This is a genomic window from Curtobacterium pusillum (assembly GCF_007680845.1).
GTDB lineage: Bacteria > Actinomycetota > Actinomycetes > Actinomycetales > Microbacteriaceae > Curtobacterium > Curtobacterium pusillum_B.
The window spans coordinates 309,569-364,584 of record NZ_VEIY01000001.1 but is presented as its reverse complement, the minus strand read 5'-3'; the positions used below and the strand labels follow the sequence as shown (position 1 = coordinate 364,584).

At 72.0% G+C, this 55,016-nt stretch carries 58 protein-coding genes (2 of these 58 running past the window's edge); 29 read left to right on the top strand and 29 right to left on the bottom strand.

Features of this window, described 5'->3' with window-relative positions; all coding sequences use genetic code 11:
* The 3 genes from FS825_RS01695 to yczR form a co-directional block, all read right to left on the bottom strand.
* Positions 1-325, bottom strand: partial view of an efflux RND transporter permease subunit gene (locus FS825_RS01695; RefSeq protein ID WP_186377021.1) — the beginning only. It extends 3,068 nt beyond the left edge of the window; only the first 325 of its 3,393 coding nucleotides appear in the window; it begins with the start codon at positions 323-325; its stop codon lies beyond the left edge, outside the window.
* 109 nt (positions 326-434) lie between these two features.
* On the bottom strand, positions 435-1,115 hold the full coding sequence (locus FS825_RS01690) for a DUF6518 family protein (RefSeq protein ID WP_144710262.1): 681 nt from the start codon (positions 1,113-1,115) through the stop codon (positions 435-437).
* A gap of 87 nt (positions 1,116-1,202) precedes the next feature.
* The gene (gene yczR, locus FS825_RS01685) at positions 1,203-2,645 is read right to left on the bottom strand and encodes a MocR-like transcription factor YczR (protein ID WP_144710260.1); all 1,443 of its coding nucleotides are present in this window, start codon (positions 2,643-2,645) and stop codon (positions 1,203-1,205) included.
* Between the two features lie 60 nt (positions 2,646-2,705).
* On the opposite strand from yczR, the gene yczE reads away from it, so the two are divergent.
* The 3 genes from yczE to FS825_RS01670 are packed head-to-tail and all read left to right on the top strand — an operon-like array spanning position 2,706 to position 4,804.
* Positions 2,706-3,332, top strand: coding sequence for a membrane protein YczE (gene yczE / locus FS825_RS01680; RefSeq protein WP_144710258.1), 627 nt, complete (start codon positions 2,706-2,708; stop codon positions 3,330-3,332).
* A 45-nt stretch (positions 3,333-3,377) separates the two neighbouring features.
* Entirely contained in the window at positions 3,378-4,226 is an 849-nt protein-coding gene (locus FS825_RS01675) for a DUF4097 family beta strand repeat-containing protein (protein WP_144710256.1), read from the top strand.
* Positions 4,223-4,804 (top strand): PadR family transcriptional regulator, encoded by a 582-nt coding sequence (locus FS825_RS01670; RefSeq protein WP_144710254.1) that lies wholly within the window; start codon positions 4,223-4,225, stop codon positions 4,802-4,804. Before FS825_RS01675 ends, FS825_RS01670 begins: the two co-directional genes overlap by 4 nt.
* 125 nt (positions 4,805-4,929) lie before the next feature.
* Here the strand turns inward: FS825_RS01670 and FS825_RS01665 are convergent, their stop codons facing one another.
* Positions 4,930-5,718 (bottom strand): MerR family transcriptional regulator, encoded by a 789-nt coding sequence (locus FS825_RS01665; RefSeq protein WP_144710252.1) that lies wholly within the window; start codon positions 5,716-5,718, stop codon positions 4,930-4,932.
* A 130-nt stretch (positions 5,719-5,848) separates the two neighbouring features.
* Between FS825_RS01665 and FS825_RS01660 the strand changes: the two genes are divergently transcribed.
* The 3 genes from FS825_RS01660 to FS825_RS01650 all read left to right on the top strand — a co-directional run bounded on the left by FS825_RS01660 (position 5,849) and on the right by FS825_RS01650 (position 9,185).
* Positions 5,849-8,080: an APC family permease gene (locus FS825_RS01660; RefSeq protein ID WP_144710250.1), complete on the top strand. Its 2,232-nt coding sequence runs from the start codon at positions 5,849-5,851 to the stop codon at positions 8,078-8,080.
* 28 nt (positions 8,081-8,108) lie between these two features.
* Positions 8,109-8,846 carry a hypothetical protein gene (locus FS825_RS01655; RefSeq protein ID WP_144710248.1) on the top strand — a complete coding sequence of 246 codons (738 nt, stop codon included), beginning with the start codon at positions 8,109-8,111 and terminating at the stop codon, positions 8,844-8,846.
* Between the two features lie 78 nt (positions 8,847-8,924).
* Positions 8,925-9,185 carry a DUF3072 domain-containing protein gene (locus FS825_RS01650; RefSeq protein WP_144710247.1) on the top strand — a complete coding sequence of 87 codons (261 nt, stop codon included), beginning with the start codon at positions 8,925-8,927 and terminating at the stop codon, positions 9,183-9,185.
* Between the two features lie 13 nt (positions 9,186-9,198).
* Here the strand turns inward: FS825_RS01650 and FS825_RS01645 are convergent, their stop codons facing one another.
* Entirely contained in the window at positions 9,199-10,314 is a 1,116-nt protein-coding gene (locus FS825_RS01645) for an NAD(P)-binding domain-containing protein (protein ID WP_144710245.1), read from the bottom strand.
* Between the two features lie 158 nt (positions 10,315-10,472).
* Here FS825_RS01645 and FS825_RS01640 point away from each other — a divergent pair, with 158 nt between their 5' ends.
* Entirely contained in the window at positions 10,473-10,694 is a 222-nt protein-coding gene (locus tag FS825_RS01640; RefSeq protein ID WP_144710243.1) for a DUF3073 domain-containing protein, read from the top strand.
* 327 nt (positions 10,695-11,021) lie between these two features.
* On the opposite strand, the gene purM is transcribed toward FS825_RS01640, so the two are convergent.
* A complete protein-coding gene (purM, locus tag FS825_RS01635) occupies positions 11,022-12,125 on the bottom strand; it encodes a phosphoribosylformylglycinamidine cyclo-ligase (RefSeq protein ID WP_186377020.1) in 1,104 nt (367 codons plus the stop codon).
* Positions 12,126-12,197: 72 nt separating this feature from the next.
* Between purM and purF the strand changes: the two genes are divergently transcribed.
* Positions 12,198-13,655: an amidophosphoribosyltransferase gene (gene purF, locus FS825_RS01630; protein ID WP_144710239.1), complete on the top strand. Its 1,458-nt coding sequence runs from the start codon at positions 12,198-12,200 to the stop codon at positions 13,653-13,655.
* A gap of 96 nt (positions 13,656-13,751) precedes the next feature.
* Here the strand turns inward: purF and FS825_RS01625 are convergent, their stop codons facing one another.
* Positions 13,752-14,144 (bottom strand): hypothetical protein, encoded by a 393-nt coding sequence (locus FS825_RS01625; RefSeq protein WP_144710237.1) that lies wholly within the window; start codon positions 14,142-14,144, stop codon positions 13,752-13,754.
* A gap of 108 nt (positions 14,145-14,252) precedes the next feature.
* Here FS825_RS01625 and FS825_RS01620 point away from each other — a divergent pair, with 108 nt between their 5' ends.
* Complete coding sequence (locus FS825_RS01620; protein WP_144710235.1) at positions 14,253-16,826, top strand: helix-turn-helix transcriptional regulator; 2,574 nt, start codon at positions 14,253-14,255, stop codon at positions 16,824-16,826.
* 273 nt (positions 16,827-17,099) lie between these two features.
* Here FS825_RS01620 and FS825_RS01615 read toward each other — a convergent pair whose 3' ends face one another.
* A complete protein-coding gene (locus FS825_RS01615) occupies positions 17,100-17,462 on the bottom strand; it encodes a sterol carrier family protein (RefSeq protein WP_144710233.1) in 363 nt (120 codons plus the stop codon).
* Positions 17,463-17,519: 57 nt separating this feature from the next.
* On the opposite strand from FS825_RS01615, the gene purD reads away from it, so the two are divergent.
* Positions 17,520-18,788: a phosphoribosylamine--glycine ligase gene (gene purD / locus FS825_RS01610; RefSeq protein WP_144710231.1), complete on the top strand. Its 1,269-nt coding sequence runs from the start codon at positions 17,520-17,522 to the stop codon at positions 18,786-18,788.
* Entirely contained in the window at positions 18,785-19,645 is an 861-nt protein-coding gene (locus FS825_RS01605) for a phosphoribosylaminoimidazolesuccinocarboxamide synthase (protein ID WP_144710229.1), read from the top strand. Before purD ends, FS825_RS01605 begins: the two co-directional genes overlap by 4 nt.
* 224 nt (positions 19,646-19,869) lie before the next feature.
* Here the strand turns inward: FS825_RS01605 and FS825_RS01600 are convergent, their stop codons facing one another.
* Positions 19,870-21,066, bottom strand: a complete 1,197-nt coding sequence (locus FS825_RS01600; protein ID WP_144710227.1) for a PP2C family protein-serine/threonine phosphatase — start codon at positions 21,064-21,066, stop codon at positions 19,870-19,872.
* 139 nt (positions 21,067-21,205) lie between these two features.
* Here FS825_RS01600 and FS825_RS01595 point away from each other — a divergent pair, with 139 nt between their 5' ends.
* The 6 genes from FS825_RS01595 (at position 21,206) to FS825_RS01570 (ending at position 26,266) form a co-directional block, all read left to right on the top strand.
* Entirely contained in the window at positions 21,206-22,150 is a 945-nt protein-coding gene (locus FS825_RS01595; protein WP_144710225.1) for an ABC transporter ATP-binding protein, read from the top strand.
* Positions 22,147-22,917 carry an ABC transporter permease gene (locus tag FS825_RS01590; RefSeq protein ID WP_186377019.1) on the top strand — a complete coding sequence of 257 codons (771 nt, stop codon included), beginning with the start codon at positions 22,147-22,149 and terminating at the stop codon, positions 22,915-22,917. Before FS825_RS01595 ends, FS825_RS01590 begins: the two co-directional genes overlap by 4 nt.
* Positions 22,918-22,940: 23 nt before the next feature.
* Complete coding sequence (locus tag FS825_RS01585) at positions 22,941-24,182, top strand: sensor histidine kinase (RefSeq protein ID WP_144710223.1); 1,242 nt, start codon at positions 22,941-22,943, stop codon at positions 24,180-24,182.
* Entirely contained in the window at positions 24,179-24,805 is a 627-nt protein-coding gene (locus FS825_RS01580; protein WP_144710221.1) for a response regulator transcription factor, read from the top strand. Before FS825_RS01585 ends, FS825_RS01580 begins: the two co-directional genes overlap by 4 nt.
* A gap of 26 nt (positions 24,806-24,831) precedes the next feature.
* Positions 24,832-25,155 carry a hypothetical protein gene (locus tag FS825_RS01575; protein ID WP_144710219.1) on the top strand — a complete coding sequence of 108 codons (324 nt, stop codon included), beginning with the start codon at positions 24,832-24,834 and terminating at the stop codon, positions 25,153-25,155.
* A 193-nt stretch (positions 25,156-25,348) separates the two neighbouring features.
* Positions 25,349-26,266 (top strand): DUF3800 domain-containing protein, encoded by a 918-nt coding sequence (locus tag FS825_RS01570; RefSeq protein WP_144710217.1) that lies wholly within the window; start codon positions 25,349-25,351, stop codon positions 26,264-26,266.
* Here the strand turns inward: FS825_RS01570 and FS825_RS01565 are convergent.
* From FS825_RS01565 to FS825_RS01555, 3 genes are all read right to left on the bottom strand, one after another.
* A complete protein-coding gene (locus tag FS825_RS01565) occupies positions 26,247-27,860 on the bottom strand; it encodes an MFS transporter (protein WP_144710215.1) in 1,614 nt (537 codons plus the stop codon). The two genes, FS825_RS01570 and FS825_RS01565, sit on opposite strands and share 20 nt — an antisense overlap.
* Before the next feature lie 87 nt (positions 27,861-27,947).
* Entirely contained in the window at positions 27,948-28,913 is a 966-nt protein-coding gene (locus FS825_RS01560) for an alpha/beta hydrolase (RefSeq protein ID WP_144710213.1), read from the bottom strand.
* A 44-nt stretch (positions 28,914-28,957) separates the two neighbouring features.
* Positions 28,958-29,683 carry an alpha/beta fold hydrolase gene (locus tag FS825_RS01555; protein ID WP_144710211.1) on the bottom strand — a complete coding sequence of 242 codons (726 nt, stop codon included), beginning with the start codon at positions 29,681-29,683 and terminating at the stop codon, positions 28,958-28,960.
* A 256-nt stretch (positions 29,684-29,939) separates the two neighbouring features.
* On the opposite strand from FS825_RS01555, the gene FS825_RS01550 reads away from it, so the two are divergent.
* Positions 29,940-30,464 carry an MmyB family transcriptional regulator gene (locus tag FS825_RS01550; RefSeq protein ID WP_144710209.1) on the top strand — a complete coding sequence of 175 codons (525 nt, stop codon included), beginning with the start codon at positions 29,940-29,942 and terminating at the stop codon, positions 30,462-30,464.
* Between the two features lie 56 nt (positions 30,465-30,520).
* Here FS825_RS01550 and FS825_RS01545 read toward each other — a convergent pair whose 3' ends face one another.
* From FS825_RS01545 to FS825_RS18535, 4 genes are all read right to left on the bottom strand, one after another.
* The gene (locus FS825_RS01545; RefSeq protein WP_186377018.1) at positions 30,521-31,378 is read right to left on the bottom strand and encodes a helix-turn-helix domain-containing protein; all 858 of its coding nucleotides are present in this window, start codon (positions 31,376-31,378) and stop codon (positions 30,521-30,523) included.
* Positions 31,379-31,423: 45 nt separating this feature from the next.
* Complete coding sequence (locus tag FS825_RS01540; protein WP_222126871.1) at positions 31,424-32,248, bottom strand: helix-turn-helix transcriptional regulator; 825 nt, start codon at positions 32,246-32,248, stop codon at positions 31,424-31,426.
* A gap of 108 nt (positions 32,249-32,356) precedes the next feature.
* Positions 32,357-32,977 carry a signal peptidase I gene (gene lepB, locus FS825_RS01535; RefSeq protein WP_222126878.1) on the bottom strand — a complete coding sequence of 207 codons (621 nt, stop codon included), beginning with the start codon at positions 32,975-32,977 and terminating at the stop codon, positions 32,357-32,359.
* A gap of 2 nt (positions 32,978-32,979) precedes the next feature.
* Positions 32,980-33,504 carry a hypothetical protein gene (locus FS825_RS18535; protein WP_186377016.1) on the bottom strand — a complete coding sequence of 175 codons (525 nt, stop codon included), beginning with the start codon at positions 33,502-33,504 and terminating at the stop codon, positions 32,980-32,982.
* A 108-nt stretch (positions 33,505-33,612) separates the two neighbouring features.
* On the opposite strand from FS825_RS18535, the gene FS825_RS18530 reads away from it, so the two are divergent.
* Both FS825_RS18530 and FS825_RS01525 read left to right on the top strand, forming a co-directional pair.
* A complete protein-coding gene (locus tag FS825_RS18530; protein WP_186377015.1) occupies positions 33,613-34,392 on the top strand; it encodes an SDR family oxidoreductase in 780 nt (259 codons plus the stop codon).
* 54 nt (positions 34,393-34,446) lie between these two features.
* On the top strand, positions 34,447-35,334 hold the full coding sequence (locus FS825_RS01525; protein ID WP_144710203.1) for a VOC family protein: 888 nt from the start codon (positions 34,447-34,449) through the stop codon (positions 35,332-35,334).
* Positions 35,335-35,405: 71 nt separating this feature from the next.
* On the opposite strand, the gene FS825_RS01520 is transcribed toward FS825_RS01525, so the two are convergent.
* The 5 genes from FS825_RS01520 to FS825_RS01500 form a co-directional block, all read right to left on the bottom strand.
* Positions 35,406-36,482: a hypothetical protein gene (locus FS825_RS01520; protein WP_144710201.1), complete on the bottom strand. Its 1,077-nt coding sequence runs from the start codon at positions 36,480-36,482 to the stop codon at positions 35,406-35,408.
* A gap of 11 nt (positions 36,483-36,493) precedes the next feature.
* Positions 36,494-37,090 carry an ABC transporter ATP-binding protein gene (locus tag FS825_RS01515; RefSeq protein ID WP_222126870.1) on the bottom strand — a complete coding sequence of 199 codons (597 nt, stop codon included), beginning with the start codon at positions 37,088-37,090 and terminating at the stop codon, positions 36,494-36,496.
* A complete protein-coding gene (locus FS825_RS01510; protein ID WP_144710197.1) occupies positions 37,087-38,055 on the bottom strand; it encodes a hypothetical protein in 969 nt (322 codons plus the stop codon). The genes FS825_RS01515 and FS825_RS01510 overlap by 4 nt, the downstream gene beginning before the upstream one ends.
* Before the next feature lie 74 nt (positions 38,056-38,129).
* Positions 38,130-38,681, bottom strand: coding sequence for a hypothetical protein (locus tag FS825_RS01505; RefSeq protein ID WP_144710195.1), 552 nt, complete (start codon positions 38,679-38,681; stop codon positions 38,130-38,132).
* A 74-nt stretch (positions 38,682-38,755) separates the two neighbouring features.
* Positions 38,756-39,037, bottom strand: coding sequence for a hypothetical protein (locus FS825_RS01500; protein ID WP_144710193.1), 282 nt, complete (start codon positions 39,035-39,037; stop codon positions 38,756-38,758).
* 106 nt (positions 39,038-39,143) lie between these two features.
* Here FS825_RS01500 and FS825_RS01495 point away from each other — a divergent pair, with 106 nt between their 5' ends.
* Entirely contained in the window at positions 39,144-39,710 is a 567-nt protein-coding gene (locus FS825_RS01495) for a GNAT family N-acetyltransferase (RefSeq protein ID WP_186377014.1), read from the top strand.
* A gap of 83 nt (positions 39,711-39,793) precedes the next feature.
* Here the strand turns inward: FS825_RS01495 and FS825_RS01490 are convergent, their stop codons facing one another.
* Positions 39,794-41,320: a catalase gene (locus tag FS825_RS01490; RefSeq protein WP_144710189.1), complete on the bottom strand. Its 1,527-nt coding sequence runs from the start codon at positions 41,318-41,320 to the stop codon at positions 39,794-39,796.
* Positions 41,321-41,413: 93 nt separating this feature from the next.
* Complete coding sequence (locus FS825_RS01485) at positions 41,414-41,872, bottom strand: Fur family transcriptional regulator (RefSeq protein WP_144710187.1); 459 nt, start codon at positions 41,870-41,872, stop codon at positions 41,414-41,416.
* Between the two features lie 168 nt (positions 41,873-42,040).
* On the opposite strand from FS825_RS01485, the gene FS825_RS01480 reads away from it, so the two are divergent.
* Positions 42,041-43,348, top strand: coding sequence for an acyltransferase family protein (locus tag FS825_RS01480; RefSeq protein ID WP_144710185.1), 1,308 nt, complete (start codon positions 42,041-42,043; stop codon positions 43,346-43,348).
* 49 nt (positions 43,349-43,397) lie between these two features.
* Positions 43,398-44,309: a cytochrome c oxidase assembly protein gene (locus FS825_RS01475; protein WP_144710183.1), complete on the top strand. Its 912-nt coding sequence runs from the start codon at positions 43,398-43,400 to the stop codon at positions 44,307-44,309.
* A 279-nt stretch (positions 44,310-44,588) separates the two neighbouring features.
* Here the strand turns inward: FS825_RS01475 and FS825_RS01470 are convergent, their stop codons facing one another.
* Positions 44,589-46,235 carry a DHA2 family efflux MFS transporter permease subunit gene (locus FS825_RS01470; RefSeq protein WP_144710181.1) on the bottom strand — a complete coding sequence of 549 codons (1,647 nt, stop codon included), beginning with the start codon at positions 46,233-46,235 and terminating at the stop codon, positions 44,589-44,591.
* Complete coding sequence (locus FS825_RS01465) at positions 46,232-46,840, bottom strand: PadR family transcriptional regulator (RefSeq protein WP_144710179.1); 609 nt, start codon at positions 46,838-46,840, stop codon at positions 46,232-46,234. The genes FS825_RS01470 and FS825_RS01465 overlap by 4 nt, the downstream gene beginning before the upstream one ends.
* A gap of 146 nt (positions 46,841-46,986) precedes the next feature.
* Here FS825_RS01465 and purS point away from each other — a divergent pair, with 146 nt between their 5' ends.
* Genes purS through FS825_RS01445 form a run of 4 tightly spaced genes read left to right on the top strand, consistent with a single transcriptional unit; the run spans position 46,987 to position 51,292 of the window.
* Complete coding sequence (purS, locus tag FS825_RS01460) at positions 46,987-47,238, top strand: phosphoribosylformylglycinamidine synthase subunit PurS (protein WP_144710177.1); 252 nt, start codon at positions 46,987-46,989, stop codon at positions 47,236-47,238.
* 5 nt (positions 47,239-47,243) lie between these two features.
* Positions 47,244-47,939, top strand: coding sequence for a phosphoribosylformylglycinamidine synthase subunit PurQ (gene purQ, locus FS825_RS01455; protein WP_144711209.1), 696 nt, complete (start codon positions 47,244-47,246; stop codon positions 47,937-47,939).
* Between the two features lie 33 nt (positions 47,940-47,972).
* Positions 47,973-50,354, top strand: a complete 2,382-nt coding sequence (gene purL / locus FS825_RS01450) for a phosphoribosylformylglycinamidine synthase subunit PurL (protein ID WP_144710175.1) — start codon at positions 47,973-47,975, stop codon at positions 50,352-50,354.
* A gap of 17 nt (positions 50,355-50,371) precedes the next feature.
* Positions 50,372-51,292, top strand: coding sequence for a 2-hydroxyacid dehydrogenase (locus tag FS825_RS01445; RefSeq protein ID WP_144710173.1), 921 nt, complete (start codon positions 50,372-50,374; stop codon positions 51,290-51,292).
* 21 nt (positions 51,293-51,313) lie between these two features.
* Here the strand turns inward: FS825_RS01445 and FS825_RS01440 are convergent, their stop codons facing one another.
* From FS825_RS01440 to FS825_RS01430, 3 genes are all read right to left on the bottom strand, one after another.
* Complete coding sequence (locus tag FS825_RS01440; protein ID WP_144710171.1) at positions 51,314-51,727, bottom strand: GNAT family N-acetyltransferase; 414 nt, start codon at positions 51,725-51,727, stop codon at positions 51,314-51,316.
* A gap of 115 nt (positions 51,728-51,842) precedes the next feature.
* Positions 51,843-52,856, bottom strand: a complete 1,014-nt coding sequence (locus tag FS825_RS01435; protein WP_144710169.1) for a lactonase family protein — start codon at positions 52,854-52,856, stop codon at positions 51,843-51,845.
* A complete protein-coding gene (locus FS825_RS01430) occupies positions 52,853-53,176 on the bottom strand; it encodes a chorismate mutase (RefSeq protein WP_144710167.1) in 324 nt (107 codons plus the stop codon). The genes FS825_RS01435 and FS825_RS01430 overlap by 4 nt, the downstream gene beginning before the upstream one ends.
* A gap of 135 nt (positions 53,177-53,311) precedes the next feature.
* Between FS825_RS01430 and FS825_RS01425 the strand changes: the two genes are divergently transcribed.
* Positions 53,312-53,716 carry a DUF1304 domain-containing protein gene (locus tag FS825_RS01425; RefSeq protein ID WP_186377013.1) on the top strand — a complete coding sequence of 135 codons (405 nt, stop codon included), beginning with the start codon at positions 53,312-53,314 and terminating at the stop codon, positions 53,714-53,716.
* 132 nt (positions 53,717-53,848) lie between these two features.
* On the opposite strand, the gene FS825_RS01420 is transcribed toward FS825_RS01425, so the two are convergent.
* Positions 53,849-54,856 carry an iron-siderophore ABC transporter substrate-binding protein gene (locus FS825_RS01420; RefSeq protein WP_260980962.1) on the bottom strand — a complete coding sequence of 336 codons (1,008 nt, stop codon included), beginning with the start codon at positions 54,854-54,856 and terminating at the stop codon, positions 53,849-53,851.
* A 58-nt stretch (positions 54,857-54,914) separates the two neighbouring features.
* Between FS825_RS01420 and FS825_RS01415 the strand changes: the two genes are divergently transcribed.
* Positions 54,915-55,016, top strand: the start of a protein-coding gene (locus FS825_RS01415; RefSeq protein WP_144710165.1) for a shikimate dehydrogenase family protein. It continues 765 nt past the right edge of the window; 102 of the gene's 867 nt are visible here — the first part of the coding sequence; its start codon is at positions 54,915-54,917; its stop codon lies beyond the right edge, outside the window.

Genomic DNA, 55,016 nt, shown 5'->3' with positions numbered 1-55,016 from the left:
TCTTGTCCTCGGCGCTCGCGAGGTTCGAGCCGTAGTCGAACGACGCCGACACGACGCTCTGCCCGGTGGACGACGTCGCACTCGTCGACTCGAGGTCCGGCACGACCTGGATGGCCTGCTCGATCTTGGTCGAGACGTCGTTCGAAACGACCTCCGGCGTGGCGCCGGGGTACGCGCTCACGATCGCGACCTGGGGGAACTGGACGCTCGGGATGAGCTCCTGCTTGAGGCTCGTCAGGGAGATGCCGCCGAACACCGCCACGACGACGGCGACGAGCGCGATGAGCGCGCGGTTCCGGAGGCTGAAGACCGAGAGGAGGTGCACGCACCCGATCCTTGCAGGGGCCCACGTCCGACCGTACAGCCGCCGCTCGACCAGCCGCGCCCGCTCAGCCGACGCCCGCTCAGCCGACGCCCGCTCAGCCGCCGCCCGCTCAGCCGCCGAGGGCGAGGTACGCGGCCAGCACCCCCACGGTGCCGAGCACACCCGTCCCGAGCGCGACGACCCGACCCACCGCGGTCCGCGCGGTCAGCACCGCGACGAGGAGCACGGCGACGCCCACCGCGATCTCGACGACCCAGGTCACCGGCCCGGTCGTGTCCGCGACCTGGAGCAGAGCGCGCACCCCCTCGCCGACGAGCACGGCGGCGGTCGCACCGAGCGCGGCACCCCGCCACCGCACGTCGGCCGCGCGGACGGCCACGGCGACGGCACCGGCGAGCGCCCCCGCCGGGAAGCCCAGGAGCACCCAGAAGTTCGTGATCGAGAGCACGTCGGGGAAGCCGCGGAGGTTGCTCGTCGCCCAGTACCCCACGTGCATGAGCTCGAGGAGGACCACGCCGAGGACCATCGCGACCGGGAGCGCCACCCGCCCGGCTCGGACGCCGGCGAGCACGCAGAGCGCCACGGCGACGACGAACCACGGCCCGGCCGAGTTCGCGACCGAGGACAGCCCCGGGGCCGCCTGGCCGAAGGACGTGAGGACACCGGCGAGCAGCGCGCCGGTCAGCGCCATCGTCACCCGGGCCGCGGGCGGCACCACGGGCGTCAACTGCCGGGTGCCCGTCCCCGGCACGACGGAGCGGGCGGTCCGAGCGTTCATGGTCGTCTCCATGCACCGAGCATCCCGTCCCGGAGGTACGGCGCACATCACCCCGTGGAGCCAGATCGCGCTCGGGACGTCACTCCCGAGGATGACCCCTCACACCACGGCGGCCAACGACCCCCGCACCCCGGCCGCGTCCCCGCCGATCCGCGCCCACGACCGCTCGAGCACGTCGACGAGTCGGACCCGGTCGGCGGGCGGCATCGTGAACGGCACCCGCAGGAACCGCTCGAACCCGCCGTCCGGCCCGAACACCCCGCCGGACGCGAGCACGACCCCCTCGGACCGGGCCGCCAGCACCAGCGCGCTCGACACCGGCCGACCGAGCCCGACCCACGTCGTCAAGCCGCCCGCCGGTGACGGGACGTCCCACTCGGGGAGCCGCGCACGCAACGCGCCCACGACGTCGTCGCGACCTCGTCTCAGGTACTCGCGCCGCGCCTCCAGGACGGCCTCGGTCCGCGGCACGAGCTCGCGCGCGACGAGCTGGTCGAGCACGGGCGTGCCGAGGTCGCTCGTCGGGCGAGCGAGCAGCAGCCGCTGCAGCAGCTCCGGAGCGGCGCGGATCCACCCGATGCGCAGGCCGCCCCAGAAGACCTTGTCCGCCGAGCCGATCATCACGACCGATGCGGAGGCCGCAGCCAGCGGGACGGACGGTTCCCCCTCGATCCGCAGCTCCCCCATCGTCTCGTCCGCGATCACGGTGGTACCTGTGGAAGCCGCCACCGACAGCAACAGCTCCCGCGTGGACCGGGACATCGTGGCCCCGGTGGGGTTGTGCAGCTCGGGCATCACGTACGCCACCGCCGGAGCGGTCCGGCGCAGCGTGGTCTCGAGCGCGGTGGCGTCCCACCCGGTCCGGGCGTCGACCGGCACGCCGACGAGGCGGCCGCCCGCCTCGCGGAAGGCTTCGTGCGCGTGCGGGTAGGTCGGCGACTCGACGAGCACCGCGTCGCCCCGGCGGACGAGCACCCGGGCGAGCAGGGCGATCGCGTGCTGCGCGCCGATGGTGACGATGACCTGCGACGCGTCGGTCGGGAGCCCGCGCTCGGTGTAGCGCGTCGCGATGGCGGCGCGGAGCCCGGGGTCGCCGACGGTGTCGTACCCGATCCCGGCGAGCGCCGCGGGCAGGTGGCGTGCCGCGCGCTCGACGGCGTCCGCGATGCCCGGTGCCGCGTGCATGGCGGCCTTCCGCAGGTCGAGCAGGTCGTCGTCCACGACCCCGCCGAGCCGTTCCGGGTCCGGCCGGCCGATGAGCCCGGCGGGGAGGCGGACCACGCTCCCGGAGCCACGGACGGACACCACGAACCCGTCGGACCGGAGCCGCGAGTACGCGTTCGCGACGGTGGTCCGTGAGACGCCGAGCGCGACGGCGAGTCCGCGCTCGGCCGGGAGCCGGACGCCCTGCGGGATCCGACCGTCGATGACGAGCACGCGGAGGGCGTCGGACAGCGCCTCGTACGCGGGGGCATCGGTGCCGGCACGCCAGTCGGTGAGCAGGAGGGCGGCGGACCGAGCGCTGAGGAGGACCGGGGTCATGGAACCACGGTACCCGAATTGGCCCTCGACGGGCAGTCCAATCTTGATGACGATCAGTGCATGTCCCGCTCCACCGCGCTCACGCTCCGCTTCGTCCAGCTCTTCGTCGGCCTGTTCCTCTACGGCGCCTCGACCGCGCTGCAGGTCCGCGCGATCGTCGGGGTGAGCTCGTGGACGGTGCTCACCGAGGGGCTCGAGAACGTGGTGCCGTGGTCGTTCGGGGTCATCACGGTGGTGTCGAGCGGTGTGATCCTGCTGTTCTGGATCCCGCTGCGCCAGAAGCCCGGGATCGGCACGCTGCTCAACGCCCTGGCGATCGGTCCCTCGGCGGACCTCGTGCTCTGGCTCGTCCCCACGCCGCACGGGCTGGTCGGCCGCGTCCTGCTCTTCCTCGCCGGCCTCCTGCTGCTCGCGCTCGCCACGGCCTTCTACATCGGCGCCGGGTTCGGGACCGGCGCGCGCGACGGCCTGATGGTCGGCCTGCACGAGCGGCTCGGCTGGCCGGTGTGGGTCGCGCGGACGGTCATCGAGGTCTCCGTGGTCGTCGTCGGGTGGATCCTCGGCGGGGACGTCGGGGTGGGCACCGTGGTCGCGGCGTTCGTCATCGGCCCGATGGTGCAGCCGCTCATGCCGGTCTTCCGCCGGTTCCCCTGGAGCCCTCTTGCGCGGGTGGAGAACGCGATATAACGTGTCCTCCACAGACGCGATACATCGCGAGTTGGAGGAAGCAACATGGCCCAGGAGAAGTGGCTCGTCGAGGAGCCGAAGGTGATCGACACCGGGATCGTCCGCCGCTTGCGCGTCGGCCTCGCCGGTGGCCAGGTCGACGTCGTCGCGCACGACGAGCCGACCGCCCGCGTCGAGGTGCACAGCGTGTCCGGCAAGCCGATGAAGATCGAGCTCGACGGCGACACGCTCACCATCGACCACCCGCAGGTCCGGTGGGACGACCCGATCGGGTTCCTCAAGTCCTTCCGCGGCAAGGCGCACGCCGACGTCAGCGTCCTCGTCCCCCGCGACGCCATCGTCACGCTCGGCGTCGTCTCCGCCGGTGCGCTGCTCTCGGGCACGAACCGCGGCGCCACGCTCAACACGGTCTCCGGTGACCTCGTCGTCGACGGCGTCGCGGGTGACGTCACCGTCAACGCTGTCTCGGGCACCACGACCATCCGCGAACTCGACGGCGCCCTCACGGTGCACACCGTCTCCGGCGACGTCGTGGCGACCGGCACGGTCCCGCGCTTCTCGGCCGACGGCGTCTCCGCCGACGTCGTCCTCGATCTGCACGGCACCCCGGACTCCGCACGGGTGAACACCGTGTCCGGTTCCGTGAGCGTCCGGCTCGAGGACGGCGTGCCCTACCGCTGCACCGTCAGCACGGCCTCCGGCAAGCTCCAGTTCGACGACTCGGAGATCCGCGGCGTCCGTGGCTCGTACGTCAAGCAGGGCGGAGACCTCTCCGGCCAGTGGCTCGACCTCAAGGTGAACTCGGTGTCCGGTGACATCGCGGTGCTGCACGCGGCCCCGCAGGCCCCCGAGGCTCCAGAGGCCCCCTTCGAGGACACGGAGGTCGTCGAATGAGCCCCGTCTTCGCGCACGGCCACCTGCGCCTGTACCTGCTCGTCCTGCTGGCCGACCACCCGATGCACGGGTACGAGGTCATCCAGGCCCTCGGCGACCGCTTCGGCGGCACATACGTCCCGAGTGCCGGCACCGTGTACCCGCGGCTCGCCAAGCTCGAGGAAGAGGGCCTCGTCACGAAGACCGCGGACGGCCGGAAGACCGTCTACGCGATCACCGACGCGGGCCGCGCCGAGCTCGATGCCCGCGCCGACGAGATCGCCGCTGTCGAGAACGGTGTGAACGACTCGGTGAAGTCCCTCGCCGACGGCGTCCGCGCCTCGGTGGGTGAAGCGATGCGGTCCCTCCGCGCTGACCTCGCCGCGAGCGCCCAGGCACCGCGTGGGCGGACCGCGGACGAGCCGGTCGACGTCCCGTCCGAGGGCGCCCGGGCGATCCGGGAGGTCGAGATGGCCGTCTCGGCGTTCCGGCAGCAGGTCCGTGCGGACCTCCGCCGTCGTGCGACCCGGGGCACGCTGACGTCGGAGACGGTCACGCGCCTACGTGACGGCCTGGAGGCGCTGCGCAAGTCCCTGTGACACCGCGGCCCGCGGGACGGAGGCGAGTCGCGCCTCCCGTCCCGCGCCCGTGCGTGCGTCCCCTCGGCCGGAACCTGGTTCCCGGGCGGCGGGCCGCGCCGCGCCCGCGCCCGCGGCGCGCCGCGCTACAACCCCGCGTCGGCCAGCGCGTGCATCGCGTCCCGCAGCGCACGCAACGCCCCGGCGCCGGCCCACTCGAAGGCGTGCGTGAACCGCTCGTCCTGCACGTACATGTCCGCGAGCGTGCGGAACCGGTCGGCCGTGAGCTCCGCCGGCGGCGTCGCCTGGGCGAGCCACGCGAACTGCCGACGGGCGAGCGCCACTCCCGCGGCCGACGTCGGCCCCTCGCCGGACGCTGCGAGCGCCGCCGCGTCCTCCGCGATCGCCCGCTGTTCGGCCTGGAACGCCTGCTTGCCGTCGGCGTCCTTCGACTCCCACCAGCGTGCCCCGCGCTCCCACGCGTCGGCGCCCCAGCGCTCCGAGACCTCCTGCTTGAACCTCGTCTGGTCGAACCCGTCGAACGTGTCCGTGGTGGTCATGTCAGTTCCTTCCTCGATCCTGGTGATGGTGGTGCGCACGGCGGCGAGCTGCCGGGCGAGCCGGTCCCGCTCGCGTTCGAGCCACGCGACGTGTGCCGTGAGGGCCGCGACGTCGTCCTGCTCCCCGTCGAGGACCCGGCGGATTTCGGGCAGGCCGAGCCCGAGCCCCCGGAGGAGCAAGATCCGCTGCAACCGGACCAGCGCCCGGTCGTCGTAGCGGCGGAGCCCGCCGTCCCCGACCGCGGTCGCGGGGAGCAACCCGATCGCGTCGTAGTGCCGGAGCGTGCGGCTCGACACGCCCGCGGAACGCGCGACGTCGGTGATCGCGTGGGGTGCTTTCGCAGCTGCGTCGCCCGTGTCTGTCCGATTGCTCATGCAGGCCACCGTAGAGGTTGACGCTGCGTCAACCGCAAGGGTCTTTCGGAGTGGAGGCGCACCGATCGTGACCGGAAGCGGAATACCCGCCCGGCGGCCCGTGTTGACTCGCGCCCGGAACTGAGTAGGTTTGCCGCTCGTGACCAACGAGATCCGGTCGTTGAAAGCGCGACTGATCGGGGATCCCCTCCCCTCCGAGAAGCTCGAAGGACAGCTCCTCCCGAAGCACCTGGCCCTGCCGATCTTCGCGAGCGACCCGCTGTCCTCCGTGGCGTACGCGCCGCAGGAACTCCTGATGATCCTGCTGCTCGGCGGGATGTCGTTCCTGACCTTCGCCCCGTGGGTCGCCGCACTCGTCGTGCTGCTGCTCCTCGTCGTCGTCGCGTCCTACCGCCAGCTCATCAAGGCGTACCCGTCCGGCGGGGGCGACTACGAGGTGGCGCACCGGAACCTCGGCGAGAAGGCGGGACTCGTCGTCGCGAGCGCCCTGCTCGTCGACTACGTCATGACCGTCGCCGTGTCGGTGGCGTCCGGCGTGGACAACATCATCTCGGCGATCCCCGAGCTCAACCGGTTCCGCGTCGAGCTCGCGATCCTGTTCGTCGTGCTCCTGGCCGCCGCGAACCTCCGCGGGGTCCGTGAGTCGAGCAAGGCCTTCGCCGTGCCGACCTACCTGTTCGTGGGCTCCGTCTTCGTGATGGTCGTGACCGGGCTGTTCCGCGCCGCGATCGGCCACGCCCCCGTCGCCGAGTCCGCGGCCTACACCGTGCAGAACGTCGAGCACACCACGCAGGCGGCGTTCATCCTGCTGCTCCTCCGCGCGTTCGCGTCGGGCTGTTCGGCCCTGACCGGGGTCGAGGCGATCGCGAACGGCGTGCAGGCCTTCCGCCGCCCGAAGATCAAGAACGCGCAGATGACCCTCGTGCTGATGGGGTCGATCGCGATCGTCCTCTTCGTCGGGCTCATCACGCTCGCGCTCATCTCCCGCGTGCACTACGCCGAGAGCGCGTGCGACCTCCAGGGCTTCGCGCAGTGCGCCACGACGCCGCAGCGGTCCCTCATCGCCCAGATCGCCGCCGCGACCTTCGGCAACGACACCGTCCTGTTCTTCGTGATCCAGGCGACCACGGCGGCCGTCCTGCTCCTCGCGGCGAACACCGCGTTCAACGGCTTCCCGCTGCTCGGCTCGATCCTCGCGCGCGACTCGTACGCCCCGAAGGCGCTCTCGACCCGCGGTGACCGGCTCATCTACTCGAACGGCGTGATCGTCCTGGCACTCGTCGCAGCGGCGCTGCTCATCGTCTACCGGGCGAACGTCACGAGCCTCATCCAGCTCTACATCATCGGGGTGTTCGTGTCGTTCACCCTCGGGCAGACCGGCATGATCGTGCACTGGACGCGGCTGCTGCGCGAGGACCGCGCCGGCACTGCGGAGACCCCGGTGAACCGTGGGCAGGTGTACCGCTCCCGCCTCATCAACGCCACCGGCGCGACCTTCACGTTCGTCGTCCTCGTCATCGTCACGATCACGAAGTTCACGCACGGCGCCTGGCTCGTGTTCCTGATCATGCCGATCCTGTTCGTCCTCATGCTCGGCGTGAACCGGTACTACCGGGACGTCTCGCACGAGATCGAGGCCGACGACGAGACCCGGTTCGGCGCGACCGGCGACCACGCGATCGTCCTCGTCAACAAGCTGCAGAAGCCCGTGCTCAAGGCGCTCGACTACGCGATCGCCGCGAAGCACGCGAGCTTCGAGGCCGTGCACGTCGCGATCGACGACGCCGAGTCCGCCCGGCTGCAGGCGCAGTGGGCCGAGTACGGCATCGAGGTGCCGCTCACCATCGTCCCGAGCCCGTACCGCGACATCTCGATGCCGCTCATCAAGTACATCAAGGCGCACCGGATGGAGCACGGCTCCGAGGTCGTCACCGTCTACACACCTGTGTTCGTCGTCGGGCACTGGTGGGAGACGCTCCTGCACAACCACCGCGGGCGTCGGATCCGCAAGAAGCTGCTGCTCGTGCACGGCGTCACGGTCGCGCTCGTGCCGTGGCTGCTCGACTCCTCCGAGCTGCTGTACGGCCGCCGGTCTCGTCCGCTGCCCGGTCAGGAGCGTCGCGGTGAACCGATCCGGCCCGCGCGTCCGGCCGGTCGGGGGCCCCACCGCCCGACGAACGGCGAGGTCCAGCCCGAGGTGGCCGACGACCGCCTCCTCCGGTCCGACCAGCGCAACAGCCTCCAGCCGCGCCGCGCCACCCGGCCCGCCGGTCCGGCCGAGGGCGTCGACCAGAACCTGTGCACCGGCGAGATGCGGGTGCTCGTGCCGTCGCCGCCGCGCACCGACGTCGACGGGTCGTGATGGGCGCGGCGTCGTACGATCGGTCGTCATGACGATCTCCGACCTGCGCACGTTCGCCACGTTCGACGGGCACGGCGGCAAGGTCTCGAAGCGCGTCGAGGTGCTCGACCACGAGCCGGCCCCCGGCGGCCCGCACGAGGGACTCGTCGCGGTCCGTGGCCGGCACCCCCTCGGCGCACTCGACGAGCGTGCTGCCGACGACTCGACCCACCGCATCGGCTGGGTCGACCCCGCCACCCTCCGCGACTGGTACCGCCCGGACCGTGTCGTCGTGTCCCGCATCGAAGCGCGGCGCTCCGGCCTGACACCGGGCACCTACGCGGACTCCCGGGGTCGCGGTCGCGTCCGGATCGACGGACTGGAGGCGCGACTCGCCCCCGACGGTCGTCCCGCCTTCCGCGCACTGGCCGGTCCCGACGACGCCCCCGTCGTGGACGTGTGGTTGCCCACCGACCAGGCGGTCCGCCTCGTGGTGGTCCGGGCCGTCGATGACGGCCTCGAGGTCGTCACCGCCCCGGTGTCGCCGTTCCTGGCGCCCGGACGGTACCCGACGTACGGCGACGACGTCGTCGGGCTGCCACTGCGGCCGGCCACGGGGCACGTGCTCGTCAGCGCCGCCGTGCTGCTGGACGGGTCGTTGCACGAGGTCGAGCGGATCGACGAGCGGGCGGCGACGGTGTGGATCCGCCGGGACGACCGGTCGGTGCCGATCGCGGCGAGTTCGGTCGGGCCGGACCTCGTGCGGTACACCGCGGTCGCGGACTGACGCTCGGGCCGCGGTCACTCTGTCCGGGGGACGTGCTGGTCCACGTTCCGGTCGGGGGTGCGGCGTACCGTCCACGCCATGACTGATGCCACCCCGACGAACGAGTCGTCCGACCAGCCCGAGACCCTCGGAGGCGCCCGCCCGGACCCGTCGACCGACGCGAGCAAGGACCCCGAGCAGTGGGTCACCGGCGACGAGCCCATGACCGGACCCCAGCGCAGCTACCTCGACACCCTCGCGCGTGAAGCGGGCGAGGAACTCCCCGCCGACCTCACCAAGGCCGAGGCGTCCGAGCACATCGACCGCCTGCAGCAGCAAACCGGTCGCGGCGCTTCCTGAGCACCGACCCCCGTCAGCCGTCGGCGAGCGCGTCCATCACCTGACGCGCGATCCGCCGGCCGGCCCGGTTCGCTCCGATGGTCGACGCCTGCGGCCCGTACCCGGCGAGGAACAGCCGCGGCTCGTCCACGGAGCGGCCGTCCTCGACGACGATCCCTCCGGCGGCGGTCCGCAAGTGCAGCGGTGCCAGGTGTCGGAGGTCCGCGCGGAACCCGGTCGCCCAGATGACCGCATCGGCGTGCACGTGCTCGCCGTCGGCCGTCACGACCCCGGTCTCGTCGAGTTCACGGAACATCGGTTCGTTCCGGAGGACGCCCCGGTCGAGACCGGCCCGGATCCGCCGCGACACCGGGACCCCTGTGCCGGACACGATGCTCGGCAGGGTCTCCCCCGCCCGCGCGGCCCGGTCCTGCTCGTCGACCGCGGCCACCGCTGACTCGAGGTCGAGTGCGGACGACTCCGACCAGACCACCGGGCGACGGGTGAACCACCGCGTCCGCGCAGCGACGCCGTCGAGCTCGAGCAGGAACCCGATCGCACTGGTCCCCCCGCCGACGACCACGACGTCCTGGCCGGCGAACTCGGTCGCGCTCCGGTACTCGGTCGTGTCGAGCTGGCGGCCGCGGAAGACGTCACGGCCCGGGTACCACGGCACGAACGGCGTGCCCCAGGTGCCGGAGGCGTTGACCACGACCTCGGCGGTGATCCGGGTCGTGCTCCCGTCGGCCGCGCGCACGGCCACGCAGAGTTCGCCGTCGGCGGTGCGGGAAACGGACGAGACCGCGACCGGCCGCCGGACCCGCAGGTCGTAGTGCTGCTCGAAGCGCCGGTAGTACTCCCCGACGACGTCGCGCGCCGGGCGGGCCCGGTCGGCGTCGTCGAACCAGAGGCCCATCGCGTTCATCCCGGGGAGGTCGTGCACCCGGTGCGCCGCGCCGAGCCGGAGCGCTTCCCACCGGAACTGCCACGCGCCTCCGGTGCTCGGTGACCGGTCGAGCAGGACCAGATCGCTGCCCGGCGACAGGCCGAGCCGACGGAGGTGGTATCCCACCGACAGGCCAGCCTGCCCCGCACCGATCACCACGACCCGGGCGTGCTGGTCGGCCGGGGCCTGCGCGTCGTCTGTCATCACTTCGATTCTGCTGTGGGCGGGGTCGTCGCGGCGACGTCCAGATCGGGGTACATGGTAGAGTGATCGGCAGATTTCAAACCACGAACCGTTCGGTTCCCCGGGCAGACTCCTCTCCCGCCAGGACCGGACCAGAGCCAATCGCGAGGGGGTCACGCATGGGGCGCGGCCGTCAGAAGGCAAAGCACACCAAGGTCGCCCGGGAGCTGAAGTACTTCAGTCCGGAGACGAACTACGGTGCACTCGAACGCGAGCTCTCCGCCGGGCAACACTCGGATGAGAACTCCTACGTCGATCGTTGGGCAGACCAGTACGGTGATGACCAACTCGAAGACGACGACGAGTTCGAACCACAACAGGACCAGAACAAGTCCGCCTGACCCCGGCGCACCGTCGACGCCGCGCAGCCTCCCGGCCGCGCGGCGTTCTCGTGTGTGCGCGTGCCGGCACGCCGCGCCGCGGGCGCTCCGCCGACGTCTCACGCGTCGATCGACCGGCGCGGTGTCGGAACGTGCACGCGCATCAGATGCTGGCGCATCGTTCGACCCCGCACGCGTCGATCGACTGACGCGGGGTCGGAACATGCGCGCGCAGCGGTCGCACGAGCCCGATCCTCGAGGTCGTCGACCCGTCGCGAGCCGTCCGCCCCGCGCGGCCCCCGCCGCGGCCGGGCGGCACGATCGCGCCGGTCCCGGCCGTCGCCGGGCTCAGCCCGCGTACGCCCCCACGAGCCGCACCGCGCCCCCGTCGACACCCTTCGCGCCCTGCTCGAACCCGGTGAGGTCCCGCGCAGCCGTCGAGATCGTCCCGACCGACCACGACGGCAGCCCGGCGGCCCCGAGCGACGCGATGACGTCGTCGGCAGCAGCGGCCGCCACGACCGCGAACATCCCGATGCCGAGGTTCCACGTGCCCTCGGTCTCCTCGATGGGCGTCCCCGCCATCGATGCGAGCACCTGGAAGACGGGCAGGGGCTCCCACGTGGAGCGGTCGACCTCGACCCAGGACCCGACGGGCAGCACGCGTGCGAGGTTCGCCGCGATGCCCCCACCGGTCACGTGCGACAGGGAGTGCACCGCACCCTCGTGCGAGGCGATCACGGACAGCAGCGGCGACGTGTAGAGCCGCGTCGGCTCGAGCAGGGCCTCACCCACGGAAACCCCGGCGCCGCCGAGCTCCGGCAGCGAGTCCGTGTAGCCCACGCCCCGCGAGGACAGGATGTGCCGGACGAGCGAGTACCCGTTCGAGTGCAGCCCCGAGGACGCGATCGCCACGACGACGTCGCCGTCCTCGACCAGCGGCGCGCCGAGGACCGAGCCGGCCTCCACCGCACCGACCGCGGCACCGGCCACGTCGTAGTCGTCCGGTCCGAGGAGCCCCGGGTGCTCGGCGGTCTCGCCACCGACGAGTGCGGTGCCGGTCTCCGCGCAGCCACGGGCGATGCCGGCGACGATGTCCGCGATGCGGTCCGGCACCACCTTGCCGCAGGCGATGTAGTCCGTCATGAAGAGCGGCTTGGCCCCGACCACCACGATGTCGTCGACGACCATGCCGACGAGGTCCTGCCCGATGGTGTCGTGCTTGTCGATGGCCTGCGCGATCGCGACCTTCGTGCCGACGCCGTCCGTCGAGGTGGCGAGGAGCGGACGTTCGAAGTCCTTCAGGAACGAGACGTCGTACAGTCCGGCGAAGCCGCCGACTCCCCCCAGCACCGAGGCGTTGTGGGTGGCCGACACGGCGGACTTCATGAGTTCGACGGCCAGGTCACCGGCAGCGGTGTCGACACCGGCCTCTGCGTACGGGTTGGGCATGCGTAGTCCTCCGCGGGGCATGGCAGACTTGTTCGGTCCCCCCGATTCTACTGATCTGGAGCACCCCCGCGAATGTGCGGCATCGTCGGCCTCGTTGCACAGGGCCCAGCCAACCAGTCCATCTACGACGCACTGCTCCTCCTGCAGCACCGGGGACAGGACTCGACGGGCATCGCCACCGTCGAGGGTCACATCCACCACATGCACAAGACCCGTGGTCACGTGCGGGAGTCCTTCCGCACCCGCGACATGCGTGCCCTGCTCGGCACCATGGGCCTCGGGCACGTCCGCTACGCCACGAAGGGCGCCGCGAGCAACGAGGAAGAAGCGCAGCCGTTCTACGTGAACGCGCCGTACGGCATCGTCCTCGTGCACAACGGCAACCTGACGAACACGCGCGAGCTCACCCGTGAGCTGTTCGACATCGACCGCCGGCACCTCAACACGTCGAGCGACACCGAGCTGCTGGTGAACGTGCTCGCGCACGAGCTCCAGGGCCAGGTCCGCGGCAAGGACCTCGACCCCGGGCAGGTGTTCGACGCCGTCGAGCGCGTGCACGAGCGCGTCGAGGGCTCCTACGCCGCGATCGCGACCATCGCCGGACACGGTCTGCTCGCGTTCCGCGACCCGTTCGGCATCCGCCCGCTCATCCTCGGCCACAAGTTCGACGACGCCGGCAAGCCCGAGTGGGTCGTCGCCTCCGAGTCGCTCGTGCTCGAGTCCGGCGGCTACGAGATCGTCCGTGACGTCGCCCCGGGTGAAGCGATCTTCATCGAGATGAACGGCCAGATGCACGCCCGCCAGTGCGCGAAGAACCCGCGCCTGGTCCCCTGCTCGTTCGAGTACGTCTACCTCGCCCGGCCCGACTCGGTGATGAACGGCATCTCGGTGTACGACGCCCGGCTCCGGCTCGGCAACCGCCTCGCGGACACGATCGCGCAGTACGCCCCCACCGGCGACATCGACGTGGTCATGCCGATCCCGGACTCCTCCCGCCCGGCCGCGATGCAGGTCGCGCAGAAGCTCGGCATCGAGTACCGCGAGGGCTTCTACAAGAACCGCTACGTCGGCCGGACGTTCATCATGCCGGGCCAGGCGGAGCGCAAGCGGTCCGTGCGGCAGAAGCTCAACGCGATGTCGTCGGAGTTCAAGGGCAAGAACATCCTCATCGTCGACGACTCGATCGTGCGCGGCACGACGAGCAAGGAGATCGTCGAGATGGCCCGCGCCGCCGGGGCGAACGAGGTCACGTTCACCAGCGCCGCGCCGCCTGTCCGGTACCCGCACGTGTACGGCATCAACATGCCGACCCGGGCCGAGCTCATCGCGCACGACCGGAAGATCCCGGAGATCAACAAGGTGCTCGGCAGCGACCACCTGATCTACCAGGAGATCGGTGACATGCGCGACGCGATCATCGAGGGCTCCGACGTGACCGACCTCGAGATGAGCTGCTTCACGGGCGAGTACGTCACGGGCACCGTCAGCCCGGAGTACCTGTCCTGGGTCGAGGCGAACCAGCTCAGCTGAGCCGCGCCTCCCCCGAAGGAACCTGGTTCCGGACACAGCACCGCGGAGATCCCTGGTGCTGTGCCCGGAACCTGGTTCCGAGGGCAGCGCCGAGCGTCAGGGACGGTCGCCGTGGTCCTCGATCTCGCCGTCGATCGTCTCGGGCGGCAGCTCGACCTCCACGCGCTCCGCGGTGAGACGAGCGGCACGGCGTGCGAACACGCGGTCCAGGACCACCGCGACCACGGCGCCGATGAACGCTCCGATCGTGACGCCCCAGAGGCTGAAGTACCCCACCAGGCTGCCGAAGCTCGCGGTCTCCTGCTGGTCGCCGCGGTCGATGTTCATGGTCAGCGACACCACGATGAGCGTCGCGACGAAGCCGAGGACCGCACCGCCCACGATGAACACGCCGAACTTGGGGGCGCGTCGGATCGTCACCTCGTCGGAGGAGGAGACGGCGTTCGGCGCCGGAGCCGGGCGTTCGTCGGGTCGATCGGTGCTGCTCACCCGTCCATTGTCCCCCACTGTGGGACGTGCTCCGGCCTGTCCGGCCAGCACGATCCGGGGGAGGATGGTCGGTACCGATCGGTATCCCACGCGGAGGAGGTGAGTCGGATGCGCGAACGACGCGCTCGTGCTTCCCGCGTCCCGGCTCGTGTGGCGTGGCCGATCCTCCAGCGTCGTGAGGAGGACCGGGCGGTCTCGGTCGTCGCCGAGCACCGGTGGAGCGTCGCCCTCGTCGGAGCACCGGGGCTCGGCAAGAGCTCCGCGGCCGTCCGGATCACCGACCGCGTGGCCGGACGGGACGCCTCCGGCCGGACCCTCGTCGTCCCGATCACGGCGGTGGCGGCGAGCCGGTCGATGCCGTTCGGCGCCGTCGCGGAGCGCTTCGGGGAACTCCCCGGGTCCCTCGCCGAACTCGTCGGTGCCGGTGGTGCCGAGCAGCGCCTCCGCGAGTCGGAGGACCTCGCCGACCGGGACGTCCTGCTCCGCGTCGACGACGCCGACCACCTCGACGCGATCTCCGCCCGCTACGTGGCGTGGCTCGTGCGCGAGCAGGGCGCCCGCCTCGTGCTCACCTGCCGGGACTTCACCGCGCTCCCGGAACCCCTCCGCGCCCTCTGGCAGGACGACCTGCTCGAGCGCATCGACCTCGAGCCGCTCGACCTGCACGAGACCTCGGAGCTCGTCGCCGAGGCCCTCGGGGCGCAGCTCGAGACCGCGTCGGCCGAACGGGTGCACCGCGCGACCGCCGGCAACCCGCTGTACGTCCGGGAGGTCGTCCGGGCCGCGCTGACCTCCGGCGCCCTGGAGCACACCGCCTCCGGCTGGTACTGGCGCGGCCGCGTCACGGCGTCGAGCAGTCTCGCCGACATGTACCGGACGGAGCTCGGCTCGCTGCCCGAGGACCTCCGTGACGTGGTCGACATCGTGGCGCTCGCGGACCCGATCCCGCTCCCCCGGCTCATCGGGCTCGTCAGCGGCGGGGACGTGGACCGCGTCGTGGCGCTCGGCCTCGTCCGCATCGACTCCCTCGAGGACGGCACCGCAGTCGCGCGACCGTCGCACCCGCTCGTCGGCGAGGTCGTCCGCGCCCTCGTCCCGGTGGCCAGGCGCACCGCACTGTTCGCCCGGGCCAACGCCTTCCGCGCCGACCGTCCCGAGGGTGCCCCGCCCGCCGCTCGGCTCCGCGCCGCGCTCTGGTCGCTCGAGTGCGGCGTGCTCCCGCCCGTCGGCGAGATGCTCGACGCCGCCCAGGTCGCCGTCCGCCTGCAGGAGCACGAGAGCGGGATCGCCCTGACCTCGGCGGCGCTGCGGACGACGCTCACCCCGACCGAGCGGGTGGCGGCGCACTGCCTGCGGTCCCTCGCGCACTCGTACAGCACCGGGCGCGAGGCCGGTCGCACCGACGCCGAGGCCGCGTGGGCCGTGGTGTGCTCGGCCCCGGACGAGGTCGACGACGCCGCGGTGATCGAGGCGTGCGAGACCCTCGCGAACATCCGGCAGTTCCACGACGACGACACCCTCGCGGCGGTCGCGCTCACCGACGCCGCCGCCGAGTACGTGTCGGGCGAGGCCACCGAGCGGCTGCGGCTGCTCCGTCTTGCGCACTTCGGGTGGGGCGGGCAGTTCGACGAGGTCCACGCCGAGCTCGAGCGCTCCGGCATCCTGCACGCCGCCACCGTCCCGCTCGCCTTCCTCTGCCTCGCCCCCTGCGCGGTCACCGCGCTCGCGACCGCGGGTCGGCTGGAGGAGGCCATGGCCTTCGGGAAGGCGTGCCTCGCGACCGCGGTCGAACACCTCGAGGACGCTCCGTGGAGCGTGGGCGAGATCGTGTCCGTCATGCACCAGGTGCAGGTCTGGCGGGGCGACATCGCGGACCTCATCACCGAGGTCCCGGTGCGCCGGTCCAGCCCGTACCTGATGTACGACTTCACCCTCGAGCTCATCGGCGACGGCAACCTCGCGCTCGCGCAGCGTCGGTGGGACGACGCGATCGTCGCGTTCTCCGCCGCGTGCGAGCGGTACGACGTCGCCGACCACGGCGGCTTCGCGGCCTACCCGTGGGCGCGCCTGGCCCTGTCGCACGCGTACGCCGGCCGTGCCGAGGAGGCCAGCGCAGCACTCGAGCGCGCCCGGACGACGCCGCTCCGCGCGATGCGGATCCTCGGCGAACAGATCGCGGTGACGATCGCCTGGACCGAGGCGGTCCTCGGCAACCCGGCCGGGCTCCGGCACGCCGACGACATCATCGAACGCGGCACCGCAGCCGATGCCTGGACCCACGTCATGTACGCGCAGACGCTGCACTACACGACCGACATGCTGCACGGTCGGGACACCGCGGCGTCCCTCGAGCGGATGCGCGACGCGGCGGCACGGGTCGACGGTCCGCTCGCCGGAGCGATCGTCGAGTACGCCGACGCCGTCCGGGCCGAGGACCGCACCAGGATCATCGCGGCCCAGGGTGTGCTGGCCACGTGCGGCATGGCGGTGTCCGCCGGCCGGGTGAAACCGGCGCTGACGAACCGGGAGTACGAGGTCGCCACGCTCGCGGCGCAGGGCCTCAGCAACCGCCGGATCGCCGAGACGCTCGGCCTGAGCGTCCGGACGATCGACGCGCACCTGTCGCGGGTCTTCACCAAGTGGGACCTGCACGCGCGGACCGAGCTCAGCGAACTGCTCTGAAGCGTCTTCGATGACGCAAGTTCGTTGCGGATTGCAGCACGACTCGCCGGATCGGTTGACACAGCGCGAGGAATGTCGCGTACCTTGGACCTGTCGCCGGGTTCGGACCCGTTCGGGTCGGGTCCGAATCCCGGCGACTTCTACGGTATTCGGCCGGTCGGCGACGTCGCATCAGTAGGCATTACCTAATTCGGTGAGTCACTCTAAGTACTTGCGTTCGTATCGTTCTGGAGGAACGGGGCGGGCTGGCACCGCGCCTCCCGTCCGCCGTCCTCAGCCGTCGAGCCGGACCGGCAGGACCGCCGTCAGGTCCGCTCGCGACCCGGACGCGCTGACGCGCAACTGCGCGACCGCCTCGTCCCAGCGCAGCGAGCCGGTAGCGAGCGCCAACCACGTCTCCGCGTCCGTCTCGATCACGTTCGGCGGGGTCCCCCGGGTGTGGCGTGGACCGGGCACGGCCTGCACGGCGGCGAAGGGCGGGACGCGGACCTCGACGCTGTTGCCCGGCACGTCGTCGGCGAGGCGCTGCAGCGTCCAGCGGACGGCCGTCGCGAGCGCTGGCCGTGCTGCCGTCCCTTGCTGCACGGCGGCGAGCGCGGCGCGTCCGTCCGCGTCCTCGATCCTCCTCGGTGGCATCTCCACAGGCTAGCCCGCGCGCCGCAACGGACGAGTCCGGATCGGTAGGGTGATCGGGTGCGAATCCTCGTCCTCGGTTCCGGTGCCCGCGAGCACGCGATCATCACGGCCCTCCTCGCTGAACGAGCAGGGCACGTCATCACGGCCGCGCCCGGCAACGCCGGCATCGCCGCCGACGTCGAGACCGTCTCCCTCGACCCGACCAACGGCGCCCTCGTCGCCGAGTACGCGATCGAGAACGACGTCGAACTCGTCGTCGTCGGACCGGAGGCGCCGCTCATCGCCGGCGTCGCCGACCCGGTGCGCACCCGCGGCATCGCGGTGTTCGGACCGAGCAAGGCCGCGGCGCAGCTCGAAGGGTCGAAGGCGTTCGCGAAGCGCATCATGTCCGAGGCCGGCGTCCCGACCGGGCGTCCGGTGTACGCGGGCACGGTCGACGAAGCCGTCGCCGCGATCGACGAACTCGGCGCGCCCTACGTGGTGAAGGCCGACGGACTCGCGGCGGGCAAGGGTGTCCTCGTGACGGAGGACCGCCAGGCCGCGATCGACCACGCCACCTACTGGCTGCAGCACGGTCACGTCGTGGTCGAGGAGTTCCTCGACGGCGAAGAGGTCTCGCTGTTCTTCCTCAGCGACGGGCACGACGTCCGCGCCCTCAGCCCGGCGCAGGACTACAAGCGCCTGGCCGACGGCGACGTCGGGCCGAACACCGGTGGCATGGGTGCGTACTCGCCGCTGCCCTGGCTCGCCGAGCGGTGGGCGTCCGAGCGGGCCTTCGTCGACGAGGTGACCGACCTCGTCGCGCTCCCCACCGTCCGCCGGCTCGAGCACGAGGGCACGCCGTTCGTCGGTCTGCTCTACTGCGGCCTCATCGTGACCGAGCAGGGCGTCCGGGTCATCGAGTTCAACGCCCGCTTCGGCGACCCGGAGACCCAGGTCGTCCTCCCCCGCCTCGCCACCCCGCTCAGCAGCCTCATGCTCGCGGCGGCCACCGGCCAGCTCGCCGCCGCTCCGGAGCCGTCGTTCCGCCCGGACGCCGCGGTCACCGTCGTGCTCGCGAGCGAGGGCTACCCGGAGAACCCGAAGACCGGGCGGGTGATCACCGGCATCGACGCCGCCAACGCCCGCGACGGCGTCTCGGTGGCGCACGCGGCCACCGGGGTCCTCGACGGCGACCTCGTCGCGACCGGGGGGCGCGTGCTGAGCGTCGTCGCCACCGGCTCCACGTTCGCCGAAGCCCGCGACCGCGCCTACGCCGGTGTCGCCGACATCAGCCTCGACGGTGCGCAGTTCCGCACCGACATCGCCGCGAAGGTCGTCCGATGAGCGGGGCGCCCGTGCTCGAAGGGTGGCGCCACGTCTCCTCCGGCAAGGTCCGTGAGCTCTACGTGCCGTCGACCCCGTCCGACGTGGACGAACTGCTCCTCGTCGCGTCGGACCGCGTCAGTGCCTACGACTTCGCGCTCGAACCGCCGATCCCCGGCAAGGGCGAGCTCCTGACCCGGCTGTCGCGCTTCTGGTTCACCCAGCTCGCGGACGTCCCGAACCACCTCATCGCGCCGTCCGCCGGCGGGACCCCTGTGCCCGCGTCCGTCGCCGCACGGTCGATGCACGTCATGCCGCTCGACATGTTCCCCGTCGAGTGCGTCGTGCGGGGGTACCTGGTCGGCAGCGGGTGGGCGGAGTACCAGGAGTCCGGCAGCGTGTGCGGCGTCGAGCTGCCCGCGGGCCTCTCGAACGGCGACCGTCTGCCCGAGCCGATCTACACGCCGGCGTACAAGGCGCCGCAGGGCGAGCACGACGAGAACATCTCGTTCGAGCAGACGGTGTCGCTGGTGGGTGCTGAGGTCGCCGAGCAGCTGCGGGACCTCTCGCTGCGCGTGTACTCCGAGGCGGCGGCGATCGCCCTGTCCCGTGGGGTGATCATCGCGGACACGAAGTTCGAGTTCGGGCGCGATGCGTCGGGTCAGGTCCGGATCGCGGACGAAGTGCTGACGAGTGACTCGAGCCGCTACTGGGACGCCCGGTCGGGGAACCGCACGGAGTCCTTCGACAAGCAGATCGTGCGGGACTGGCTCAGCGCGAACTGGGACCGGACGGGCACGCCCCCGGTGCTCCCCGAGTCGATCGTGTCGCGGACGGCTGAGCGCTACCGCGAGCTGATCGACCGGCTCGGCGCCTAGCGCCCCCGGCGGCGCCCGCGCCGCGCGGGCCGCGGCCCCGGCGCGCCCCCGGCCGCCCGCCGAGCGGGCACAACCCGCCGCTCACGTCCGCCGAGCGGGCACGAAACGTCCCGCTCGCGCCCGCCGAGCGGCAGAACGTGCCCGCTCGGCGCCCGCGCCCGGGCGCGTCCGGCGCGGCGGGCGCGGCGGGCGCGCCCGCGGCGCGCCCGCGCCGCGCTCGCGCCTCAGTCGCGCGCGACCACCACGACCGTCAGGTCGTCGCCCGGGTCGTGCGTCAGCGCCCGCGCCCGCACCCGCCCGAGGAACGTGTCGATCTCCGGCGCGTCCCGCCACATCGCCCCGAGTGCCCCGAGCGACGCGATCGTGGAGTCCCACAGCTCGAGCGCTCCGTCACTGACGACGAGCAGGACGTCCCCGCGCTCCAGCTCGAGCGTGCCCGTGACCCGAGCGGCCCCGACCGGGTGCAGCCCGATCGGCAGGTCGTACGAGCGGAGGACGCTCTCGGTCCCGTCGGCGTGCAGGTGCAGGACGAGCCCGTGCCCGGCGTCGGTGAACTCCATGCGGCCGGTCGAGCTCTCGAGTCGGGCGTGGAACAGCGTCGCGAAGGACTCGGCGCGGCCGAGGTCCGGGCCGACCTGGGTCTCGAGCGCCGCGACCGCACGGTCCGGGGACTCGGTACCGCGGGCGAGCAGCGCCCCGCGGATCGTGGCGGCGAGGAGGCCCGCGGACATCCCCTTGCCCATCACGTCAGCGACGGTGAGGACGAGCGCCGACCCGTCGAGGTGCCAGTCGTGGAAGTCCCCCGACACGACACCGTGCGGCACGGACATCCCGCCCACGCGGTACCCGGGCACGACGACGTCGGCGGGTTCGAGCCCGGCGAGCACGGAGCGGAGCCGGTCCTCGTCGGCACCGGCGGAGAGTTCGCGTTCGGCCCAGACACCGAGCTCCTCGAGCAGTGCGACGTCGTCCGGGTCGAGGGTCCGCGGCTCGGGGTCGATGAGGCAGAGCGTGCCGACCTTGACGTCGTCGTCGCCCACGCGCAGCGGCACCCCGGCGTAGAAGCGCACGTGCGGGTCGCCCGTGACGGCGGGGAGGTCGGCGTACCGGGGGTCGGAGAGCGCGTCCGGGATGACGACGGCGCCGGGCTCCTGCAGGGTCCGTCCGCAGAAGGTGCCCTCCAGCGGGCTGACGGGGGCGAGCGGGACGTCCATCTGCTGCGACTTGATCACCAGGTCGGTGGCCCCGGCTAGGTTGAGGAACGATCCGGAGACCCCGAACGCCTCGCGCGCGATGCGGGTGATGCGCTCGAACCGCTCTTCCGCGCCGCCGTCGACCACGTCGAGCGCCGCGAGGAGCGCTGCCCTCCGGACGGCGTCGGGCGAGGTCCCCAGGGCGACGGTGGCGGGCTCGTGGTGCATGCGTCCACGCTAACGCGCCTTCCGGACAGGGGCCGTCCCCAGAAGGGAGGACGCGGAGCACCACTCGTGACAGATGTCACGGCGCGGTCGTGACGTCCGACAGGTGTCCGTCGGCCCCCTCGACGCGAGAGTGGTGCTCATGAACGACACACCGGTCATCCAGCTCCGCGACCTCCGCAAGCGCTTCGGCGCGGTGGCCGCGGTCGACGGCGTCGACCTGGCGATCCGTCCGGGCGAGGTCGTCGCCCTCCTCGGCCCGAACGGCGCGGGCAAGACCACGACGGTCGACCTCGCGCTCGGGCTCTCCACCCCGACCACGGGCGAGGCGCTCCTCTTCGGTGAGGACCCCCGTGCCGCGGTGGTCGCCGGCCGGGTCGGCGCGATGCTCCAGGGCGGTGCACTCCTGCCGGACATGACGGTCCGTGAGGCGGTCGCGCTGGTCGCCGCCGCACACCGCCGACCGATGCCCGTCGACGAGGCCCTCCGCCGCGCACGCTGCGCCGAGATCGCCGGACGCCGGGTGAACAAGCTGTCCGGCGGCCAACTGCAGCGGGCACGCTTCGCGGTCGCCGTGGTGTCCGACCCGGACCTCCTCGTGCTCGACGAACCCACCGCGGCGATGGACGTCGAGGCGCGGCACACCTTCTGGTCCTCGATGCGCGAGTTCACCGACGCGGGCCGGACGGTCGTGTTCGCGACGCACTACCTCGACGAGGCCGACACCTTCGCCGACCGCATCGTCATCCTGCGCGCCGGTCGAGTCGTCGCCGACGGCACGCCCGCCGAGATCAAGGCGATCACCGCCACGCGGACGGTCCGGTTCTCCGGGGTCGGCCCCGACGCGCACGGCACGTTGCGCAGTCTGCCGGGGGTGGTCGGCCTGGAGGCGCGGCACGACTCCGTCACGCTCCGCTCGGACCGCAGCGACGACACCCTCAGGGCGCTGCTCACGACGTTCCCGCAGGCGTCCGACATCCAGGTGGTCGCCTCGACCATGGACGACGCCTTCCTCGCCCTCACCGCCGAACCCGGCGCCGCCGAACCCGGCGCCGCAGCCGCCGCTCCCGAAGGAGTCCTCGCATGACCACCGTCACCACCTCCGGCCGCCTGCCGATGCGCTACGTGTACCTCGAGACGAGACGGCAGCTCCGCAACGTCCGCGCGATGGTGTTCACCTTCGCCGTCCCGGTGATCATGCTGCTCGTGTTCGGCTCGGCGTTCGGTTCCCAGACCGACCCGACGACGCACCTCCAGTACCTCGTCGTGACGACCCTGCAGATGGCGTCCTACGGCGCGATGATGGCCGCGCTCAGCCAGGCGTTCGCGATCGTCAACGAGCGGTCGATCGGCTGGAACCGGCAGCTCCGGGTGACCCCGCTGTCCGGGTGGGGCTTCATGGTGTCGAAGGTGATCGCCGCGATGGCCTTCGCCGCGGTGTCCATCGTCGTCACCGTGCTCGTCGCGACCGTGGGCCTGCACGCCTCGCTCGACCCGGTGCGTTGGCTCGCGGCCGGGTTCGGCATCTGGTGCGGGGTGATCCCGTTCGCCCTCATCGCGATCCTGATCGGGCAGTTCGCCAAGCCGTCGTTCGCCCAGCCGCTGTTCATGGTGGTGTTCATGGGCCTGGCGATCCTCGGCGGGCTCTGGGTCCCGCTGTCGGTGATGCCGGACTGGATGGGCAGCGTCGCGCACCTGCTGCCGTCGTACTGGCTGAACCGCATCGGGCAGATGGGTGCCGGAGCGACCGGCGCCTCGGGGATGACCGAGCCGGCGATGGTGCTGGCCGCGTGGGCGATCGTCCTCGCCGCGGTGATCGTGTGGCGGTACCGCCGCGACGCCGCACGGCAGTGACCGACGGCCCTACGCTGGCACCGATGTCCGAGGCGACCAGAACGGCCGAGGCGCGGGGTGCGGAGAACGCACCACGCGCCTCCCGGCCGACGCGACCGGCCCCGCGCTCGTTCCCGTGGGCCGTCCCACCGGGCGCGAGCGACGAGGACATCCGGATCGGCCGCCGCCGCTGGTACGCCGGAGCGGTCTTCGCGCTCCTCTGGCAGGTGCTCGAGATCATCGCCGTGTGGAGCGACGGGCGGAGTCTCCGGACACACGTCGTCTCGACGATCGCCCTCGCCGTCGTCTACGCGGCGTACCTGTTCGCCCCGGAGCTGATGTGGCGCCGGGGCCTGCGCGGTCGGGTCCTCGTGCTGGCCGGGGTCGCGCTGCTCGCCGGGCTCCTGCTCCTCGTGGTCGGACCGCTCGCCGTGTGGACCTGGCTGCTCGTCGCCGCACTGTCCGGGTTCGTCGCGGAACGGTTCTGGATCGCCGGCGTGGTCGTGCTCGGGATCCTCGGCGCACAGTTCCTCGTCGCCGCGAGCACCGGCTGGGACCAGGCGGTCAACAGCGGCATCCTCTTCGCCCCGGTCATCACGGTGTCCGTCGGAGCCTCGATGCTGTTCTTCGGCCGCCAGCGCGAGGCCGAACAGCGACTCGGGGTCGCGCAGGACGAGATCACCCGGCTCGCCGTGGTCGAGGAGCGCGCCCGGTTCTCCCGCGACCTGCACGACGTCCTCGGGCACTCGCTGACGGTCGTGGCGATGAAGTCCGAACTCGCCGCCCGCCTCGTCGACCTCGACCCGGCCCGGGCGAAGACCGAGATGCAGGACGTCGAGCGGCTCTCGCGCGAGGCGCTGCAGGGGCTCCGCCGAGCGGTCAGCGGGTACCGGGAGGCCGACCTCGACGCCGAGCTCCTCTCCGCCCGCGCGGCGCTGACCGCAGCGGACATCGACGCCGTGCTCCCCGAGGACGGCGACGCCGCGGCCGAGGACGTGCGCAGCCTGTTCGCGTGGGTGCTGCGCGAGGGCATCACGAACGTCATCCGGCACGCCGCGGCGAGCCGGGTCCGGGTCACGCTCACCCGCACCGCGCTGACCGTCGAGGACGACGGCACCGGCTCGACGGCGGGCTCCGAGGCGGGGGCCGCCGCAGCGTTCAGCGTCACCGGCGGCAACGGCCTCCGCGGACTGCGGGAGCGCGCGGACGCCGTCGGCGCGACCCTGACCACCGGGACGAGCGACCTCGGCGGCTTCCGCCTGCGGGTCGAGAGGAGCAGACGGTGACCGGTACCATCCGGGTGCTCCTCGCGGACGACCAGGCGCTCGTCCGGGGCGCGCTGGCGTCGTTGCTGTCGCTCGAGCGGGACATCGAGGTGGTCGCCCAGGTCGCCCGCGGCGACGAGGTCCTCGACGCCGCGCGCACGTCCGGCGCCACCGTGGCGTTGCTCGACGTCGAGATGCCGGGCGCGGACGGGCTCACCGCGGCCGCGACGCTGGCGCGCGAGCTCCCGACGTGCCGGTCCCTCATCGTGACGACGTTCGGCCGCCCGGGCTACCTCCGTCGTGCCCTCGAGGCCGGGGCCGCCGGCTTCGTCGTGAAGGACACCCCCGCCGAACAGCTGGCCGACGCGGTCCGCCGGGTGGCCGGAGGCTTCCGGGTCGTGGACCCCGTGCTCGCGGCCGAGTCCCTCGCCGCCGGGCCGTCCCCGCTCACCCCGCGGGAGACCGACGTGCTCATCGCGTTCCGCACCGCGCCGACGGTCGCCGGGGTCGCCGGCACGCTGCACCTGTCCGAGGGGACGGTGCGGAACCACCTGTCGTCGGCGATCGGGAAGACCGCGGCGCGGAACGCCACCGAGGCGCTCCGCGTGGCGGCCGACAACGGTTGGCTGCTCGGCTCGGCGTGACGCCGGTGCGGCGTACCCTTGGCTGCGTGCTCCGTCGTGTCGTCCCCGTGTTCCTCCTCGGCACCGCCGCGGTCCTGACCCTCGCCGGCTGCGGCGCGCACGACTCCACCGGCCAGCTCTCGGTCACGGTGTCGTCCAACGCCGCTGATCACGCCTACGAGGTGAAGGTCATCACGGCCACGACCGGCAAGGTGTCCGAGCACCAGCGGGTCTTCCCGGGCGGCACCGCGAACTTCGCCGGGGTCCCGCTCGGCGGGGTCACCGTCAAGGCGAACGAGCTCTGCCCGCAGAAGACCACGGTGAAGAACGGCACGGTCGCCGCGGTCACCCTGACGACGACGGGCTGCTGACCCCCTCCCGCAGCGACGCCAGCCTGAATATCAGATGGGAGTCGGAGTCTGGGACGTTCCGGCTCCTTGATCCGGCGCGAGCCGGACCGCTAGGCTCGTCACCGGTAGCTGGAGATGGAACAGTTCTCTGAGCGCCGACTCGAGAAGCCCACGCGTCCGCGTGGGCTTCTGCGTTTGGTGAGGGGGTTGCAGCGTGCTGCTGGCGTACATCGACGAGATCGGTGAGACGGGTGCCTTCATCGCGCGCGACCACGAGCGGTTCAACACGAGCCCGGCGTTCGGCTACGCGGGCTTCGTGGTCCCGGCCGCACACGCCCGCTCGTTCGGCGCGGAGTTCGACCGTCAGAAACGGACGCTCTTCCGGACCGAGCTCGCCCAGGCGCAGCACCCCGGCCGGTGGGAACGGAAGGGCGCGAGCATCTTCCGCCCGGACACGTTGCAGCGCCATCCGGAGCAGATCCGGGTCTTCGCCGGCCTCGTGCGCCGCCTCCGGTCGGCGGGCGGCGCTCTCTTCTACTACGCCGACGAGAAGCCCGTCGGAACGCCCAAGCAGACGGCGCTCGACACCGATGCGCGAGAGACCTCGGCGATGCGTGAGGCGCTGAACCGGCTCGCGCGGCACGCGGAGACGCAGGACGCGAACCTGATGGTGATCATCGACCAGGTCAACGAGAAGACCCGCGCCGCCCGGCTCCCCGCGATGTACGAGCACATCCTCGGGCGGGCGGCCGACCACCCCGAGATGCGGCGCATCATCGAACTGCCGATGCACGTCGACAGCCGCCTCAGCGCGAACATCCAGTTCGCCGACTGGCTCGCAGCGTGTGCGACCCGCGCGGTGGAGTACCAGTTGCTCCGAGAGTCTCCGTACGGGTGGGTGACGACGTGCCGTGAACTCGAGGCGCTGCGCGGTGCGTTCACCCACGAGTCCAAGCTGCACCTCCGGCACCGGTCGGTCGACGACTTCCACCACTCCGAGCTCTTCCGGCCGCAGCGGCCGCTGCACCCGGACGGCGCACTCGGCGCGAACGTCCCGCACGCGATCGCCCGACGCATCATGGCGGCGGCTGAGCGCTCGCACGCCGGCGGCCTCACGACGACGGGCTGCTGACCCCCTCCGCCACCAGGTGCTCGACCCGCGGCTCCCCCGCGACCTCCCGCACCGCCTCGAGCATCCGGGCGTCGTCCCCGGTCTGCCGGACCTCGTGCTGGGCGAGGTGCTCCTGCCACGACCCCACACGGAACGCCTCGACCCACGCGTCCGGCCCGGACCCGGCGTCCCGGTAGAGGTTCCAGTCCCGCGCCCCGGTCCGCCGTCGGCTCCGGCCGAGCCGGGCGGCACGCTCGCGGAACGCGTCGACGGACCCGGCAGGGACCGTCCAGTGCACGAGCACCAGGGTCTCCCCGGTCGCCGGTCCGTGCTCGTCCGGCAGGAACGTCACGTCGCCGAGCGGCATCGGAGCGGCAGCGCGCTGCCGGTCGGTGAGCACTGGGAAGCGGGACGCGACCAGCAGCAGGGCGCTGGCGGCGGTGAGGACCCCGGCGACCACGAGCACACCGACGACCCCGAGCGGTGTGGCCACCGCACCCGCGACGGCGGCGCCGACCGCGGTGCTGCCGAAGAGCACGAGCTGGTACACGGCGAGTCCGCGCGTCCGGACCCACGCGGGCAGGAACGCCTGCACGGTGCCGTTCAGGGTCGTCACGACGCCGATCCACGCGACACCACCGATGACGAGCGCGACGATGACGACGGGCAGGACGGGGACGAGTGCGACGACGACCATCGTCGCGCCGAAGACGACGGACGTGGTGCCGACGACCCGCCCGAGGCCGAGGCGCGTGCGGATCGCCGGCATGAGGAACGCTCCCCCGACGGAACCGGTACCGACCGCTGCGAGCAGCAGCCCGTACCCGCCGGAGGAGAGCCCGAGCGGACCGTCGGCGACGAGCGGCAGGAGGGCCCAGAGCGCGTTCGCGGGGACCATGAAGGCGGCGAGCTGGAGCAGCAGCCGGCGGACGACCCCGGCGTTGCGGACGTAGCGGAGTCCGGCACGGGTCGCGTCGATGAACGGTTCCGCACGGGTCTCCGGCCGCTGGTAGCCCCGCCACGCGACGAGCACGACGAGGAACAGCGCGAACGACAGGGCGTTCGCTGCGAACACGAACGGCACGCCGAGCCGGGCGATGACGACCCCGGCGAGGGCGGGACCGACGGCACGGGCGACGTTGACGCCGACGGAGCTGAGCGCGGCGGCGTCGCTGATGGCGGACCGGGGCACGATCTCCGGCACGAGCGCCTGGTACGCGGGCAGCTGCAGCGCGGACGCCGAGCCGAGGAGGAACGTGACGGTGAGGAGGAGCGCCGGGGTCATCGACCCGGTCGCGGTCAGCACGGTCATCGCGACACCGACGACGACCTGGAACGCCTGCACCCCGATGAGCAGCCGCCGCCGGTCGACGAACTCGCCGATCACCCCGGCGGGGATGCCGATGAGGAGGACCGGCAGACTCGACGCGGTCTGCACGAGCGCGACGACCACGGGGGCCGCGTGCTCGTCGATGAGCAGCCACTGCGCTCCGACGGTCTGCATCCAGCTGCCGACGTTGCTGACGAGCACCGCGATCCAGAGCGCCCGGAAGACCGGGACGGCGAGCGGCGCGAGCGCGCCGCCGCGAGTTGTCGTCGACGTGACGGTGGACACGGCACCTCCTCGGGGTGGGGACGGGGAACGGCCTGGAGGCGCGGTGCGGGTCGGACCCGCACCGCGCCTCCAGGACGTGGCCGGGTCTCAGTCGGCGAGTGCGGCCGTCAGGAAGGCGACCGCCTGCGCGACCGCTGCCTTGGCGGGCGGCATGTCGTGCAGCGAGTTGACCATCACGAAGTCGTGCACGACGCCGCCGTAGCGGACCGCCGTGACCGGGACGCCGGCGCGGCGGAGCTTGGCGGCGTACGCCTCGCCCTCGTCACGGAGGACGTCGGCCTCACCCGTGATGACGAGCGCCTGCGGCAGCCCGGCGAGCTGTTCCTCGGTGGCGCGGAGCGGCGACGCGGTGATCTGGGCGCGCTCCTCCTCGCTCGTCGTGTACTGGTCCCAGAACCACTTCATGCCGTCGAGCGCGAGGAAGTAGCCCTCCGCGAACTCCTGGTACGACGCGGTGTCGAACGCGGCGTTCGTCACCGGGTAGAACAGCGCCTGCGCCCGGAAGGTCACGTCGCCGCGCTCCTTCGCCATGATCGTCAGCACGGTCGCCATGTTCCCGCCGACCGAGTCACCCGCGACCACGAGCCGCGACCCGTCGAGGTCCTTGTCCGAACCGTGCTGGACGACCCACTGCGCGACGGCGTAGGACTGCTCGTTCTGCACCGGGTACTGGTGCTCCGGTGCCCGGTCGTACTCCGGGAACACGACGGCTGCTCCGGTACCGACGGCGAGGTCGCGGACGAGCCGGTCGTGGGTGTGGGCGTCGCCGAACACCCAGCCGGCGCCGTGCGTGTACAGCACGACGGGCAGGACACCGGTGGCGCCCTTCGGCTTCACGATCCGGACCGGGACGGATCCGGTGGGGCCGCCCTCGACGGTGATCCACTCCTCGTCGACCTCGGGCTTGTCGATCGGTTCGTCCTGGACCCCGTCGACGGCCTTCCGGCCCTCCTCCGGTGCGAGCTGGTACAGGAACGGCGGGTTTGCGGTCGCGTCGACGAACGCCTGCGCGGCGGGCTCGAGCGCGATGTTCTTCGGGTTGCCGGTGGGCATGTGACTCCTCGTGTGGTGGGGTGACGGTCCGTCGGGGGACGGCGTCAGGCGTCGGTCGTGCTCGTGGCGGCGACCGCCCGCTCGATGACGTCGGCGACGTCCTTCGGGTGGGTCTGCATGACGAGGTGCGGCGCTGCGAGCTCGGTCACGTCCTCGATGCCGGCGCGCGTGTAGCCGAAGCGCTCGACGTCGGGGTTGATGGTGTGGTCCTCGGCGGAGACGATCGCCCACGCGGGGGTCGTCTTCCACGCGGCGGCGGAGGCGGGTTCGCCGAACGCGGCTCCGGACAGCGGACGCTGCGAGACCGCGAGGACCTCGGCGACCTTCGTGTCGAGCCCGGCGGCGAACACCTCGGGGAAGGCGTCGATCGCGACGGACACGTCGGTGCCGTCCTCGCCGCCCGCGACCGGGTACGGCGTGTAGACGAGGCTCGCGGCGAGGTCGGAGTCGGGGAAGCCGCCCTGCAGCTGGCCGAGGCTCTCGCCCTCGTCGAGCACGTAGCCGGAGACGTAGACGAGACCGACGACGTTCGACGCGACGCCGGCGACGGTGATCACGGCGCCGCCGTACGAGTGCCCGGCGAGGACGACGGGGCCGTCGACGTGCTCGGCGACGGCGCGGATCGACGCGGCGTCCTCGGCGAGGCTGCGGTTGTAGACGGGCGGGACGAGCACGGTGTGACCGCGGTCGAGCAGTTCACGCGTGACGGGCGCCCAGCTGGCGGCGTCCGCGAAGGCGCCGTGGACGAGGACGATGGTGGGTGATGCCATGGCGGGTCTCCTGGGTCGAGGTGCAGCCGGGCGAGTTCCCGGCGTCGTCACGGTACGGCCGGGGTGTGCGTCCGGTCGTGTCCCTGCGATGCCCCGTCTCGACGGCCGGACCGGCTCGGTGCACTGCCGACGGGCGCGGACACCGGCTCCGTCACGGCGTGCCCGGCGGGACGCGCCCGGGGGGATCGACGAGCCGGATCGGACGGGGCCCTCGTGGGGTCCCCCTCGGGCGTCGCGCCCCGGATAGCGTGGTGGGGTGGACCACGAGGACGGCACGACGACGGCGTCGGTGCAGGAGTTCGTGGACGCGCTCGTCGAACCCGTGGTCGTCTTCGACCGGCACCTCGACGTCGTCGCCGCGAACCGCATCGCCGGGGCCGTCTCCGCGTCGCTGACCGTGGGCACCAACCTCGCGCGGTTCACGTTCCTCAACCCGTACGTCGAGGAGTCGGTCGAGGGATGGGAGGACCAGGCGCACCGCACGGCCGCGATGCTCCGGGACTCCTTGGAGCAGCACGAGGAGGACGCCCGGTTCCGCGAGCTCGTCGGTGAGCTGATGGCCCGGAGCTCCGCGTTCGCCACCGAGTGGGCTGCCGGAGCGGTCCGGTCGGCGCAGCGCGGGGTGAGCACGTTCGACAACCCGCTCGTCGGGCGGATCGTGCTGCGGTGGGAGCAGCTCCACCGCCACGAGGACCCGGAGCACGTGCTCGTGCTGTGGGTACCGGCGGACGACGGCTCGGCTGCACGGCTCGAGGAGCTGCGCGGCCTGCTGGACGACTGAGGCGGGCTCCGGCGGCCGGCGCCGCGTCTGCCGTCAGCGCAACAGCCGTCGGCGCGTCAGCCGGCGGCCGACTCGCCCTCGACCTGGGCCCGTCCCGCCGTTCCCTGCTGGACCTGGATGGCCAGGTACGCCACCGCCGCGGCCGCCGGCGTCCCCTTGTCGGCCCAGAACGTGACGAGCACGTGCGAGCTGCCCGGGATCGCGAGGTTCTGCCACCGGAACTCGACCCAGCCGATCGGGTCGATCCAGTGCCGCGAGGTGCCGGTCCGCTGCACCGCGACGTCGTGCCGGGCCCAGATGCGCGCGAAGTCGGGGTCCTGCAGGGTCAGGGTCCCGACGATCTCCTGCAGCCGGGCGTCCTCCGGTTCGGCGTGCATGCGGAGTGCGGCGACCACCCGGTGCGCGGTCGGCAGCCAGTCGACGGCGTGCTGCCGGGACGCCTCGGAGAAGATCTGCAGCACCAGGTTCGCGCCGGGCTCCATGTACCCGGGGCCCAGAGCGCTGGCGAGGGCGTTCGACAGGATGATGTCCTGGTTCCGGTCCATCACGAACGCCGGCGTGTGCGACCACTGCGCCAACAGTGCTCGGACGGAGTCGTCGACCCCCGGCGCGGTCGAGGACGGCGGAGGCGTCCGGTCCGCGTGGGCGAGACGGCGCAGGTACCCGGCGGCCTCGTCGTCGAGCAGGAGCGCCCGGGCGATGGCGGCGAGGACCTGGTCGGACGGCTGGTGGTCACGGCCGCGTTCGAGTCGCAGGTAGTACTCGGGGCTGATGCCGGCGAGCCGTGCGACCTCTTCGCGGCGGAGTCCGTCGACCCGTCGACCGGGCTCGCGCGGCAGACCGACGTCCTCCGGCTGGACGAGTGCCCGGCGCGCGCGGAGGTACTGCCCCAGCTCGGATCGTCGCGCGTCCACGACATGGAGGATAGCCGATTCCCGCACCGTCGAGAACCACCGTTCTCAGACGGGTCCGGCTCCGGGGCGTCCCGACCGGGCGAGCGTCTCGTGCGGGTGCTCGCCGAACCGCTCCCGGTACGCGGCAGCGAATCGGCCCAGGTGTGCGAACCGCCACCGACGCGCGACGTCCCGCACCGTCACGACGCCACCCCGCCGGGCGCCGAGCTCGAGGTGCACGCGGTCCAGCCGGACCTCGCGGAGGTACCGCATCGGGGTCACCGCGAGCCGACGACGGAAGAGGTCCTGCAGTCCCCGCTCGCTGAGGTCGGCCCCCGCGGCGATGTCCGCGACCTCGATGTCGTCGCCGGCATGGTCGTGCACGAAGCGGATCGCCCGGCGGAGACGGTGCTCGACGTCCGACCGGGACCGGGTGAACGTCGACAGGACGACCGTCGCCACGCGCCGGTCCAGCGCCGCACGCTCGGACGCGTCGAGCTGCGGGTCGAGCAGGCGGTCGGTGACCTCGCGCAGCAGTGCCAGGAGCGGTTCGACGCCGGGATCGGACGGCTCGGGCTGGACGAACTCGGACGGTTCGTCGACGTCCCCGAGCATCGCCGGCGCGACGTGCAGGAGCGTCATCGCCGTGGCCGCCGTGTCGAACGAGTACGCGACCGGTGCGGAGAGCATCATCGGCCGCCCGGGTCCGACCTCCCACGCGCTGCCGTCGTCCGCGGTGAGCGTCGCCCAGCCGTCGTCGAGCACGAAGACGACGTGGTCCGGGCGCGGGCCGATCGTGCCCGACTGACGGCCCCCGACGCGGATCCGGCGCAGGGTGACGTCGTCGTCCCCGCCGGTGCGGTACTCGAACGGCTCGTCGGACGACGTCATGGGTTCCTTCCGTCGACGGTCGACCGAACGCTACCGCGGCTGGCCCGCCCGCGCGAGGCCCGCAGATGCGGAACCACGGAAGCGCGGCCCTGCGACGAACGTCCGGTGTCAGGACGGGTCGGGCACCCGGTCCCAGTCATCGGCGTCCCGGGACAACACCGACCACCGCGACACCGGCCACGTGGTGACGAACGCCCGACCGACGACGTCGGACACCGGCACCGACCCGTGCAGGCGCGAGTCGGCGGAGTCGTAGCGGTTGTCGCCCATCACCCAGAGGTGCCCCTTCGGCACCGCGACCGAGAAGTCCGTCTGTGCGACCCGGTCGGACCCCGGCTGGAGCACGACGTACGGCTCGTCGACCGCGTGCCCGTTCACCGAGAGCCGCCCCTCGGCGTCGCAGCACGACACGGTGTCGCCGGGGAGCCCGATCACCCGCTTGATGAGGTCGTCGCCCTGCCCGGCACCGAGCCAGCCGCCCGGGTCCTGGAAGACGATCACGTCCCCGCGCTGCAGCGGGACGACGCCGGGCACCAGCTCGTTGACGAGCACCCGGTCGCCGATGAGCAGCGTGTTCTCCATCGACGCGGAGGGGATGTAGAAGGAGCGGACGAGGTACGCCTTCACCAGGAAGGACGCCAGCAGCGCCGCGACGACGATGATGACGAGGTCGCGGAGGAACCGCCACCTGGGCCGGCTCTCGGACGGCTCGACCGCCCCGTTCTCCACGCTCAATGCGTCAGCACCACCTTCACGGATCCGATCACGAGGGCGACCACGGCGAGCACGACGCCGCCCCACAGCCCGAGGAACGTCGGACGCTTCCCGCTGAACCGCTGCATGAACACGCCGACCATGCCGATGCGCACCACGAGGATCACGAGCGCGGCCGTCTGCGCCCACTGCGCCGGGAGCCAGCCGATCCACGCCGCCGCGTACAGCACCGCGGGGATGAGCCCCGACGTCGCGATCGGGTTCGCGTTCCGCACGATGGTCACGATCGACTCGCGGCGGACGGCGTCCGACTCGGAGTCGTCGTCACCCAACCCGTGCGCGACCAGGTGCGCGAGGACGTGCGCCAGGTACGTCAGCACTGCCGTACCGAGCACGGCCCAGACCGCCGCCCCGTGGTGGATCGACTCGGGGTCGACCGCGATCGCAGCCGCGAGGACCGTGATGTTCCCGTAGATGTACGACGACATCCGGTCGCGCATCTGCTCGATCGGCAGGTCGCGCGGGCGTCGCGTGCGTGGCATCCCCCCATCTTGGCCCCCGGCGGCGCGGCTCCGCCGACAGGACACCGAGTGCGATGCCATCCTGGGTGCACCGCCGCACCGACGCGACGGGACGGACTGGAGGCACGGATGACGTCCGCACGACCCCTCGCCCTGGTGACCGGTGTCGGTCGACGCGCCGGGATCGGCGCCGCCATCGCGGCGCGTCTGGCGACCGACGGCTGGGACCTCGCCATCTCGTGGTGGAGCCCGTACGACGCCCGCGTGCACGGAGCCGCCGATGCGGACGGGATCGACTCCGTCGTCGCCGAGTGCGAGCGGGCGGGTGCACGCGTGTCGCGCCTCCAGGCAGACCTGGCGGACCCGGAGCAGGCGGCCGCACTCGTCGGCCGCGCCGAGACCGAGGCGGGCGCGCCGGTCACGGCGATCGTGATGTCGCACTGCGAGTCGGTGGACTCGGACTTCGCGACGACCACCCTCGAGTCGTTCGACCGGCACATGGCCGTGAACGTCCGGGCACCGTTCTTGCTCGTGCAGGCGTACGCGGCCCGGTTGCGTGCCGGTGCGCGGGCCCCGCTCGACCGACGACGGGTGATCGCGCTGACCAGCGACCACGTCGCGTTCAACCTTCCCTACGGCACGAGCAAGGGTGCGCTCGACCGGCTGGTCATCGGGGCCGCGCGGGAGCTCGCGGACGTGCGCGTCAGCGCGAACCTCGTCAACCCGGGGCCGAACGACACCGGGTGGATGACCGAGGAGATCCGGCAGGCCGCCGTCGACCAGACCCCCGGGGGCCGACCGTCGATGCCGAGCGACACCGCGGCGCTCGTCGGGTTCCTCTGCGGGCCGGACGGCGGGTGGGTGAACGGGCAGCTGCTGAAGTCGGACGGCGGGTTCAGCGCGCGCTGAGGCCGTCACCCGGATTTGGTTGACGCGTCAACCAAATGGGCGGAGACTGGTTCCATGCACACGCAGGACCTCCTCGCCGCGGACACCGGGATGGGTGCCGTCACCCTCCGCGTCGCCGACCTCGACCGGATGATCGGCTACTACCGCGACGGCGTCGGTCTGGCGGTGTTCTCCAACGAGGGCGGCGTCGCCGTGCTCGGCCGGCCCGCTCCGTCCGGGGGCGCCGTCCCGATCGTGATCCTGGAGCACGCCCCGGCGATGCGGCACGCCGGCCCGCACGAAGCCGGGCTCTTCCACACCGCGATCCTGTTCGACACGCAGGCCGACCTCGCCGCGGCCCTCTACTCGGTCGCGACGAAGTACCCGAACACCTTCACCGGCAGCGCCGACCACCTCGTCAGCAACGCCTTCTACTGCACCGACCCCGAGGGCAACGGCGTCGAGCTGTACTGGGACCGGGACCGCACCGAGTGGTCGTGGACGCACGGCCAGGTCGACATGGCGACGATCTTCATCGACCCGAACGAGTTCCTCCGCGCACACCTGACCGAGTCCGCACTGACCGCTGCGTCCGGGCGCCCTGGTCGGGTCGGGCACGTGCACCTGTCCGTCGGCGACGTGGCCTCGGCTCGCTCGTTCTACGTCGACCAGCTCGGCTTCAGCACCACCGCGGCGATGGGCGACCAGGCGCTGTTCGTCAGCGCCGGCGGGTACCACCACCACATGGCGATGAACACGTGGAACTCGCGCGGGGCCGGACGCCGGCAGCAGGCGCTCGGGCTCGGGCTCGTGCGGATCGAGGTCCCCGGCGAGGACGACCTCGGGGCGCTGGTGTCGCGGATGCGGGACACCGGGGTGCAGACCGCCGACGACGGCCGGACCGTCGCGTTCGAGGACCCGTGGGCGAACCGGATCGAGGTGACGGCGCCCGCGCGGGGCTGACGTGGGGCAGCCCCGCCGCGGTTGGCGGGACGGGCCGGGGCGGCGGGGCGTCAGCGCGGGGCGGCGGGCGCTCAGCGCGCGCGGAAGTACCGGTGGAGCGCACGCTCTCGGATGCTCGACGCCGCGAGCACCCCGCCCGCCAGCGCCCCGACGAGACCGACGACAGCCACCCCGGCGGCCGAACGGACGATCGGTACCGCGTCCTCCGCCGGGAGCCCCCGCACCACCACGACCGCGACGCCGACGGCCACGACCGACGCCGCAGCCGCCCAGACCACGTGCTGCAGCGCGACGCCGAGCACCTGGGCGCTCCTGGGCACCCCGACGTGCAGGTCCGACGCGAGCGCCAGCCGGCGACGCAGGACCGCCGCCGCCCCCACGACGACACCCGCTGCACCCGCCGCCCCGAGTGGCACGGAGTCCGGGACGTCCGCCCTCGGGACGAACGACGCACCGAGCCGCGGGTTCAGCTGCCCGATGGTCGGACGGGCTTCGCCCTCCGCACCGGTGGTCGGCAGCACGGTCCGACGGAGCATCGTCACCGTGTCGTCCCGCTGCGGCCAGACCGTCACCCAGCAGGCGTCGAAGGGGTGCCCATCGTCGAGGGTCGGTGCGAGGAGTGCGTACTCGAGGTCCGGGTCGCGCCCGTCGTCCGGGTACGCGTAGACGCCCGTGACCGGTACGGACGTCCGGTCGGCCATCACGATGTGATCGCCAGCCACCAGCCCCAGCGCGTCGCGCACGCCCGGCGAGATGACGACCCCGGCCGTCCCCGCCGAGCCCGTCGCGCCGAGCACGCGAGCCACTCCCCGGGTCACTTCGTAGGTCGGGACAGTGGACCCGGGCTGTACCGCCGGGATGGCACCCTGATCGACCCGTCGGAGTGCGCCGGACGCCAGGACACCCTCGGAGTCGGCGAACCCGTCGCAGACCCGCCCGTCGACCCGGCCCTCGGCGCGCTGCACCATCGTGGCGGCCCCACTCGTGACGTACGCGGCAGCCGACCGCACGTCGGCCGCCGACGCCGCGGCGCGGAGCCCCACGACCGCGGCGAGGAGCACGGCCAGGACGACTGCCGAGGTCAACGCCCACGCCGCGCCCGAGGTGAGGTCACGCCAGGCCTCACGGACGACCTCGCGCGGTCGCATCGGTCCCCCGGTCACCGGTACTGACCGAGATCCAGCACCGCGTCGCACGCAGCACGGGTGTCGTCGTCGTGCGTGGCGACGACGACCACGGTACCCGAATCGGCGAGCGCCCCGATCGCCCGGTTCACGTCGTCGGCAGTCGCGCGGTCGAGCTGAGCGGTCGGTTCGTCGACGAGCATGAGGCCGGGAGCGCTCGCGATCCCGCGCGCGAGCATCAGCCGTTGCGCCTCACCGCCGGAGAGCTCGGCGAACCGAGCATGAGCGCGGTGCCCGAGGCCGAACCGTTCGAGCACCGCGAGGGACCGGACGTCGGCGCTCCGACGGTCGTCCCCCCGGGCGACGAACGGCGTGGCGACGTGGTCGAGCACCCGACGTCGAGCCACTCCGTGCGGGTTCTGGAACACCCACAGCGGACGACAGCGATCCGGGCGGTGCACAGTGCCGTGGGTCGGTCGGACCATGCCCGCCAAGATCGCCAGCAACGTCGACTTTCCGGATCCGCTCGGTCCGACGAGAGCCGTGACCGTGCCCTCCTCGAAGGTCCGGTCAACGCCACGGAACAAGTGCGTCCCGACCGTCCAGCCGTGCCCGACACCGTCGAGGGTCACCGGCACGAGCGTCTCCGCTCGGGAACAGCTCGGACGCGATCGAGGGGGCGGCCGTCGAGCGCACGCACGAAGGCCTGGCCCAGCTCCGACCCCAGGACCTCGACAGCGACTGCCTTGCCTTTCCACGGCTGCACGCAGGCTCGCTCCCCCTCGATGGCGAAGAGCGCCGTCGGGGGCAGGACTTGCACCGTGCGGGGCCGCGCGAGCGACCACGTCGCCGGCAGGGTCGGCACACCATCGGCCGACGCCACCGCTGCCGCGTACTCGGGGAGCGCGGCGAGCTTCGCGAGCGCTTCAGGCGACGAGACCACGCTGTCGGCACCGATCGCCGCCGCCGAGCCCCCGACCTGCAGCACCCGATCGCCGGGTACCGGGTCGAGCGGCACGGACTCGATGCGCGCTCCGCGGAGCTCGGCGGGGAGTTCGGCGAGCACACCGTCGGCTCCCACGGGAGCGCCGACGACCGCGGTGCAGGATCGGACCGTGTTCTCGGCTGCAGGGACCCAGCTGACCGCTGCCCGCGGGACGACGCCGTCCGGGAGGTCCGTGCGCAGCACGCCCCGGTCGACGAGGAACTGCTGGGCAGCGCGGATGGTGTGCTTGCCGAGCACGCCGTCGACGCCGATCTCGATGCCCGAGGCGGCGAGGGCGCTCTGCAGGCCGCGGACGTCGTCGCCGCGGTCGTCCAGCGTGAGGTCACGCCAGAGCGGGACGTCCGTCGCGAGCGCGATCACCGGCGCACCGTCGATCCGGGCGATGACGTCGCCGTTCCGGAGCGGTGCGCCGGTCGAGCACGCGGACGAGGTCACGGTGCCCGTTCGAGTGGTCACGACGGCCCGCGGCGCACCGGTGTCGAGCGTGAGCTGGACCTGCCGTTCGTCCGCGTCCGTGCGTTCCGTCACGCGCACCGTCGTCGCCGGCGTGGCGGTCTGCAGCGCAGCCGGTGCATCGACGGGCAGCGTCACGACCAGCACTACAGCCGTCCCCGCCGCGACGACCATCGCTCCGAGTCCGAGGAGTGTGCCCGAAGGCCAGCGGATCACGGCCTCCGCCAGAGCCCGAGCGGGTCGAGTCGGCACTGCACCGCCTCATCGCTCGTCGAATCGAACGGCAAGGTGTCCGCGTCGTAGTCATCGCGCCACTGCTGCTCGGAGTAGTCCTTCCCGACCAAGCCAGCAGCCTGCAGACACGGCACGGTGATCTCAGCGTCGTCCCGTCGCTCGGGGTTCCGGCGAGTCTCCTCGAACAGGTACGTGACGTACTCGTCCGCCCGTTTCTCGCACGAGCGCAGGATCGGGTCCGATCGCTCGAAGAAGCCGTCCGGGTACTTGCCGTCCAACGACTGCAACTCGAAACCCCCGTCGGGGTCGTAGTTGATTCCCAGACCAGAGTCGGCCAGGCACCGACGAACACGGTCGTGTGCGGCTTCGACCTCCTCCGGCGTCACGGAACCGTCCGCGAGGATGCGTTCTTCGAACGGGACACTCCGTCGTCGAGTGCAGCCCGGAACTCGTCGGTCCAGGGTCCGGCTGACTCGAGCGTCACGTCGGAAGGGGTCGTCCCGGACGGTTGCGGCGGTGTCGAGGAACACCCCGCGAGCGGTACGAGCAGGAACGCGGCAGCCGCGACACGGAACGCGTCGCGGCTGCCGTTCGTTCGTCGCATTCAGCGCGCCGTCATGCCGTACGAGACGACGTTCGCCCAGCACAGTTTCTGCGACGAGACCTTTCCTCGTCCGACCCAGTCCCCGTACTTGCTCGGAGCGTTCTTGATGGCGTTCCAGTGGCGAGCGCCGTTCGAGCACGTGTTGTTCTTGCCCTTCATCAACGTGACGGACCCGTAACAGGCAGCCTTCGCCTCCGGCGCACTCGCGACGTCCACCGCGACCCCTCCAGCCACGACGGTCCCGAGCACAGCGGCTCCCAGCAGAACGTTCTTGATCGACATCGATCACTCCCCTTGTTTCACGACGCCACCCCGGCGCCGCCGTTAACGTATTACCGTTCAGTTGGTCGGTGCAACCCGCCGAGGAGAGTTCCGGCAGGATGGCCTGGTGACTGAAGACATCCGGTGGGAGGTGGTCGAGGAGAGCGCCCTGTCGCTCGCCGACCACGAAGCGATCGCAGCACTGCTCGGGCAGGCCTTCCCCGACTGGTCGCACTGGTACGTGGGCGGCCGCGACTACGCGGGCATGCAGCCCGAGCGGCGCGTGATCGGTCGGAGCGGGGACGGCGTCGTGCTCGCCCACGTCGGCATCCGCCGGATGTTCATCGCGGTCGGCGGCGAGGACGTGCTCGTCGGCGACACCGGCATCGTCGCCGTGTCGCCTCGACTGCAGGGAACCGGGGTCGGCCGCGAGCTGATGACCCGCACCCACGCGGTGCTCGAGGGGCTCCGGGTGCCGTACGGGTTCCTCGGGGCCGGGGAGAACCGCATCCCGTTCTACGCACGCATGGGCTGGCACGAAATCGACGGCGCCGTGGGCACCTTCTCGGCGTTCACCGCGGACGGCGCCGGCATCTCGGAGACCGAGCAGGGCGGCTGGATGGTGCTCCCGGTCGAGGGGCGGCTGGAGGACTGGCCGAGCGGCCCGATCCTCCTCAACGGCCAGCAGGTCTAGGCCGCCACGCCCGAGCCGCGACCACAGACGGGAGGCGCGGTGCGAGTCCGACTCGCACCGCGCCTCCCGTCAGGGCCTGGGACTCACGCCTCGACGGCCACCTTCTCCGGGTCCTCGTTGGAACCCGGCGCGCTCGGCACGACGGCCGCGCGCACCCGCGCACCGAGGTCGGGGTCGACGTTCGTCCAGTAGGCGAACACCCGCTCGCGCAGGTCGTCGCGCGTCACCTTCGAGACGTGCCCGGCGATGTTGCCGACCAGACGCTCGCGAGCGGCGTCGTCGAGGACCTCGCGGTAGAGCGTTCCCGCCTGACCGAAGTCGTCGTCCTCGGGGTGGAGCGTCGCGGCGGAGCGCTGCAGCACGCCGTCCGACTCCCAGCCGGGGGCGTCGTCCGATGCACCCGCCGAGGCGTGCGCACCACCCTGGGTGTTCGGCGCGTACACCGGCGCCTCGGCCTTCTGGAAGTCGAAGCGCATCGCGCCGTCCTTCGAGTACGAGTGCACCTCGTTCTTCGGGGCGTTCACCGGCAGCTGCGCGTGGTTCGTGCCGACGCGGTAACGCTGGGCGTCCGCGTAGCTGAAGATGCGCGCGAGGAGCATCTTGTCCGGGCTCGCCGCGATGCCGGGGACGAAGTTCGACGGTGCGAACGTCGCCTGCTCGATCTGGGCGAAGTAGTTCTCCGGGTTGCGGTTGAGCTCCATCGTGCCGACCTCGATGAGGGGGTAGTCCGCGTGCGGCCACACCTTCGTCAGGTCGAACGGGTTGAAGCGGTACTCGGCGGCGTCCTCGTAGGGCATGACCTGCACCTTGAGGGTCCAGCGCGGGTTGTCGCCCCGCTCGATGGCTTCGTACAGGTCGCGGATGTGGAAGTCCGCGTCCTCGCCGGCGATGCGGTCGGCGTCCTCCTGCGTGAGCGTGGCGTGGCCCTGCTCGGTGAGGAAGTGGTACTTCACCCAGAAGCGCTCGCCCTCGGCGTTGATCCACTGGTAGGTGTGCGAGCTGAAGCCGTCCATGTGCCGCCACGAGGACGGCAGGCCGCGGTCGCCCATGAGCCACGTGACCTGGTGCGCCGACTCGGGCGACAGGGTCCAGAAGTCCCACTGCATGTCGTGGTTGCGGAGGTGGGAGCCCGGCAGGCGCTTCTGCGACCGGATGAAGTCCGGGAACTTGATGCCGTCGCGGATGAAGAACACCGGGGTGTTGTTGCCGACGAGGTCGTAGTTGCCCTCTTCGGTGTAGAACTTCAGCGCGAAGCCGCGGGGGTCGCGCCAGGTGTCGGGCGAGCCCTGCTCGCCGGCGACGGACGAGAAGCGGGCGAGCATCTCGGTCTGCTTGCCCGGCTGCAGGAACGCGGCGCGGGTGTAGCGGCTGATGTCCTGCGTGACGGTGAAGGTGCCGAAGGCGCCGCCGCCCTTGGCGTGCACGACCCGCTCCGGGACGCGCTCGCGGTTGAACTGGGCGAGCTTCTCGACCAGGTAGTGGTCGTGGAGGGCGAGGGGGCCGTCCGCGCCGACACCCATGGAGTGCTGGTCACTGGAGACCGGGGCCCCGCTGTTGGTGGTCGTGGTGGGGGTGCCGGCCGGCTGGCCGGTCGTGTTCTGGTCGGACACGGATCCTCCTGGAGGGGTTGGTTCGGTCAGGGGTGGTCGGGTTGCTCGTGTGGCTCGGGATGCGGCCTGGAGGCGCGGCTCGGCCCACGCACGTCAGCTCGCGCTGGTGCTGGGTGCGGTCTCGTCGTCGCCGTCGCGCTCGGCTGCGGCGCAGCGCTCGCAGATGCCCCAGTACGTGACCTCGGCGGTGGTGACCGCGAAGCCGTGCGTCTCGGACGGCGTCAGGCAGGGCGAGTGGCCCACGGCGCAGTCGACGTCCTCGATCGCGCCGCACATGGTGCAGACGATGTGGTGGTGGTTGTCGCCGGTCCGCCGCTCGTACCGCGCGGGGCTGCCGGCCGGCTCGATCCGGCGCACGAGTCCGACGCCGGTCAGTGCCGCGAGGACGCCGTACACCGCCTGGTGACTCGTCGTCGGGAGTTCGGCGGTGAGCGCGGTGACGATGTCGTCCGCGGTCGCGTGCGGCATCGTCTCGGTGGCGCGGAGCACGGCCAGCCGCGGCGTCGTGACCCGGAGGCCCGAAGCGCGGAGCAGATCGGCGTCGACGTCCATGCTGAGCCTTTCTTTTGCAGAGATCAAGACAACGAGTTCACTGTACACCAGGAGTCGTCGGTGGCGAACGAGGACCGTATTCCGCTTCCGGAATACGAGGTGTCACGATCCGGTCGCGATCCGCTGGGACGCCCCTGGGAGCGGCCGATCCCGCGCTAGCGTCCGGTCATGTCCATGCAGCAGGGCCTGCCGGTGCAGGCGAACAGCGCTCAGGACGTCCGGGGGATCATCGCGAAGCGGGACCTGGTCGTCGACCTCATCCGGACGGCCTGCGTCGTCCTCGTCGTCTTCGTGCACATCACGATGGTCGGCGTGTCGGCCGGGGCGGATGGCCTCGCGGTCACGAGCCCCCTCCAAGAGCTCCCCCGGTACGTCGCCGCGACGTGGATCGGCCAGGTGATGCCGCTGTTCTTCGTCGTCGGGGGCTTCGCGAGCGCGGTCGGCTGGCGGAGCACCCGCGCGCGGGGCGGCGACGCGCGGGACTTCGTCGCGACCCGGCTCGTGCGGCTGTTCCGGCCGGCGATCCCCCTGTTCGCCGTGCTCGCTGTCGGGCTCGGGGTCGCGACGGCCCTCGGCACGCCGCCGGAGCTCCTCGCCGAGGTGGCGTTCGGCATCGGCTCGCCGCTGTGGTTCCTGGCCGCGTACGGGATCACCCAGTGCTGCGTGCCGGCCATGATGCGCCTGCACGAGCGGGCTCCGTGGCGGACGCTCGGCGTGCTGCTGCTCCTCGCCGCGGCCGTGGACGCGCTCCGGTTCGCGACCGGGGTCGCCGAGGTCGGACTCCTCAACCTCGGCCCGGTGTGGCTGTTCGCGCAGCAGCTCGGGTTCCTCTGGGCGGACGGGTGGTTCGCCCGCCGGTCGAAGGTGCTCCTCGTCGTGGTCGCAGCGGTCGGCTACGCGCTCCTCGTGCCGATGACGTCGATCGGGCTCTGGGCACCGGACCTGCTGCAGGACCTCAACCCGCCGATGCTCCCGCTCGCGGTCCTCGCGATCAGCCAGGCGTGCCTGGTCCAGGTCGTGCACGCACCCCTCACGCGGCTCATGCGGACACGGGCGGCCTTGGGCACGGTCTTCATGCTCGGCCGCGACGGCATGACGATCTACCTCTGGCACCTGCCGCTCTTCATCGCCCTGAACGGCGTCGCACTGCTCGTCGGCGTCCCGTTCCCGACACCGGGGTCCGGCACGTGGTGGGCCACCCGCTCGATCGCGCTCGTGGTCCTGCTGGCTGTCGCACTCGGGGTCGCTCGCGGGCTCCGCCGGTTCGACCGCCCGCTCCCCCGTCTGCTCCCCGGTACGGATCGCCCCGCGTGGCCGGTGCTCGCCGTCGCCGCCCTGTGCACCGTCGGGCCCGCGTTCGTGGTCATGCAGCTCCACCTGTCGTTCGGTGTCGCGCTGCTCGGAGCGGTCCTGGTCCCGGTCGGTGTCCGGCTCCTCACCAGAACGGTCCCGGCGAGGGGCGTCGCCCGGATCTGAACCGGTTCTCACCGGAGCGGGCCACTGCTGGCCGTGCCGCGGGCGGAGGATGGTCGTCGGCAGGACGACCAGCAGGAGGCACCCCACGCCGTCGACACCCGAGTTCTGGAGCACGTGGCGGTTCGACCCGCTGGCAGCCGTCCTCATCACCGTCGCCGCGGTGACCTACGGCTGGTGGATCGTCGGCGCCGCCCGCCGGGGTAACCGCTGGCCCTGGTGGCGCAGCCTCGCGTTCCTCGCCGCACTCGTCCTGTTCGGCATCCTGCAGTTCGGCATCGTCGGGATCCACGACCAGGACCTCCGCTGGGCGTTCGTGCTGCGGTTGGCCCTGCTCTTCTTCGCGGTCCCCACCTTCGCCGCGTTCGCCGCGCCCGTCTCGTTGCTCCGGACGGGAGGCCCGGCCCGCCTCGCACAGACCGCCTCCGCGATGCTCGCCTCACGTCCAGCCCGCTTCCTCGGCAACGCCATCGTCTCGCCCCTGGTCGCCCTCGCGCTGTTCTGCGTGCTGCTGACGCCCCTCTCGGCGACGATCCGGGAGTCCCCGGTCTGGGCGACGGCGATCACCGCCCTCGTGCCGCTGCTCGGCTTCACGCTCCTGACGCCGCTGTCCGAGCCGGGCATCCTGCGCTCGTCGACGTTCGTCACCGTCGAGTTCCTGCTCGCGTTCGTCGAGCTCCTCGCTGATGCGATCCCGGGCATCGTGCTGCGGGTGTCGAACCACGTGCTGGACGGGTCGCTCGTGCAGGCGGTCGGGCAGCCGTGGTTCCCGTCCCCGCTGCGGGACCAGCACCTCGCGGGGGACCTGCTCTGGTTCATCGCCGAGGTCGCGGACGTGCCCGTGCTCATCTCGCTGTTCATCCGGTGGCAGCGGACGGACCGGCGGGAGGCCCGCACCGTCGACGCCCTCTCCGACGAGGAGATGGCGGAGCTCACCCGCGCGCACCTGCAGCGCCGCGGGTAGGCGCGCGGCGGGCGGCGGCGGCGCGGCGGCGGCGGGCGGCGGGGCGCGGCGGCGGGCGGCGGCGCAGGGCGCTCCCCACGCGTTGTTCGACACGGCACCCGTCGTTCGACGCGCGTGTTGTCGAACGATGACCACGCATCGGCGCTCCCGTGCATGATCCGACATCGGACCCGTCGTTCGACGCGTGGGATGTCGAACGATGACGACGCACCAGCGGGCGTGCCCGGACGCGGACGAGCCCCGCGCTACCTGGGCAGCGCGGGGCTCGTCGTGTCGGGGCTACGCGCCCGCGTGCCGCCCGTGGTGGTCGACCGTGGCGAGCTCGTCCTCGTCCTCGTCCTCGGTCGAGGGCGTGGCCGGAGCCGGAGCCGGAGCGGCGGCGTGTGCACCGAGGTGCTCCGCCGGGGTCTCGCCGACCGCGGGCTCGGTCGCGACGGCCCCGGTCTGCTGCCAGGCCACGGTCTGCTTCGGCTTCGCCAGGAACAGCGCCGCGACGATCGCGACGAGGAGCACGACGGCGGGCAGGACGAGCGACTGACCCATGGCCTTCGAGAACGGGTCGAGCAGGATCGCGGGGAGCGTGCCGACCTGCTGTTCCGCACCGCCGGCGGCAGCTCCGCCGGACTGTGCCGGGAAGTTCGCGGTGATGCGCGCCTCGATCAGCGCGGCGATGCCGGCCGAACCGAGCACGGCACCGATCTGCCGCGTGGTGTTGTACACGCCGGAGCCGGCACCCGCCAGGCGCGGCGAGAGGTTCCGCGTCGCCGAGACCGACAGCGGCCCCCACATGCAGGCGTTCGCGATGCCGAGCAGCGCGCTCGGCAGCAGGATGAGCTGCCACCCGGCGTTCCCGGCGACGAGCCCGGCGAACCAGAACAGACCGCCCGAGAAGCAGGCGAGCCCGAACGCGGCGACCCAGCGCGGGTTCCACCGCTGCAGGTTCTTGCCGACGAGCGGTGCGAGGGCCGCGGAGATGACGGCCATCGGCACGAGGAGCAGCGCCGCCTGGGTCGGCGAGAAGTCCTTCACGTCCTGCGCCCAGAGCATGAGCGGGAGCGCGAACGAGGAGATCGCGACGCCGACCGCCGTGATCGCGATGTTCGCGAGCGTGAAGTTGCGGTCCTTGAAGAGGCCGAGCGGCAGCAGCGGCTCGGTCTTCTGCACGCCCTGCCACACCACGAACGCGGCGAGCACCACGATGCCGGCGATGATGAGCGCCCAGACCGAGATCGGACCGGTGATGGTGCCCCAGTCGTACGTCTCGCCTTCCTGGATGCCGAAGACGAGCAGGAACATCCCCACCGCCGAGAGCACGATGCCCAAGTAGTCGAACCGGTGCTGGTGCTTCTCGAACGTCGGCACGAGGCGCTGCGCGAGGACGAAGGCGACCACGCCGACGGGGACGTTCACGAAGAAGATCCACTCCCAGCCGAAGCCGTCGACGAGCAGGCCGCCCGCGATCGGTCCGACGAGCGAGGCGATGCCGGCCGTGGCACCCCAGAGACCCATGGCCGCGCCACGGTTCTGCGGCGGGAACATCCGGGTGATGACGGACATCGTCTGCGGCGTCATCATGGCGGCCCCGAGGCCCTGCACGACGCGGGCGACGATGAGCATCTCGATCGACCCGGACAGCCCGCACCAGAGGCTCGACAGCGTGAACACCACGAGGCCGGTCTGGTACAGCACCTTCGGGCCGAAGCGGTCACCGAGTCGACCGGTGATGAGGAGCGGCACGGCGTAGGCGAGGAGGTAGGCGCTCGTCACCCAGATGACCGCGTTGATGTCGGCGTCGAGCTTCTCCGCGATGGTGGGGGTCGCGACGGACACGATGGTCGAGTCGACGAGGATCATGAAGAAGCCGACGACGAGTGCCCAGAGTGCGGGCCACGGCTTCTTCTCGGTGGTGGGTGACACGGAGGTCATCGGGGGGTGTCCTTGCTGTTCTCGGTGGGGTCTGCGGAGAGGGCGGGGCCGTCCCACGGGACGTCGCCGGTGGCGATCCGGTCGGCCGTGGCGGTGAGCCACTCGATCTGCGCGGTGAGCATGGCACGGACGTACGACACGTCCAGCCAGTAGCGGTCCGCCAAGCCCTTGGCCTGGAGGCCCGTGGCGGCCTGGTCGTACTCCGCACGTCGGGTGCGGAGCGCGTCGCGGCGCGCTCGGAGTGCCAGGACGGCGTCCTCGGCGCTCAGGTTGTCGACGTGGGACACCGCGAGGTGGAACTGCGGGTACTCGTCGGCGGGCTCGGCGACCATGTGCCGGAGCCCGTCCTCGAGGGCCTGGCGCCCGCGGTCGGTGATCGCGTACGTGGTGCGCTCGGGTCGGTTGCCGGCCCGTTCGGTGCCGACGGGTTCGACGTGGCCGAGCTCGACGAGGCGTCCGATCTGGTGGTACAGCGTGCCCGGGCGGACCTTGACGTTCTGGTCCTCCCGACGCTGGAGCATCAGTTGGTACATCTCGTACGGGTGCATCGGGCTCTCGGCGAGGAGCCCGAGCGCGGCGAACGCGAGCGGTGTGAGCGACGTCATCCGCGCCTCCTGTCCGGTGTTCCGTGTCGACTATTCGGCTTGGAATATACGCCTTGGAGGACTTCTCCACAAGCGGTCCGGCGCGCCCGGCGCGCCGCTTAGACTGGACGGCGTCCCACCCATCCCCGAAGTGCTGGAGTGAACACGTGCCAACGATCGTCGTCGAGGTCATGCCGAAGGCCGAGATCCTCGACCCCCAGGGCAAGGCGGTGGGCAACGCCCTCGCCCGTCTCGGCAAGGCCGACCTGACCAACGTCCGCATCGGCAAGCGCTTCGAAGTGGCCGTCGACGGCCCGGTCGACGACGCCACCCTGGCCGAGGTCCGCGAGATCGCGGTGGACGTCTTCTCCAACGCCGTGATCGAGGACGTCGTGTCCGTCACGGTGCAGGACGCGTGACCTCGATGCGCATCGGCGTCATCACCTTCCCCGGCTCGCTCGACGACCGCGACGCCCAGCGCGCGGTCCGCCTCGCCGGTGCCGACCCCGTCGCGCTCTGGCACGGCGACCACGACCTGCAGGGCGTCGACGCCATCGTGCTGCCCGGCGGGTTCTCCTACGGCGACTACCTCCGCGCCGGTGCGATCGCCGCGAAGGCGCCGATCATGGCAGAGGTCATCGACGCCGCCGACAAGGGCATGCCCGTGCTCGGCATCTGCAACGGCTTCCAGATGCTCGCGGAAGCCCGCCTGGTCCCCGGCGCGCACACCCGGAACGCCCACCAGCAGTTCATCCGGCGCGACCAGAAGCTCCGCGTCGAGACGACGAACACAGCGTGGACCTCGGGCTTCACGGCCGAGCAGGAGATCACGATCCCGCTCAAGAACGCCGACGGCCGCTTCGTCGCGGACGCCGACGAGATCAAGCGCATCGAGGACAACGGCCAGGTCGTGTTCCGCTACGTCGGCGTGAACCCGAACGGCTCGATCGACGACATCGCCGGCGTCTCCAACGAGCGCGGCAACGTCGTCGGCCTGATGCCGCACCCCGAGCACGCGACGGAGCCCGGGTTCGGCCCGGACACCGCCGCTGCGATGGCCTCCGGCACGGACGGCCTCACCTTCTTCACCTCCGTGATCGAGTCGACGCTCGTCAAGTGACCAGCGACTCCAGGAACAGGGACCAACACCACCGTGACGACAACCGTGCGCCCGAAGCCCGACACCGTGCAGAACGCCGCTGCGACCCCCGACAAGGAACAGCCGTACGAGGCGCTCGGGCTGAAGGCGGACGAGTACGCCAAGATCCGTGAGATCCTCGGCCGCCGCCCCACCTCGGGCGAGCTGGCGATGTACTCCGTGATGTGGTCGGAGCACTGCTCCTACAAGTCCTCGAAGAACTACCTCCGGCAGTTCGGCAAGAAGGTCACGCCGGAGATGACCAAGAACCTCATGGTCGGCATGGGCGAGAACGCCGGTGTCGTCGACGTCGGCAACGGCTGGGCGGTGACCTTCAAGGTCGAGTCGCACAACCACCCGTCCTACGTCGAGCCGTACCAGGGCGCCGCGACCGGTGTCGGCGGCATCGTCCGCGACATCATCTCGATGGGTGCCCGTCCGGTCGCCGTGATGGACCAGCTCCGCTTCGGTGCGATCGACCACGAGGACACCCAGCGCGTCGTGCACGGTGTCGTCGGTGGCATCTCGTTCTACGGCAACTGCCTCGGCCTGCCGAACATCGGCGGCGAGACCTACTTCGACCCGGTGTACCAGGGCAACCCGCTGGTGAACGCGCTCGCGGTCGGCGTCCTCCGCCACGAGGACCTCCACCTCGCGAACGCCTCCGGCGCCGGCAACAAGGTCGTGCTCTTCGGTGCCCGCACGGGTGGCGACGGCATCGGCGGCGCGTCGATCCTGGCGTCCGACACCTTCACCGAAGGCGGCCCGACCAAGCGCCCGGCGGTCCAGGTGGGCGACCCGTTCGCCGAGAAGGTCCTCATCGAGTGCTGCCTCGAGCTCTTCCAGAAGGAACTGGTCGAGGGCATCCAGGACCTCGGTGCCGCGGGCATCTCCTGCGCGACCTCCGAGCTGGCGAGCAACGGCGACGGCGGCATGCACATCTCGCTCGACGACGTCCTCCTCCGCGACCCCACGCTCACGGCGGAGGAGATCCTCATGTCGGAGAGCCAGGAGCGCATGATGGCGGTCGTCCGCCCCGAGAAGCTCGACGACTTCCTCGCGGTGGTCGGCAAGTGGGAGGTCGAGACCAGCGTCCTCGGCGAGGTCACCGGCACCGGCCGGCTCGTCATCGACTGGCAGGGCCAGGAGATCGTCAACGTCGACCCGCGCACGGTCGCCGTCGACGGCCCCGTCTACGACCGTCCCGTCGCGTACCCGACCTGGATCGACGCGCTGCAGGCCGACTCCGCCGCGTCGCTCGACCGTCCGGCGGACGGCCCCGCGCTGAAGGCCCAGTTCCTGCAGCTGCTCGGCTCCCCGAACCTCGCGTCGAAGAACTGGGTGACGAACCAGTACGACACCTACGTGCTCGGCAACACCGCGCTGTCCTTCCCCGACGACGGCGGCATGATCCGCGTCGACGAGGAGACCGGGCTCGGCGTCACGATCGCCACCGACGCGAACGGCCGCTACTGCTACCTCGACCCGAAGCAGGGCGCGCGCCTGGCCCTCGCCGAGGCGTACCGCAACGTCGCCGTCACCGGTGCCGTCCCCGCGGCCGTGACGGACTGCCTGAACTTCGGCTCCCCCGAGAACCCCGAGGTCATGTGGCAGTTCTCCGAGGCGGTCGAAGGCCTGGCCGACGGCTGCATGGAGCTCGGGATCCCGGTCACCGGCGGCAACGTCTCGTTCTACAATCAGACCGGCACCACGCCGATCCACCCGACCCCGGTCGTCGGCGTCCTCGGTGTGATCGACGACGTCGCCCTGCGCGTGCCCTCGGGCTGGCAGGACGACGGCCACAACATCTACCTGCTCGGCACGACGTCGCTCGAGCTGGACGGCTCCGCCTGGGCCGGCACCGTGCACGGGCACCTCGGCGGGCGTCCGCCGGCGGTCGACCTCGAGCGTGAGAAGGCCCTCGCGGACCTCCTCCACGCCGCGGCGGGCGAGCAGCTCCTCACGAGCGCGCACGACTTGGCGGACGGCGGCCTCGGCCAGTCCCTCGCCGAGTCGGTCCTGCGCTTCGGCCTCGGTGCCCGCGTGGTGCTCGACGAGCTCGAGGAACGCGACGGCGTCGACACGGCGACCGCGCTGTTCTCGGAGTCGACGGGCCGTGTCATCGTGACCGTCCGGCGCGAGGACGACGTGCGCTTCCAAGGCCTCTGCGACGGCCGTGGCTTCCCGGTGCTCCGCATCGGTGTCACGGACGCCACAAGCGGCTCGCTGGAGGTCCAGGGCGCGTTCGAGGCGACGATCGACGAGCTCCGCGGCACGCACGACGCGACGCTGCCGGGCCGCTTCGGGGACGTCATCGTGGCCGACGTGACCGAGGGCTACGTCGGGCGCGGGCCGCTCGACGACCACGGCTCGTTCTCGCCGCGCACCGACAGCTGAGACGGGGCGCCAGGAGCATGCCGATCGTCACGCTGCCCTTCGCCGAGCTCGTCGACCGGTTCGGCCCCGTGCCGGACGGCGTCGAGCTCGACGTGTGGGACGTCGAAGGACCGTACGCCCGGCCCGACGACGTCGCCATCGCCTTCCTGCCGTTCTACTTCGGCGGACGGCACCGCTGGCAGTACGTGCACGAGCTCCCGAACCTGCAGCTCCTGCAGCTCCCGAGCGCCGGGTACGAGCACGCGGTGCCGCACGTGCCCGGGCACGCGCAGCTGGCGAACGGCCGTGGCATCCACGACGACGAGACGGCCGAGCTCGCGGTCGGACTCGCGCTGACGTCGCTGCGTGAGCTCGGCGCGTTCCAGGCCGACCGGGCGAACGGCGTCTGGGACGCCCGGACCACGCGGTCCCTGGCCGACCGCCGCGTGACCGTGGTCGCCTACGGGGCGATCGGGTCAGCGATCGCGACGCGGTTCGAGGCGTTCCGCACCGCCGTCACCGTCGTGGCACGGACCGCCCGCGAGCAGGACGGCCGGCAGGTGCACGCCTTCGGTGACCTGCCGTCGCTCGCGGCCGAGACCGACGTGCTCGTGCTCATCGCTCCGCTGACCGACGAGACTGAGCGGCTGGTGGACGCCGAGCTGCTCGCGGCCCTCCCCGACGGCGCCCTCGTGGTGAACGTCGCGCGCGGCAAGGTCGTCGACACCGACGCGCTGGTCGCCGAGCTGCAGTCCGGCCGGCTCTCGGCGGCGCTCGACGTCACGGACCCCGAGCCGCTCCCCGCAGGGCACCCGCTGTGGACGACGCCGAACACGGTCCTCACGCCGCACGTGGGCGGGAACACCGACCTCAGCGTGCCGCGCTCGATCGAGCTCATGCGACGCCAGGTGGCCGCGTTGGCCGAGGGCCGGGCGTTCGAGAACGTCATCGACTCCTGACCCGCGCGACCGGTCGCCGGCTCAGTCGGTGACCAGCGCCATGCCCAGGCCGGGTGCGACGTCGTCGAACCCGAGGTCCCGGTAGAGGCGCTGACCGGGCGGGTCGCCGACGAGCGAGACGTACGCTCCCTTCGGCGCACGGGAGCGGACGTCGGCGACGAGCCACTCCACGATCTGCCGCCCGATACCGCGACGCTGGTGCGCCGGGTCGGTGGCGATGTCCGCGATGTGGAAGTACCACCCGCCGTCACCGATGGTGCGGCCCATCGCGACCGGCGTCCCCTCGGCGTCGACGACGTGGCAGGCGGACCAGCTCCCCGCGATCGCGCCGGCCCCCTGCTCCGCGTTCTTCGGCGTCAGGCCGGAGTCCCGGCGCAGCCGGAGGTAGTCCGCGAGTGGTGGCGGACCGGAGACGAGGGTGTAGGACGTGTCCATGCGCTCAGTCTGGTCGGAGCCGCCGACGGATGCCGCGCCTCCAGAGTGACGAACAGCGCGACGACCAACGCGCCGACCAGCCCGACGACCAGCCGTGACCGTCAGACGGAGACGGTCAGACCGGCACGACGCAGGTCGGCGTCCCGACCGCGATCTGGGCGACGGCTTCGCCGGGGAGGCCGTCCTCCCCCACGGGCAGCACGGCGACGGCGTCCGACATCTGGTTCGCCACGAGGACGTACCCGGGCACCCGCGCGAAGTGTCGCGGCCAGACCCCACCGGACGGCACCGACCCGACGAGGGAGAGCCCACCGTCGGCAGCGTCCAGCACCACCACGACGTCGCGCCCCCGCACGGCGACGTACACCCGCCCGGCGTCGTCGACCTCGAGGTGACTGAGGAGCGAGTCCGCGGCCGAGGAGCCCGTGAAGGTCGGCGTGGAGACGATCGTCCGGAACGACCCGGAATCGTCGCGACGGAGCCGGTGCACGTGCCCGTCGAGCTCACCGGCGACGAAGAGGTCCCCGTCGTGCCAGGCGAGGTGCCTCGGGCCGACCCCGGGCGCCACGTGGTGCACCCGCACCGGTTCGATCGTCGGGTCGTTCGTGATGCGGAACTCGTGGAGTGCGTCGCCGCCGAGGTCGGCCACGAGCACGGTGCCGTCCGGAGTGGCGACGGATTGGTGGGCGTGCGGGCCTTCCTGGCGGTCCTCCACCGGTCCGGTGGCATCGGGCAGGACCTCGGTCACCAGCGCGGGACTCGAGGGGTCCAGCGAGATCGCCGTGACGGTGCCGGAGGTGTAGTTCGTGACGACGAGCGCACCGGACGGGTCGACCCGCACGTGACAGGGGGCGTCGCCGCCCGTCGGAGCGTCCCAGAGGTGCTCGAGGGCCGAGCCGTCGCGCCGGAACGCCGAGACGCTGCCGTCGACCGTCTCGGACACGGCGTAGACGCGGTCGCCCGCCACGGCGAGGAACGACGGGTCGTCGATGACCGCCACGGTGCGGACGTCGGCCGGGCCGTCGACCGGACCGGCCGCGACGAACGAGATGCCGGTGGCGTTCCCGCCCCCGGTGGCGGTGTACGAGCCGATCAGCAGGTCGGGCAGGTTCGCGCGCGTGCCGGTCACTCGTCGCCGCCGGCGATCTGCTCGTGGTGGTGGATGACCTCGGCGACGATGAAGTTCAGGAACTTCTCGGCGAAGGCCGGGTCGAGGTGGGACTCGGCGGCGAGCGACCGGAGCCGGGCGACCTGGACCTGCTCGCGACCGGGGTCCGCTGCCGGCATGCCCGCGCCGGCCTTGAGGTAACCGACTCGCTGCGTGTACTTGAAGCGCTCGGCGAGCATGTGGATCACGGCGGCGTCGATGTTGTCGATGCTCTGCCGGATGCTGCGGAGTTCGGCGACCGCTGCCTCGTCGTACTCGGGCGTGGTGTCGTCGTCGCTCATGCCCCGAGCCTAACGGCCGAGGCTGGCCGACCGGTGTCGGTTACGTCCCGTCGCACGGCCCGTCCGTCAGCCCGGGGCGTACCCCGAACCTGAGCGGAACCTGAGCACCCCTTCGGAACTGCGAGAATGGAGGTCATGTCGGTCCTGCTCGTGATCTCGAGCGTGTTTGCGGTCCTCGCGGGCCTCGTGCACGTGTACATCTTCTTCCTCGAGTCCGTCGCCTGGACGAGTCCCCGGGTGCGACGGATCTTCGGCATCGCGTCCGAGACCGAGGCGCAGGCGACCCGCTCGCTCGCGTTCAACCAGGGCTTCTACAACCTGTTCCTCGCGATCGGGGCGCTGCTCGGTGTCGTGCTGGTCCTCGCGGGCAACACGGCGAGCGGTTGGACCCTCGTGGTCTTCTCGACGGCGTCGATGCTCGGTGCCGCGGTCGTCCTCGTGGGGACGGGCCGTCGCTACCTCAACTCCGCGTTCGTGCAGGGTTCGTTCCCGCTGATCGCCCTGCTGTTCGCGTTCCTCGGTTCCACGTTCGGCGTCTGACCCCCACCGCGGGACGGACGGGAGGCGCGGTGCCAGCTGGCACCGCGCCTCCTGTCCGTCAGAGCGACAGCTTGCCGCGAACGTTCCGCGGCAAGCTGTCGCTTTCGCGAGGTGGGGCCGCCGGCCGCGGCGTCAGCCGAGCTTCGCGGCGAACTCGTCCGGCAGCCGCTTGAGCGCCCACTCGATCGCCGCGGTCGTCCCCATCGAGAACGCCGACGACACATCGGGGTCGTCGAACACGATCGCGTGCCCGGCCTCGACCGACGGCACCTTCTGGAACAGCGGGTCCGCCTCGGCCTTCGACGCATCGACGTAGATCGGCAGGATCAGCGTCAGGTCGGCGTTGAGCAGGTCGAGGTTCTCGTCCGAGAGGTGCACCGAGAACGCCTTGCCAGCCTGCTCGTCGATGGCCTTCGGGATGGTGAACCCGAGGTTCCGCATGAACGTCGAACGGCTGTCGGTGGAGGCGTACGCACCGAACCCGTCGGAGGTGTACGCGCCGACGACGGCGGACTTGCCCTCGAACTCCGGGTGCGCCTTGCGCGCGGCGGCGTAGGCGTCGTCGAGGCCGGAGAGCAGCTTCTTGCCCTCGGCCTCCTTGCCCAGGGCCTTCGCGATCATCGTGGTCTGCTGCGTGGTCGAGGCGAGGTAGTTCTCCCCGCCCTTCGGGATCGCCACGGTCGGCGCGATCGCGGAGAGCTTGGCGTACCGGTCCTTGTCGCCGGAGGACTTGACGTCGAGGATCACGTCCGGCTTGAGCTTGAGGATGTCCTCGTAGCTCGGCTCGAGCGTCTGGATGATCTTCGGCGACTTCTTGTACGCGCCCTTCAACCACGGCCCGACACCGTCGCCACCGAAGGCGAGCCAGTCGCTCGCGCCGACGGGCTGCACGCCGAGTTCGAGCGCCGTCTCGGCGTCGCCCCAGCCGAGCGCGACGACGCGCTTCGGCGCGGACTTGATCGTCGTGGTGCCGAGCGCGGTCGTGATGGACACGGGGAACGCGCCGTCCGACGAACCGGCCGACGACGAGGACGACGGGGAGCCGGAACCGGAGGCGCACCCGGCGAGGACGAGGGAAGCTGCGACGACGGCGCCGGCGGCGGTCAGCACGCGGCGGAGTCGAGAAGAAGAGCGGATCACGTAGGTAAGCCTAACCTAAGGACCGGGTACAGATCACGCCTGGATAGACTGACTGACCGTGGCGTACTCCGACCCCGCCCGCACCCGGCTCGCGGTGCTCGGCTCCCCCATCGCGCACTCCCTCTCCCCCACGCTGCACGCAGCGGCGTACGACGTGCTC

Excerpts from the sequence above, each read along its gene's own strand:
- FS825_RS01560 (WP_144710213.1), bottom strand. The coding sequence starts at position 28,913 with ATGCCCACCGGCAACCCGAAGAACATCGCGCTCGAGCCCGCCGCGCAG.
- FS825_RS01440 (WP_144710171.1), bottom strand. The coding sequence starts at position 51,727 with ATGGACACGTCCTACACCCTCGTCTCCGGTCCGCCACCACTCGCGGAC.
- FS825_RS01690 (WP_144710262.1), bottom strand. The coding sequence starts at position 1,115 with ATGGAGACGACCATGAACGCTCGGACCGCCCGCTCCGTCGTGCCGGGG.
- FS825_RS01650 (WP_144710247.1), top strand. The coding sequence starts at position 8,925 with ATGACTGATGCCACCCCGACGAACGAGTCGTCCGACCAGCCCGAGACC.
- FS825_RS01665 (WP_144710252.1), bottom strand. The coding sequence starts at position 5,718 with ATGAGCAATCGGACAGACACGGGCGACGCAGCTGCGAAAGCACCCCAC.
- FS825_RS01620 (WP_144710235.1), top strand. The coding sequence starts at position 14,253 with ATGCGCGAACGACGCGCTCGTGCTTCCCGCGTCCCGGCTCGTGTGGCG.
- FS825_RS01615 (WP_144710233.1), bottom strand. The coding sequence starts at position 17,462 with ATGCCACCGAGGAGGATCGAGGACGCGGACGGACGCGCCGCGCTCGCC.
- FS825_RS01425 (WP_186377013.1), top strand. The coding sequence starts at position 53,312 with ATGTCGGTCCTGCTCGTGATCTCGAGCGTGTTTGCGGTCCTCGCGGGC.
- FS825_RS18535 (WP_186377016.1), bottom strand. The coding sequence starts at position 33,504 with ATGCCACGCACGCGACGCCCGCGCGACCTGCCGATCGAGCAGATGCGC.
- FS825_RS01430 (WP_144710167.1), bottom strand. The coding sequence starts at position 53,176 with ATGAGCGACGACGACACCACGCCCGAGTACGACGAGGCAGCGGTCGCC.
- yczE (WP_144710258.1), top strand. The coding sequence starts at position 2,706 with ATGTCCCGCTCCACCGCGCTCACGCTCCGCTTCGTCCAGCTCTTCGTC.
- FS825_RS01590 (WP_186377019.1), top strand. The coding sequence starts at position 22,147 with ATGACCACCGTCACCACCTCCGGCCGCCTGCCGATGCGCTACGTGTAC.
- FS825_RS01520 (WP_144710201.1), bottom strand. The coding sequence starts at position 36,482 with ATGCGACCGCGCGAGGTCGTCCGTGAGGCCTGGCGTGACCTCACCTCG.
- FS825_RS01475 (WP_144710183.1), top strand. The coding sequence starts at position 43,398 with ATGGTCGTCGGCAGGACGACCAGCAGGAGGCACCCCACGCCGTCGACA.
- FS825_RS01445 (WP_144710173.1), top strand. The coding sequence starts at position 50,372 with ATGCCGATCGTCACGCTGCCCTTCGCCGAGCTCGTCGACCGGTTCGGC.
- FS825_RS01500 (WP_144710193.1), bottom strand. The coding sequence starts at position 39,037 with ATGTCGATCAAGAACGTTCTGCTGGGAGCCGCTGTGCTCGGGACCGTC.
- FS825_RS01600 (WP_144710227.1), bottom strand. The coding sequence starts at position 21,066 with ATGCACCACGAGCCCGCCACCGTCGCCCTGGGGACCTCGCCCGACGCC.
- FS825_RS01655 (WP_144710248.1), top strand. The coding sequence starts at position 8,109 with ATGACGATCTCCGACCTGCGCACGTTCGCCACGTTCGACGGGCACGGC.
- FS825_RS01605 (WP_144710229.1), top strand. The coding sequence starts at position 18,785 with ATGAGCGGGGCGCCCGTGCTCGAAGGGTGGCGCCACGTCTCCTCCGGC.
- FS825_RS01480 (WP_144710185.1), top strand. The coding sequence starts at position 42,041 with ATGTCCATGCAGCAGGGCCTGCCGGTGCAGGCGAACAGCGCTCAGGAC.
- yczR (WP_144710260.1), bottom strand. The coding sequence starts at position 2,645 with ATGACCCCGGTCCTCCTCAGCGCTCGGTCCGCCGCCCTCCTGCTCACC.
- purQ (WP_144711209.1), top strand. The coding sequence starts at position 47,244 with ATGCGCATCGGCGTCATCACCTTCCCCGGCTCGCTCGACGACCGCGAC.
- FS825_RS01595 (WP_144710225.1), top strand. The coding sequence starts at position 21,206 with ATGAACGACACACCGGTCATCCAGCTCCGCGACCTCCGCAAGCGCTTC.
- FS825_RS01675 (WP_144710256.1), top strand. The coding sequence starts at position 3,378 with ATGGCCCAGGAGAAGTGGCTCGTCGAGGAGCCGAAGGTGATCGACACC.
- FS825_RS01555 (WP_144710211.1), bottom strand. The coding sequence starts at position 29,683 with ATGGCATCACCCACCATCGTCCTCGTCCACGGCGCCTTCGCGGACGCC.
- FS825_RS01640 (WP_144710243.1), top strand. The coding sequence starts at position 10,473 with ATGGGGCGCGGCCGTCAGAAGGCAAAGCACACCAAGGTCGCCCGGGAG.
- FS825_RS01485 (WP_144710187.1), bottom strand. The coding sequence starts at position 41,872 with ATGGACGTCGACGCCGATCTGCTCCGCGCTTCGGGCCTCCGGGTCACG.
- FS825_RS01525 (WP_144710203.1), top strand. The coding sequence starts at position 34,447 with ATGCACACGCAGGACCTCCTCGCCGCGGACACCGGGATGGGTGCCGTC.
- FS825_RS01470 (WP_144710181.1), bottom strand. The coding sequence starts at position 46,235 with ATGACCTCCGTGTCACCCACCACCGAGAAGAAGCCGTGGCCCGCACTC.
- FS825_RS01670 (WP_144710254.1), top strand. The coding sequence starts at position 4,223 with ATGAGCCCCGTCTTCGCGCACGGCCACCTGCGCCTGTACCTGCTCGTC.
- purM (WP_186377020.1), bottom strand. The coding sequence starts at position 12,125 with ATGCCCAACCCGTACGCAGAGGCCGGTGTCGACACCGCTGCCGGTGAC.
- FS825_RS18530 (WP_186377015.1), top strand. The coding sequence starts at position 33,613 with ATGACGTCCGCACGACCCCTCGCCCTGGTGACCGGTGTCGGTCGACGC.
- FS825_RS01645 (WP_144710245.1), bottom strand. The coding sequence starts at position 10,314 with ATGACAGACGACGCGCAGGCCCCGGCCGACCAGCACGCCCGGGTCGTG.
- purF (WP_144710239.1), top strand. The coding sequence starts at position 12,198 with ATGTGCGGCATCGTCGGCCTCGTTGCACAGGGCCCAGCCAACCAGTCC.
- FS825_RS01585 (WP_144710223.1), top strand. The coding sequence starts at position 22,941 with ATGTCCGAGGCGACCAGAACGGCCGAGGCGCGGGGTGCGGAGAACGCA.
- FS825_RS01465 (WP_144710179.1), bottom strand. The coding sequence starts at position 46,840 with ATGACGTCGCTCACACCGCTCGCGTTCGCCGCGCTCGGGCTCCTCGCC.
- FS825_RS01540 (WP_222126871.1), bottom strand. The coding sequence starts at position 32,248 with ATGACGTCGTCCGACGAGCCGTTCGAGTACCGCACCGGCGGGGACGAC.